Raw genomic sequence first — 56,130 nt, 5'->3', positions numbered from 1 at the left:
ATGATTGTTGATATTTTAAAAACAGATCAGGGAAAGAAAGCCATTCAAGATGTATTAACCGATGAAAAAATGAAACAGGCACTCATATTAGACGAAACAGTAGTAAAAAAGACAATTGAAGATGCAATGGTATCCGATAAAGGGCAACAATTTTGGGAAAAGTTATTTAAGGACCCTGAGTTTTCAGCTAAGTTTGCGAAAAGCATGGGGAAAGAACAAACAAACTTAATGAAAACTTTGTTAAAAGACCCTGAATATCAAGCAGGAATTATAGAGATTATGAAAAATCCTGAAGTAGAAAAAATGATGCAACAAACAATGAAGAGCAAAGAATATCGTCAATATTTACAACAAGTATTGAATGAAACAGCAGAAAGTCCACTCTTCCAAGCTAAAATGATTGATATCATTAGCAAAGGAGTTAAAAAAGCTGAAACAGAAAATGGAGCTAAGAAAAAAGAAAGTGGCGAGGAAGAAGAGGAGGGCAAAGAACAAAAATAATAAAGTGAAACTTCAATCAGTGGGAATTCTCTTCATCCTCCGCTGATTATGAACCCTCACCAATCGGGCTGCCCTAAAATAGCGGGATAAACCTATATTTCACTTCTTATTTAAATGACTAAAAATCCCCCCGCAATCTACAATAACGGGGGGGATTTTTTATCCTACTTTTATTAGCTTTGTTTTACTGAAGTCTTTTCAATTACTTGTTCAGCTATTGTTCGATAAATGATTCCTGTTTTATGCGTGTCTTCATATACTGATGGCGCAAAATCTTCTTTGTTCCAATCCGGTTGTTGAAGCGGAATTCGCCCTAGCACTTCTGTTTGTAATTCAGCGGCTAATTTATCTCCTCCACCTTTTCCAAATACATATTCTTTTTCCCCAGTTACTTTACTTTCAAAGTATGCCATATTTTCAATAACACCAAGAATACTATGTTCTGTCCGGAGTGCCATTGCACCTGCGCGAGCTGCTACAAATGCAGCGGTCGGATGAGGTGTTGTTACAATAATTTCTTTACAAGATGGTAGCATTGTGTGTACATCTAAAGCTACATCTCCAGTTCCTGGTGGTAAATCTAATACTAAGTAATCCAAATCTCCCCATTCCACTTCTGTGAAAAAGTGATTTAACATTTTGCCGAGCATTGGCCCACGCCAAATGACAGGTGCATTATCTTCCACAAAGAATCCCATAGAAATTACTTTCACTCCTAATCTTTCTACAGGAATAATTTTATCTCCTCTTACAACAGGGCGTTTCTCGATCCCCATCATATCCGGTACACTAAAACCATAAATATCAGCATCAATAATCCCTACTTTTTTCCCTAGACGCGCTAATGCAATCGCGAGGTTAACAGAAACCGTTGATTTTCCTACGCCACCTTTTCCACTCGCAACAGCTATAAATGTTGTTTTGGAATGTGGTGAAAGTAATGATTCATTCTCTTGATCTTCCGGTGGAGCAAACTGCGCTAACTCTTCCTCAGTAAATTCAGCAAAACGCAAGCCAACTGTTGCAGCTCCAAGTTCTTTAATCAGTTTAACAATCGCTGCTTGTAGCTGCATTTGTTCAGCCGTTCCCGTTTTTACAATCGCAATTTTTATACTTACATGACCCTTCTCAGATTTAACAGTTACTTCTTGAATTGCGTTCGTTTCTTTTAATGTTTTATGTAGAAATGGATCAGTAATCCCTTCAAGCACCTTCACTACTTGCTCTTTTGTTACCATAATTCGCCTAGCCCCCCGTATGATGTGAAATAAATTGGGTTTATCCTCTTTTCCTTCAAATAAATGCGTTTACATTTTCAGTATAACATATTTTCCGAAAACTTCGTTAATGAGAGAAACGCAAAAACCCTCCTCATTCAGGAGGGTTTCCTTTTTCTGTGAAATAGCGCAAAATCCCGCGATAAATAGCAGCTGCTACTTTTTGCTGATATTTTTCCGAATTTAACATATACCTTTCATTTACATTTGATAAGAAACCAGCCTCAACCAATGTACCTGGAGTCTTAGCATACTTAAGTAAATAAACATGCGAAATTGTTTTAGCGGAACGGTTCGTATTCTCTAAGCTCGTTCGCAGTTCAGCTTGTATAAACTTTGCCGCTCGTTCATTTTCAAGCAAAGAGCGGTGATAAAATGTTTGCGCTCCCTTTGAGCTATTACTAGGCAAAGCGTTCAAATGAATACTCACAAAAAAATCCACATCTGGCTTATTAATCATTGCTACACGTTTTTTTAAATCTTCTGCCTTACGCCTACTATACGATTTTGTATCTTTATCGGCTAAATCATAGTCTCCTTCTCTCGTTAAAATCACCAAAGCCCCTTGTTCCTGTAAGTAGTCTTGCAGCATTTTTGTAATTTCAAGTGTAATATTTTTTTCTACAATATCTTTCCCACCAACCGCTCCCCCATCTGGCCCACCATGTCCAGCATCAAGCACAATTACCTTTCCTGATAGGGGTAAATTCCAGGCCCGCCACGACTTTGTAATTTGCAATTCCTGTTTTATCAAGAAAAACAATATAATCGCAGCTAGCACTAAAGAGATTATTCGAATTCTCTTCATACCTTTCCTCCTCCAGCTAGTCCCTCTAATTACTTATATGGGACAAGAGGAAAGTTTATGCTTCTCTTAATACAACTTTAAACGATATCTTCTTTCACCTTTCTCGTAGCCTTCTCGCCACCAGGCACTAATAAATTGCTCACAAGATTTATAAAGCAAATTCTTATCTTCTACTTCTTCTCGCATCGTCATATTCATTAAAAAAAGAAATAACATTTCTGTTAACTGCTGTTCTTCTTCTAAAGATCTATCTTTCACATCAAAAAAAGATTCACCATAATAACCAAATTTACTATACCTTGCACCTAGCAAATACGACTCAATTCCTAATTCAATACAATAATCCTCATATTGCCGATGAAACTCCTGTCTATGAAAAGCATCATGAATATTGGAACGCAACGATTTTAGTGAAAGTTCTCTTAACATCTTACGTTCATACCTTAATTGTTTTTCTTTTTGTCTTTCTTGCAAACCAACAATGACATTCATAGTACTTCTAAACCTCCCTAATTACGTATTAGTCTAAACTTCTACAGAAGAAGCATACGCAGGAAGGTTACACTAAAATATTCCAAGCACAAAAAAGAACGATGAAATTCATCAAGATAAAATAAAAAACCCCAACCAAATGGTTGGGGTTTGAAGTTCGCAAAAATTAACGTTTTGAGAACTGAGGTGCACGACGTGCGCCTTTAAGACCGTATTTTTTACGCTCTTTCATACGTGCGTCACGAGTTAATAGACCTGCACGTTTTAATGTTAAACGATATTCTGGATCAGCTTTTAGTAAAGCGCGAGCGATACCGTGACGGATTGCACCAGCTTGACCAGTGTATCCACCACCATTTACGTTTACAAGTACATCGTAGTTACCTAAAGTTTCTGTTGCAACTAAAGGTTGTTTTACTACTTCACGTAATGCAGCAAATGGAATGTAGTTTTCAAAATCACGACCGTTAATGATAACGCGTCCTTCGCCTGGAACTAGGCGTACGCGTGCTACTGAACTCTTACGACGTCCAGTACCATAGTATTGAACCTGTGCCAAAGTAAGCCCTCCTTTAATTAATTATCCGCGAAGTTCGTAAACTTCTGGTTTTTGTGCTTGATGTGGATGCTCAGCTCCAGCATACACGTTTAATTTCTTAGACATTTGACGTCCTAGGCGTCCTTTTGGAAGCATGCCTTTAATTGCAAGCTCTAACATTTGTACAGGATAGTTTGTACGCATTTCTAGAGCTGTTCTTTGCTTAAGTCCACCTGGATGTTGAGTGTGACGGTAGTAAATTTTATCGTTTAATTTATTACCTGTTAAGTGAACTTTCTCAGCGTTAATAATAATTACATGATCACCAGTGTCAACGTGTGGTGTAAATGTTGGTTTGTGTTTACCACGTAAAATGGATGCTACTTCACTAGCAAGGCGACCTAAAGTTTGACCTTCAGCGTCAACCACATACCATTTACGCTCAACTTCGTTAGCTTTTGCCATAAAAGTTGTACGCATTTGTTTCCCTCCTACTCGATTATCTTTTCATAGAAAAAATCTATTGTTTATCTTAAACACGACTTCCTTCCGGGGCTAATCGTGGTTTTAGAAACAATACCATATGTTATGATATCGTTTTGAGAATCTAATGTCAAGCAAATGTTACACCAGGATTAGTTGTTATAGTTTACCTGCCATAAATAAAGACCATGACCTGGTACCATCTTTCCCGCAAAGCGTCGATCTTGCTTAGCTAAAATCTCTGGAATACTATCTGGATCAACCTTTCCTTGCCCTACGCTAAGTAGCGTCCCGACAATGATTCTAACCATATTATATAAAAAACCATTACCAACAAAGCGAAAAACCAATTCATCACCTTGTTCGAATAAATCTATCTCATAAATTGTTCGCACTTTATCTTTTTTATCAGTCTTCGCCGAACAAAATGATGTGAAATCATGTGTCCCGATAAAATAAGGGATAGCTTTTCTTATCAATTGAATATCAATTGGATATGGATACTGATATACATAATTTCTACGGAATACATCCGCCGTTTTAGATAATAATACACGGTAACGATATTCCTTTTTTACAACGCCATAACGCGCATGGAACTCTTCCGTTTTCTTCTCTACTTGCACAATTACAATATCGTCTGGCAATAATGTATTTAAAGCGTTCCCCCACTGCCATTCTTCAAGAGACAATGGTGTATCAAAATGAATTACTTGTCCTTTTGCATGAACAGTAGAGTCTGTTCTTCCTGACGCCTGTACACGAACAAGTTCTCCTTTGTGCAACTTTTGCAAAGCTTTTTCAATTTCTTGTTGCACAGTACGATGCTGCGGTTGAATTTGATATCCACAAAAGTTAATCCCATCATATGCAACTGTACACTTTATTCTTTCCATCTTTCTACTCTCCATTATGATCTTACCCATACTAGAATACACGCCAAGCAAAATAAGCTTATTAATGTTACAGTATCACTTGTTTTCCAGCGTAGTTGCCTAAATTTCGTACGTCCCTCACCACTTTGATACCCACGAGCTTCCATTGCGATAGCTAAATCTTCAGCACGCTTAAAGGCACTAATAAAAAGCGGAACAAGTAAAGAAATAATTGCTTTTAACCGATCTTTTATCGGACCACCAGCAAAGTCAATACCACGGGATGCTTGTGCTTTCATAATTTTACTCGTCTCATCCATCAATGTTGGAATAAATCGGAGAGAAATAGACATCATTAATGCAATTTCATGAACAGGAACTTTAAGACGCTTCAATGGCTTTAATAATGTTTCCATCCCATCTGTAATCTCAATAGGTGTAGTCGTTAACGTTAGTAAAGTTGTCATTAAAATAATGACAACAAAGCGTATTGAAATATATATCCCTTGCTCTAAACCTTTTTCATATATTGAAAACCAACCAAGCTGAAGTAGTACATCTCCTTCTTTATTTGTAAAAATATGCAAGAAAAATGCGAAAAGAAAAATCCATAAAATTGGTTTTAAGCCCGAAAGTACATAACGAATCGGCACTTTTGCAAAAAATAAAGCAATGAGTGCATACAAGAATAAAAATCCATATGAAATCGCATTATTTGCTAAAAAGACAACAAATACATACAGAAAAACAATTAATAGCTTCGTACGCGGATCAAGTTGATGAATGAGTGACTTGCCTGGAATATATCTCCCAATAATCAACTGCTGCATGATTCATGACCACCTTTTCGTAATACCTGTACAACTTCATGAGTAAGATCCTCTAAAGATAAGGTAGCCTTTGGAATCGAAATACCAAACTTCTCTTCAATTGCACGTTTATACTTTAAAGACATTGGAAGATCCACACCGATTTGCTCTAATTCATTTGCATGTGAAAATACTTCCTCCGCTCTTCCTTGCAAAAAGACCGTTCCTTTATGCATAACCACGATTTGATCTGCGTATTTTGCAGCATCCTCCATATTATGAGTAACAAGAATGACTGTCAGTCCCTTCTCCTTATGAAGTGTATAAAACATCTCCATAAGCTCATGCTGCCCTTTCGGATCAAGTCCTGCTGTGGGTTCGTCTAATACAAGTACTTCTGGTTCCATCGCAAGTACACCTGCTATTGCAACGCGTCTCATTTGTCCACCGCTTAATTCAAATGGAGAACGTGCTAATAATTCTGGATCCAGTCCAACAAGTTCGATCGCATATTTTGCCTTTTTCTTTGCTTCTGCTTCCGATACGCCAAAATTTGAAGGACCAAAACAAATATCCTTCTCAACTGTTTCCTCAAATAACTGATGTTCTGGAAACTGAAAGACAACCCCTACTTTTTTGCGTAGCGGCTTGAGTTTTTTAGCTTTTTTTTGAGATGAAATCATATGTTCCCCAATTCGAACTGTACCATGTGTTGGCTGCAACAAGCCATTTAAATGTTGAATCATCGTTGATTTACCAGAACCAGTATGACCGATAATCGCATAGTATCCCCCACTTGGAAATGACACGTCTACATCATAAAGCGCGCGTCTTTCAAAGGGAGTCTTATATTGATAACGATGTTCTACCTTTTGGAATGTAATCTCCAAAGTTCGTTCACCAAACTTTCCATTGTAAGATGCGTGTTTTGCAGTGGAATTTCACTTCTTTTTAATAATTCTGCTATTTTTACTGAAAAAGGTACATCTAAACCAATTTCCTTGAGCATATGAGACGATTTAAAAATTTTTTGTGGTGTCCCTTCCTCTAATATTTCTCCCTTGTTTAAAACAATAATACGATCCGACTGTGCAGCTTCTTCTAAATCATGTGTAATAGATAAAACTGTAATTCCCTTTTCATCCACAAGCTGTCTCACAGTCTCAACAACTTCAACGCGTCCTTTTGGGTCCAACATTGATGTTGCCTCATCCAATATTAAAATCGATGGCTGAAGAGCTAAAATTCCCGCTATTGCAACACGTTGCTTTTGACCACCAGATAATGAATGCGGCTCCTCATGCAAGAACTCTTCCATTCTAACTAAATGCAATGCCTGTTTCATTCGTTCTACCATCTGTTCTCTAGGCATGCCAATATTCTCAAGCCCAAATACAACGTCATCTTGCACTGTTGTACCTACAAATTGATTGTCTGGATTTTGAAAAACCATACCAATTTGCTTTCGAATGTCCCATACTGTTTCCTCAGATAAAGCCATTGTACCATTTACTGTAATCGTACCTGATTCCGGTAAAAACAAGCCATTTAGTAGTTTTGCAAGAGTAGATTTTCCTGAACCATTTTGTCCAATGACAGACACCCATTCTCCCTCATTGAGAGAAAAGGATACATCTTTTAACGCATAAGCAGTCGCCCCAGGATATTGAAATGATACATTTTGCACACGAAGTTTCTCTCTTTTCAATATAAGGCACCCTTTCTTTTTTCGAGTTAGCCTCATCCTTATATTTATTAAAAAAAAAGGGCCACGACCAGTTACTTGAAAAGAACTGTCCTGCCCTTTTAATTATCATTATACTAACTCGATAATTACCATTGGTGCTGCGTCTCCACGACGTGGACCAATTTTTGCAATACGAGTGTATCCGCCTTGACGCTCAGCATAGCGTGGAGCTACATCAGCGAAAAGTTTTTGAAGTGCATCTTGACCAGTCTCAGCGTTAGCAACTTCATTACGAATGAAAGCTGCTGCTTGACGACGAGCATGAAGATCTCCGCGTTTACCTAAAGTGATCATTTTTTCCACTACAGAACGAAGTTCTTTTGCACGAGTCTCTGTCGTTTGAATGCGCTCATTGATAATTAAATCAGTAGCTAAGTCACGTAACATAGCTTTACGTTGCGCACTTGTACGGCCTAATTTTCTGTATGCCATTCGTAGTTCCCTCCTTTGTTGATGAAATTAAATCCTCAGTCGTCTTTACGTAAACCTAAACCTAATTCTTCAAGTTTATGCTTAACTTCTTCTAAGGATTTACGTCCTAAGTTACGAACTTTCATCATATCTTCTTCTGTTTTATTCGCAAGCTCTTGTACAGTATTAATTCCTGCACGTTTTAAGCAATTATAAGAACGAACAGAAAGATCAAGTTCTTCAATAGTCATTTCAAGAACTTTTTCTTTTTGATCTTCTTCCTTCTCAACCATAATCTCAGCATTTTGTGCTTCATCAGTTAAACCAACAAAGATATTTAAATGCTCTGTTAAGATTTTGGCTCCTAAAGAGATAGCTTCTTTTGGCCCGATGCTTCCATCCGTCCATACATCAAGCGTAAGCTTATCATAATTTGCCACTTGTCCAACACGTGTCTTTTCCACTTGGTAAGTTACACGTGACACTGGAGTATAAATAGAATCAATAGGAATAACTCCTATTGGTTGATCTTCGCTTTTATTTGCATCAGCTGGCGTATACCCACGGCCACGCTTTGCAGTTAAACGCACGCGGAAATGCGCATCCTTTGCTAACGTCGCAATGTATAAATCTGGATTTAAGATCTCAACATCACTATCGTGAGTAATATCAGCAGCTGTGACAATACCTTCGCCCTGTACGTCGATTTCCAACGTCTTCTCTTCGTCAGAGTAAATTTTAAGAGCTAACTTTTTCAAGTTTAAGATGATCGTTGTAACGTCCTCTACTACGCCCTCAACTGTTGAAAATTCGTGTAATACGCCATCGATTTGGATAGCAGTTACAGCGGCACCAGGGAGTGAGGATAAAAGAATACGACGTAAGGAGTTACCCAAAGTAGTACCATACCCACGCTCAAGCGGTTCAATTACGAATTTACCATACTTAGCATCTTCGTTAAGTTCAACCGTTTCGATTTTCGGTTTTTCAATTTCAATCATTAACTAAACCCTCCTTCAAAACGTCGAAACCTCGGTTAAACAAAGGGAAAACCTCTGTTTAACCGAAAGTCCCCCTTAGGCAGTTCCCGATTGTGCACAACAAGCGATGTTTCTGTACGAAATTTCTCGATAAGGCATCATATCCATTATAGACAAAAGGGAAAATTCTATACAGAAAAATTATACACGACGACGTTTTGGTGGACGACATCCATTATGAGGAACTGGAGTAACATCTCTAATTGCTGTTACTTCTAGACCTGCAGCTTGAAGAGCACGAATTGCTGCTTCACGACCAGCACCAGGACCTTTTACAGTAACCTCTAAAGATTTTAAACCGTGCTCCATTGCAGCTTTAGCAGCAGTTTCAGCAGCCATTTGCGCAGCGAATGGAGTAGATTTACGAGATCCACGGAAACCAAGTGCACCAGCACTAGACCAAGAAATTGCGTTACCATGAGTATCTGTAAGTGTTACGATTGTGTTATTGAAAGTAGAACGAATATGAGCTACACCAGTCTCAATATTCTTTTTCACACGTTTTTTACGAGTGTTTGTTTTACGTGCCATAGTTAGTTCAACCTCCTTTACTTATTATTTCTTTTTATTTGCTACTGTACGACGTGGACCTTTACGTGTACGAGCATTGTTTTTAGAGTTTTGACCACGAACTGGTAAACCACGACGGTGACGAAGACCACGGTAAGAACCGATCTCCATTAGACGTTTAATGTTAAGAGATACTTCACGACGAAGATCACCTTCAACTTTGATACGATCGATGATATCACGGATACGTCCTAATTCATCTTCCGTTAAGTCACGAACTCGTGTTTCTTCAGAAACACCAGCTTCAGCAAGAATTTTTTCAGCAGTAGTACGACCAATGCCGAATACGTAAGTTAAAGAAATAACAACGCGTTTGTCACGAGGAATATCTACACCTGCGATACGTGCCATTCCGAATACACCTCCTTCAGATTAACCTTGTTTTTGTTTATGTTTAGGGTTTTCACAAATAACCATTACTTTTCCACGTCTACGAATAACTTTACATTTTTCGCAGATTGGTTTAACTGACGGTCTTACTTTCATGTCTCGAACCTCCTTAAAGATTACGGAGTGCTATATTATTTAAAGCGGTACGTAATACGACCACGATTTAAATCGTACGGAGATAATTCTACCGTAACTTTGTCTCCTGGTAAAATACGAATGAAGTTCATACGGATTTTACCAGAAACGTGAGCCAATACGACATGCCCATTCTCTAATTCTACTTTGAACATAGCATTTGGCAACGTTTCAAGAACGGTACCTTCGACTTCAATTACATCATCTTTCGCCATTCAATAGTTCTCCCTTCTTCAAATCAGTAACATTTTACACTGTTCTGAAATCCCGGAGAGCCAGCTACTTATAAAGTGGTAAGGATTTCGTATCCTGCTTCTGTAAGAGCAATCGTGTGCTCAAAATGGGCACACCATTTACCATCTACCGTTACCACTGTCCAGTCATCAGATAGTGTTTTTACATATCGTCTTCCTTGGTTCACCATCGGTTCAATACAGATGACCATTCCCGGCTTTAATCTAGGGCCTTGATTTGGTGGACCATAGTGCGGAATTTGCGGATCCTCATGTAAGTCTTGCCCGATTCCGTGACCAACATACTCCCGAACGATCGACAACCCATTCTCTTCAACATACGTTTGAATCGCATGTGAGACGTTAGATAATCTTTCGCCTGGTTTTACTTGTTCTAAACCAAGATACAACGATTTTTCTGTGACATCAAGTAGCTTTTGAACAGATTCAGAAATGTTTCCTACTGGATACGTCCATGCAGAATCTCCATGATATCCATTGTATTTCGCACCAATATCGATACTGATGATATCGCCTTCTTGGAGCTTGCGCTTTCCTGGAATCCCGTGTACAAGCTCTTCATTTACAGAAGCACATATGCTTCCCGGAAATCCGTTGTATCCTTTAAAAGATGGCGTAGCACCATATTTTCGAATCGTCTTTTCCGCTATTTGATCGAGCTCTTTCGTTGTAATTCCTGGAGCAATATGCTTTTTCAACTCTTGATGAGTTAAAGCAACGACCTTGCCAGCCTCTCGCATGATTTCTATCTCGCGAGGAGTTTTGCAAATGATCATTACGCTAAGCCTCCGATGAGAACATCGATATCAGCAAATACTTTATTGATATCTTGCTCACCATTAATGCTTTGTAAGTAACCCAGCTCCTCGTAGAAATCAAGCAATGGTTTTGTTTGCTTAATGTTTACTTCTAAACGATTTGCTACAGTCTCTTCATTGTCATCAGAGCGTTGATATAATTCGCCACCACATTTATCACATACGTCAGCTTTTGCTGGCGGATTGAATTCTAAGTGGTAAGTCGCACCGCACTCTTTACAAATGCGACGGCCTGTAAGACGTTTTAACAGCAATCCTGAATCCACATTAATGTTTAAAACATAGTCGATTTTTTTGCCAAGATCTTTCATAATTTCTTCAAGCGCAGATGCTTGTGCAACTGTTCGTGGGAACCCATCTAGCAAGAAACCTTTCTTGCAGTCTTCTTGACTCAAACGTTCACGAACGATTCCGATTGTAACCTCATCTGGAACAAGCGCTCCTTTATCAATAAAAGATTTAGCTTGCAAACCAAGTTCAGTTTCAGCCTTCATAGCTGCACGGAACATATCACCTGTTGAAATGTGAGGGATGTTATACTTGGCAACAATCTGTTCGGCTTGTGTACCTTTACCAGCACCAGGAAGCCCCATTAGAATTAAGTTCATCTTTGTTCCCCCTCATAATGAGCATGTAGGGAAGACATTCTCTTCCCATCACTTACTCACTGTTTGATAAACCCTTTGTAATGGCGTTTTACCAGTTGGCTTTCTAGCTGCTTCATTGTTTCTAAAGCAACGCCGACAACGATCAACATACTCGTTCCACCAATCTGTGCAGACGGCGGAAGATTTCCCAGTTTCGTAAAGATAACTGGAAGGATTGCAATCGCTGCTAGGAAAATAGATCCTACAAAGGTCAAACGATACAAGATTTTTGTTAGATATTGTTCTGTATTCTTACCCGGACGAATACCTGGAACATATCCACCTTGCTTGTTTAGGTTCTCTGACATTTGCTCTGGATTAACTTGAACAAATGCATAGAAATATGTGAAAGCCACTATGAGCGCTACATATACAATCATTCCCACAGGGTGAGAATAGTTAAAGTTTGCGATAATCCACTGCGATATATCGTGTTTTGGGAAGAACTGTGCAATAGTTGGAGGCGTAATCAAGAACGAAACAGCAAAAATTACTGGAATAACACCCGCACTATTTACCTTAAGTGGTAAATGTGTGTTTTGTGCTCCAGCATAACTACCATTTCCTCCTGTTACACGCTTCGCATATTGAATTGGGATCTTTCTAACAGCTTGCTGGATGTAAATAACACCCACAACCACTGCTAACACAGCTAGTAAAATCAATACGACTTTAACGATACTCATGAACAGTTGATCTCCGACATTTTGAAACTGTTGTAAGTAAACTTGTGATAATACATTTGGGATCGCCGCGGCAATACCAGCAAAGATTAAGATGGAAATACCATTACCTACACCTTTAGCTGTAATCTGTTCACCTAACCACATTAAAAATGCAGTACCAGCAGTTAGTACCGTTGCAATGTATAAATAAGTTCCCCAACCTGGATTCAAAATTAACTGTCCACCTACCATACCGTTAAAACCGATTGACATACCAAACGCCTGAATAAAAGCAAGAACAATTGTAAAATAACGCGTGAATTGCGTTAATTTACGACGACCCATTTCGCCTTGTTTTGACCATTCCGCAAATTTAGGAACAACATCCATCTGCAATAACTGCACGATGATGGATGCTGTGATATACGGCATGATTCCCATCGCAAAGATGGAGAAATTTTTCAAAGCTCCACCGCCAAATGTATTTAGGATTCCTAATGCATTTAACTGATCTTGTGCTTTTAGTACGTCTCCATTTGTAAATGGCACTGGGATAAACGTGCCAATTCTAAAAACGATTAACATCGCTAAAGTGAAAAATATTTTACGTCTTATCTCAGCAACGCGCATAAAGTTGGAGATTGTACGAAACATTAGATCACCTCAACTGTTCCGCCAGCTGCTTCAATTGCTTCTTTAGCACTTGAAGAGAACTTGTGCGCTTTAACAGTTAATTTTTTCTCAACTGCTCCGCTTGCAAGAACTTTAACACCGTCGTTTAATTTACTGATAACGCCAGTTTCCAGTAATAATTCAGGTGTTACTTCTGTACCATCTTCAAAACGATTTAATGCCGCTAAGTTTACGATAGCAAACTCTTTACGGTTAATGTTTGTGAAGCCGCGTTTTGGTAAACGACGGAATAATGGAGTTTGACCACCTTCAAAGCCAAGACGAACACCGCCACCAGAACGAGCGTTTTGTCCTTTATGACCTTTACCAGCAGTTTTACCGTTTCCAGAACCGATACCGCGACCGACACGGTTGCGTACTTTACGAGAACCTTCTGCAGGTTTTAATTCATGAAGTTTCATTCCCAGGCACCTCCTTATATTAATGAGTTATCCTTAAGCTTCTTTTACAGTTACAAGGTGAGAAACTTTGTTGATCATACCAAGAATAGCAGGAGTCTCTTCCTTAACTACAGTTGCATTCAACTTTTTAAGACCTAAAGCTTCTACAGTCGCACGTTGATCTTGTGGACGACCAATTACACTACGAGTGAGGGTAATTTCTAACTTTTTCGCCATTTGTTTTCCCTCCTTCTTAACCTAGTAGCTCTTCTACAGATTTACCACGTAATTTTGCTACTTCTTCAGCACGCTTAAGTTCGCTTAATCCGTTCACAGTAGCGCGAATCATGTTAATTGGTGTGTTAGAACCAAGAGATTTAGAAAGAATATCTTGTACACCAGCTAACTCAAGAACCGCACGTACTGGTCCACCAGCGATAACCCCAGTACCTTCAGCAGCAGGTTTTAGGAATACTTCACCAGCACCGAAATGTCCGATGATTTCGTGTGGAATTGATGTACCAACTAAAGGTACTTCGATTAAGTTTTTCTTAGCATCTTCGATAGCTTTGCGAATAGCATCTGGTACCTCTTGAGCTTTACCAGTACCGAATCCAACGTGACCGTTCTTATCACCAACTACAACTAGTGCAGCAAAGCGGAAACGACGACCACCCTTAACAACTTTCGCAACACGGTTTATCGTAACTACACGTTCTTCAAGTTCTAATTTGCTTGGGTCAATGCGACGCATCAATTTTCCCTCCTTTGACCATTAAAATTGTAATCCAGCCTCACGAGCAGCTTCAGCTAGAGCTTTAACACGGCCATGGTATAAATAACCACCGCGATCAAATACTACTTCTTTAACACCCTTCTCTACAGCACGCTTAGCAACTAATTCGCCAACTTTCGTAGCAGCTTCAATGTTGCCTGTACCGTTAAGAGCAAGGTCCTTATCAAGAGTAGATGCACTTACTAACGTTACACCTTTTACATCATCAATAACTTGAGCGTAAATGTGTTGGTTTGAACGGAACACGTTTAAGCGTGGACGCTCTGCAGTACCAGTAAGTTTTGCACGTACACGTGCATGTCTTTTCTTACGAGTCGCATTTTTATCAGCTTTAGTGATCATTCTTGTCACTCCTTTCTTTCACCTAACGGGCTTACTTAGCAGTTTTACCTTCTTTACGACGAACAACTTCGCCTTCGTAACGAATCCCTTTACCTTTGTAAGGTTCTGGAGCACGTACAGCACGAATGTTTGCAGCTAAAGCACCAACGCGTTCTTTGCTGATACCTTTAACGATAACTTTTGTTGGAGCAGGAACTTCAATTTCGATGCCTGCTTCTGGAGTAATCTCAACTGGGTGAGAGTAACCTACGTTTAATACAAGCTTGTTGCCTTGTTTTTGAGCACGGTAACCGACACCGACTAATTCAAGACCGCGTGCAAAACCTGTAGTTACACCTTCAACCATGTTTCCTAGTAAAGCACGAGTTGTACCGTGAAGTGCACGGTGTTCCTTCTGTTCAGATGGACGCTCTACTGTTAAGATGTTTTCTTCAACTTTGATAACCATATCAGCATTGAAAGTACGAGTTAATTCACCCTTAGGTCCTTTTACAGTTACAGTATTATCTTCTGCTACAGTAAGAGTAACACCTGCAGGGATTTCAAGAATCTTTTTACCAATACGAGACATGTGGTCACACCTCCGTTCGTTTCAATATTAATTACCAAACGTATGCTACTACTTCTCCACCAGTTTGTAATTGACGAGCATCTTTGTCTGTCATTACGCCCTTAGATGTAGAAAGAAGTGCAATACCTAATCCGTTAAGTACACGTGGTACTTCATCAGCTTTTGCGTATACGCGTAAGCCAGGTTTACTGATACGTTTTAATCCAGTGATTACACGTTCATTGTTCGCACCATATTTTAAGAAAATACGTAGGATACCTTGTTTGTTATCCTCGATGTATTCCACATCACGAATGAAACCTTCACGTTTTAAAAGTTCAGCAATTTCTTTTTTGATCTTAGAAGCAGGAACCTCTAATTTCTCATGACGTACCATGTTCGCATTACGGATGCGAGTAAGCATATCTGCAATCGGATCTGTCATCACCATGTGTTTTACCTCCTTCCCAATTGTGGGTTTTACCAACTAGCTTTTTTAACACCAGGAATTTGACCTTTATATGCAAGTTCACGGAAACAAATACGGCAAAGTTTAAATTTGCGGTATACAGAATGCGGACGACCGCAGCGCTCGCAACGTGTATACTCTTGTACTTTAAACTTAGGAGTACGCTTTTGTTTCGCAATCATAGATTTTTTAGCCACGTTTTCGCCTCCTCTACTTAGCGTTGGCTTCCATTATTTTTGGAATGGCATACCGAATTGTGTTAAAAGTTCACGAGCTTCTTCATCAGTGTTCGCTGTTGTAACGATTACGATGTCCATACCGCGGACTTTGCTTACTTTATCATAATCGATCTCAGGGAAAATAAGTTGCTCTTTAACACCTAATGTATAGTTACCACGACCATCGAAAGATTTCTTAGATACACCACGGAAATCACGTACACGTGGTAAAGAAACTGTTACTAATTTGTCGAAGAACTCATACATTTGTTCACCGCGTAAAGTAACTTTCGCACCGATTGGCATTCCTTCACGAAGACGGAAACCTGCGATAGATTTTTTAGCGCGAGTGATTACAGGTTTTTGACCTGCGATTTGAGTTAATTCTTCTACAGCATTGTCTAATGCTTTAGAGTTTTGTACCGCATCACCAACACCAACGTTGATTACGATTTTCTCGATTTTTGGTACTTGCATTACAGATTTATAGTTAAACTTGCTCATTAGAGCAGGAGTAATTTCCTTTTGGAACTTCTCTTTAAGGCGATTCAATGAAGTGACCTCCTTTCATAAGAAAATTATTTATCTAATAATTCACCAGATTTTTTCGCAATACGAACTTTTTTACCATCTTCCACTTTGTAGCCTACACGAGTAGGTTCACCTGTTTTTGGATCTAATGGCATAACATTAGATACGTGAATAGGTGCTTCTTTCGTGATAATTCCACCTTGTGGATTTAATTGAGATGGCTTAGAGTGCTTCTTAACGATGTTAACACCCTCAACGATAACACGGTTTTCCTTTGGGAAAGCCACAAGGATTACACCTTGTTTTCCTTTGTCTTTACCAGTGATTACCTGTACTTTATCACCTTTTTTTACATGCATCTTAATTCTGCACCTCCTTAGCAAGGCAATACCTTAAATTATAGAACTTCTGGAGCTAAAGAAACGATCTTCATGAAGTTGCTATCACGTAGTTCACGAGCTACCGGTCCGAAGATACGAGTACCGCGTGGGCTCTTATCGTCTTTAATGATAACAGCTGCGTTTTCATCAAAACGGATGTAAGAACCATCTGGACGACGAGCGCCGCTCTTCGTACGTACTACTACTGCTTTTACAACGTCACCTTTTTTAACAACGCCACCTGGTGTTGCTTGTTTTACCGTAGCAACGATAATATCACCGATGTTAGCATATTTACGACCAGAGCCGCCTAATACTTTAATTGTTAAAAGTTCACGTGCACCAGAGTTGTCAGCAACTTTTAAACGAGATTCTTGTTGGATCATGTTATGAAACCTCCCTTCGGACTTTTAATTCCGATTCGTCTATTTAGATAATAACCGCTTCTTCAACGATTTCAACTAAACGGAAACGCTTAGTAGCAGAAAGCGGGCGAGTTTCCATGATTTTAACGATATCGCCAACTTTTGCTTGGTTTTGTTCATCATGCGCTTTGTATTTTTTAGAATACTTAACGCGTTTTCCGTACAAGGAATGAGTTTTGTAAGTTTCAACTAAAACTGTAATCGTTTTGTCCATTTTGTCAGATACAACACGACCAGTATAAACTTTGCGTTGGTTACGTTCGCTCACTTTGCAAACCTCCCCTCAATTTATCGATTAATTCCGATCTCTCTTTCACGAACTACAGTTTTCATACGAGCGATCGCTTTACGCACTTCACGGATGCGTGTTGGATTCTCTAATTGTCCTGTAGCAAGCTGGAAGCGAAGGTTAAACAACTCTTCCTTTAACGCTTTAACTTTTGTTTCGATTTCGGCAGTGGTTAATTCACGAATATCATTAGTTTTCATTAGATTCACCACCATTTTCTTCACGTTTTACGAATTTACATTTCACTGGTAATTTGTGAGCTGCAAGACGTAATGCTTCGCGTGCTACCTCTTCAGATACACCTGCGATTTCAAACATAACTTTCCCAGGCTTCACTACTGCTACCCAACCTTCTGGTGCCCCTTTACCGGAACCCATACGTACTTCAAGAGGTTTTGCAGTGTAAGGTTTAGAAGGGAAAATTTTAATCCAAACTTTACCGCCACGTTTCATGTAACGAGTCATTGCACGACGAGCTGCTTCGATTTGACGGTTTGTAATCCATGAAGCATTTTGTGCTTGAAGACCAAACTCACCGAATGTTACTTCAGTACCACCTTTAGCGCGGCCACGCATTTTACCACGATGCTCTCTACGATATTTTACGCGTTTTGGCATTAACATATTATTTTCCTCCTTCCTCAGAAGCTTTCTTTTTTGAAGGAAGAACTTCTCCACGGTAGATCCATACTTTTACGCCTAATTTACCGTATGTTGTATCAGCTTCAGCTGTTGCATAGTCAATATCAGCGCGAAGTGTATGAAGTGGAACAGTTCCTTCACTGTAAGATTCTGCACGAGCGATATCTGCTCCGCCAAGACGACCAGAAACTTGTGTTTTAATACCTTTAGCGCCAGCACGCATTGCACGTTGGATAACTTGCTTTTGAGCACGACGGAAAGATACACGATTTTCTAATTGACGAGCAATGTTTTCCGCTACTAATTTAGCATCAAGATCTGCTTTCTTAACTTCTAAGATGTTGATGTGTACACGCTTGCCTGTTAATTGGTTAAGAGCTTTACGAAGCGCTTCAACTTCAGTACCACCTTTACCAATTACCATACCAGGTTTTGCAGTGTGAATTGTAACATTTACACGATTTGCAGCACGCTCAATTTCTACTTTAGAAACAGAAGAATCTTTTAAGCGAGCTGTGATGTATTCACGAATTTTGATGTCTTCATGAAGAAGTGTAGCGTAATCTTTTTCTGCGAACCAACGAGATTCCCAATCACGAATAACACCGACACGAAGACCGACTGGATTAACCTTTTGACCCATCGATTATCCCTCCTTCTTTTCTGATACCACAACTGTGATGTGGCTTGTGCGCTTGTTGATTTGGCTTGCACGGCCCATTGCGCGTGGACGGAAACGTTTTAACGTTGGACCTTCGTCAACGAAAACTTTCTCAACAACTAAGTTGTTTACGTCCATTTCGTAGTTATGCTCTGCGTTTGCGATTGCAGATTTTAAAACTTTCTCTACAACTGGAGAAGCAGTTTTTGGTGTGTGGTTAAGGATAGCAATCGCTTCACCCACTTGCTTACCTCGGATTAAGTCTACTACTAAACGAACTTTACGAGGAGCAATACGAACTGTTCTCGCTACTGCTTTAGCTTGCATTGAAGTGCCTCCTCTCATTATCTTCTAGTTTTCTTATCGTCAGCATCATGACCTTTATACGTACGAGTTGGTGCGAATTCACCTAACTTGTGGCCAACCATGTCCTCAGTGATGTATACAGGTACGTGTTTGCGACCGTCATATACAGCGATTGTGTGACCGATGAACTGAGGGAAGATCGTTGAACGACGAGACCAAGTTTTAACAACTTGCTTTTGCTCAGTTTCATTTAGCTTTGCAATTTTACTCATTAAATGATCATCGACAAATGGTCCTTTTTTTAAGCTACGAGCCATTTTGGTGCCTCCCTTCGTGATTGCCGTACGGTTCCTGAAATGAACCGTACTACAACCCCATTATTTTTTACGACGACGAACGATGAATTTGTCAGACGCTTTGTTTTTCTTACGAGTCTTGAATCCAAGAGTTGGTTTACCCCATGGAGACATTGGAGACTTACGTCCGATTGGTGCGCGACCTTCACCACCACCGTGTGGGTGATCAACTGGGTTCATTACAGAACCACGAACTGTTGGGCGCTTACCTAACCAACGAGAGCGACCTGCTTTACCAATTTTGATAAGTTCGTGTGATTCGTTACCTACTTGACCTACAGTAGCGCGGCAAGTAGCTAATACTAAGCGTACTTCACCAGAAGTTAAACGTACAAGTACGTATTTACCTTCTTTACCAAGCACTTGAGCAGATGTACCAGCAGAACGAACTAATTGTCCACCACGACCTGGTTTAAGTTCGATGTTATGAACAACAGTACCTACTGGAATGTTCATTAATGGTAATGCGTTACCGATTTTAATGTCAGCTTCTGGGCCAGACATAACTTCCATACCTACTTCTAAATTTTTAGGAGCAAGGATGTAACGTTTTTCACCGTCAACGTAGTTAATTAATGCGATATTCGCAGAGCGGTTTGGATCGTATTCGATCGTAGCAACGCGTCCTGGAATCCCATCTTTGTTACGTTTGAAGTCGATGATACGGTATTGACGCTTGTGTCCGCCACCTTGGTGACGTACAGTGATTTTACCTTGGTTATTACGACCAGCCTTTTTCTTTAAAGGCGCAAGTAAAGATTTTTCCGGTCTATCAGTCGTGATTTCAGCGAAATCATTAGTTGTCATGTTACGACGACCGTTAGTAGTTGGATTATACTTTTTAATTGCCATCTCAATTTCCCTCCTTCTTTAGTAAGAATTAAACACCTTGGAAGATTTCGATTTCTTTGCTGTCAGCTGTTAGCTTAACGATTGCTTTACGACGACGGTTAGTAAAACCAGCGTGACGACCAACGCGTTTAGCTTTCGGCTTGTAGTTCATGATGTTCACTTTCTCTACTTCAACACCAAAGATCGCTTCTACAGCGTCTTTAACTTCTGTTTTATTAGCTTTAACGTCCACATCGAACGTGTATTTTTTTTCAGCCATCATTTCCATAGAACGTTCAGTGATAACTGGGCGCTTAATGATATCACGAGGATCTCTCATTATGCAAGCACCTCCTCTACTTTTTCCACTGCCGCTTTTGTCATGATTAGCTTATCATGATGAAGCACGTCTAAAACGTTTACGCCATCAGCAGTGATTACTGTTACTCCAGGGATATTGCGAGCAGATAACTCAACTGCTTCATTTACATCAGCAGTTACGATAAGAGCTTTCTTCTCAACAGCTAATCCTTTAAGTACTGCTACCATGTCTTTTGTTTTTGGTGCATTTAACACTAAGTCTTCAAGAACTACAATGTTGTTCTCTACTACTTTAGTAGCTAATGCAGATTTAATAGCTAAGCGACGAACTTTCTTAGGAAGTTTGTAAGCATAGCTTCTTGGTGTAGGTCCGAATACCGTACCACCACCACGCCATTGAGGAGAGCGGATAGAACCTTGACGAGCACGTCCAGTTCCTTTTTGACGCCATGGTTTACGACCACCACCGCTTACTTCAGAGCGATTTTTTACTTTATGTGTACCTTGACGTAAAGATGCACGTTGCATCACTACAGCCTCGAAAAGTACAGCTTCATTTGGTTCGATGCCGAAAATAGCTTCAGCTAATTCGATTTCACCAACCTGAGAACCAGTTTGGTTATATACAGTAACTTTTGGCATTGGAATTCCTCCTTCCTATAGTGAATTATTTGCTAGCCTTCACAGCGCCTTGAACAACTACAAGAGATTTCTTAGCACCTGGAACGTTACCTTTAATTAATAATAAGTTGCGTTCAACGTCAACTTGAACAATTTCAAGGTTTTGAATTGTGATTTGGTCTCCACCCATACGTCCAGCAAGTTTTTTACCTTTAAATACACGGTTCGGAGCAACAGGTCCCATTGAACCAGGACGACGATGGTAACGAGAACCGTGAGACATAGGTCCACGAGATTGTCCGTGGCGTTTAATAGCACCTTGGAAACCTTTACCTTTAGAAATACCTGTTACGTCTACAGTTTCACCTGCAGCAAAAACTTCTACTTTTACCTCTTGACCAACCTCTAATCCGTCCACGTCTGCATCGCGGATTTCGCGAATGAAGCGCTTAGGAGCAGTAGATGCTTTAGCAACGTGACCTTGTTCAGGTTTGTTAGCTAATTTTTCACGTTTATCTTCGAAACCTAACTGAATTGCGTTGTAGCCATCAGTTTCAGTTGTCTTCTTTTGAAGAACAACGTTTGGAGTCGCTTCGATTACTGTTACAGGAATTAGCTCACCGTTTTCAGCAAATACTTGAGTCATACCGATCTTTCTTCCTAAGATTCCTTTGGTCATGAGTTACACCTCCTACATTTTTAAGTTATATGAATTATAGTTTAATTTCGATATCTACACCAGATGGTAAGTCTAAACGCATTAGTGAATCTACTGTTTGTGGAGTAGGGCTCACAATGTCGATTAGACGTTTGTGCGTGCGCATTTCGAATTGCTCACGAGAATCTTTGTACTTATGAACAGCACGAAGAATTGTATAAACAGTTTTTTCAGTTGGTAATGGGATCGGACCAGAAACTGTTGCCCCAGAACGTTTAGCTGTTTCTACAATTTTCTCAGCTGACTGATCAAGAATACGGTGATCGTAAGCTTTTAAACGGATACGAATTTTTTCTTTTGCCATTATTTTCCCTCCTTCGTTCGCCTATTTCTAAAATAGACCTTCTCCATGGAAATTTCCTCACACCTTGCCATGGCAAAGCGGCCGGGTGTGTCAGCAACCTTCCACTTCATCGCAGTCAAAGACCAACATTGTCTATTATACAATGTTTTTTGTCTAGATGCAAGCATATTTTTGTTTACATCAGCTTTTCTCTACTTTTGCTATTATACATGGCACTTTCAAGAATTTCAAGTTTTCATCTACCGTAAATCATTTTACACTTTTTGGATGTTTTATTTTTACTTTATATATTATAGAAGAAACTCGTCACAATCTACATTTACCTCCTGTTTATACAGCAAAAAAACCCAAGGGAAATCCCCCTTGGGTTTTTATTATTTATAGTTGAGACTATTCGATGATAGAAGCAACTACACCAGCACCTACAGTACGTCCGCCTTCACGGATAGAGAACTTAGTTCCCTCTTCTACTGCTACAGGAGCGATAAGTTCAACAGTCATTTCAACGTTGTCGCCAGGCATTACCATTTCAGTACCTTCTGGTAATTGGATGATACCAGTTACGTCAGTTGTACGGAAATAGAATTGTGGGCGGTAGTTAGCGAAGAATGGAGTGTGACGTCCACCTTCTTCTTTAGATAAAACGTAAACTTCAGCTTTGAATTTAGCGTGAGCTTTTACAGAGCCTGGTTTAGCAAGAACTTGTCCACGTTGGATGTCTTCACGAGCAACCCCACGAAGTAGAGCACCGATGTTGTCACCAGCTTCAGCTTGGTCAAGAAGCTTACGGAACATTTCTACACCTGTTACAGTTGTAGAAGCAGTTTCTTCAGCAAGACCGATGATTTCTACTACGTCACCAACTTTAACTACACCGCGCTCTACGCGACCAGTAGCAACTGTACCACGACCTGTGATAGAGAATACATCCTCTACAGGCATTAAGAATGGTTTGTCAGTTTCACGTTCTGGAGTTGGGATGTAAGCATCAACTTCAGCCATTAACTCAACGATTTTAGCTTCCCACTCAGCATCTCCTTCAAGAGCTTTAAGAGCAGAACCTTTAACTACAGGGATGTCATCTCCTGGGAATTCGTATTCAGATAATAGATCACGAACTTCCATTTCTACTAATTCTAGTAATTCTTCGTCGTCTACCATGTCGCATTTGTTTAAGAATACAACGATGTAAGGTACACCTACTTGACGAGAAAGAAGGATGTGCTCACGAGTTTGTGGCATTGGACCATCAGCAGCAGATACTACTAAGATACCGCCGTCCATTTGAGCAGCACCAGTGATCATGTTTTTAACATAGTCAGCGTGTCCTGGGCAGTCAACGTGTGCATAGTGACGAGTTTCAGTTTCGTACTCAACGTGTGCAGTTGAGATTGTGATACCGCGCTCTCTTTCTTCTGGAGCAGCGTCGATTTGATCGTATCCGCGTGCTTCAGCACCACCAGCTTTTGCAAGAACTGTAGTGATTGCAGCAGTTAATGTAGTTTTACCATGGTCAACGTGGCCAATTGTACCAATGTTAACATGGGGTTTTGAACGTTCGAATTTTTCTTTAGCCATTCTAAAATCCTCCTTAATGGTATCTTCAAATTTATATTTTAGGCTAGAAAGTGAGAATTAGAGCCTCACTTTCTAAGCTTACATAAGTAGTTATACTTGAACAATTGATAAAAATCAATTATTCACCTTTATTTTTTTTGATAATCTCTTCAGAGATTGAACGTGGAACTTCTTCATAATGGTCAAATACCATAGAGAATGTTCCGCGACCTTGTGTATTAGAACGTAATGCTGTCGCATAACCGAACATTTCAGAAAGTGGAACCATTGCGCGAACAACTTGTGCGTTACCGCGAGCTTCCATACCTTCTACACGTCCACGACGAGAAGTTACGTCACCCATGATGTCTCCCATGTATTCTTCTGGGATTACAACTTCAACTTTCATCATTGGCTCAAGGATTACTGGGTTACACTTAGAAACAGCTGCTTTAAGTGCCATAGATGCAGCAATTTTGAACGCCATTTCAGATGAGTCAACATCATGATAAGATCCGTCAACTAATGCAGCTTTAACGTCAATTACAGGATATCCTGCAAGCACACCGTTTTGAAGCGCATCTTCAAGACCTGCTTGTACAGCTGGGATGTATTCACGTGGAACTACACCGCCGACAATCTTGTTCTCGAATTCGAATCCTTTTCCTTCTTCGTTAGGTTCAAACTCAATCCAAACGTGACCGAATTGTCCACGACCACCAGATTGACGAGCGAACTTACCTTCAACTTTCGCTGCAGCGCGGAAAGTCTCACGGTATGCTACTTGAGGAGCACCAACGTTAGCTTCTACTTTGAACTCGCGACGTAGACGGTCAACGATGATATCAAGGTGAAGTTCACCCATACCAGCGATGATTGTTTGTCCAGTCTCTTGATCAGTATGAGCACGGAATGTTGGATCTTCTTCAGAAAGTTTTGCTAATGCTGTACCCATTTTATCTTGGTCAGCTTTAGACTTAGGTTCGATAGCTACAGAGATAACTGGTTCTGGGAATTCCATAGACTCTAGGATAACAAGGTTTTTCTCGTCACATAGAGTGTCACCAGTTGTAGTATCTTTAAGACCTACAGCAGCAGCGATGTCACCAGCGTAAACTGTTGAAATCTCTTCACGGCTGTTTGCGTGCATTTGTAGGATACGACCTACACGCTCACGTTTACCTTTTGTTGAGTTTTTCACGTAAGATCCAGAGTTTAATGTACCAGAGTACACACGGAAGAACGTTAATTTACCAACATAAGGGTCAGTCATAATTTTGAACGCTAGAGCTGAGAATGGCTCTTCGTCGCTAGAATGACGTTCTACTTCTTCATCTGTATCAGGAACGATACCTTTGATTGCAGGTACGTCTAATGGAGATGGTAAGTAGTCAATAACTGCGTCAAGCATCAATTGAACACCTTTGTTCTTGAATGCAGATCCACAGATTACTGGGAAGAATTCTACAGAAGTTGTAGCTTTACGGATAGCCGCTTTAAGCTCTTCTTTAGAGATTTCTTCACCCTCTAAATATTTCATCATTAATTCCTCATCAAGTTCTGCAACCGCTTCAATAAGCTTTCCACGGTATTCAGCAGCTAGTTCTTGATGCTCTTCAGGAATTTCAATACGCTCAATATCAGTTCCTAGGTCGTTTGCATACATGTATGCGCACTCTTCAACTAGGTCAATGATACCATTGAACTCATCTTCAGCACCGATTGGTAATTGAAGTGGATGAGCATTAGCTTGTAGACGATCATGAAGTGTACCTACAGAATATAAGAAGTCTGCACCGATTTTGTCCATTTTGTTAACGAACACAATACGTGGTACACCATAAGTAGTAGCCTGACGCCAAACAGTTTCTGTTTGTGGTTCAACACCAGATTGTGCATCAAGTACTGCTACAGCGCCATCAAGTACGCGTAAAGAACGCTCTACCTCTACAGTGAAGTCTACGTGTCCTGGAGTGTCAATAATGTTTACACGATGACCTTTCCATTGAGCAGTAGTTGCTGCAGACGTAATCGTAATTCCACGCTCTTGTTCTTGCTCCATCCAGTCCATTTGAGATGCACCTTCATGAGTTTCACCAATTTTGTGAATACGTCCTGTATAGTACAAGATACGCTCAGTAGCTGTTGTTTTACCAGCATCAATATGAGCCATAATACCAATATTACGAGTGTTTTCTAAGGAGAACTCTCTAGTCATATGGTGTCTTTCTCCTTCCTTTTATGGATTGGATTATTTTATTTAAAGTAGCAAAAAAGCCACTTTATTTTGTTACATATGTCAGTATATCCAGTACCCTCATTATGTAAAACGAGCGCCCATTGAAAGGGAGAGGAACTCTCCCCTCTCCATACTTCCATAAGCGACAAATAAAGCGGTTTATGCTTACATTTATTTTACGTTGAATCCTACCAACGGTAATGAGCAAACGCTTTGTTAGCTTCTGCCATTTTGTGAGTGTCTTCGCGCTTCTTAACAGATGCACCAGTGTTATTAGCTGCATCTAAAATTTCATTAGCAAGACGCTCTTCCATAGTTTTTTCACCACGAAGACGAGCGTAGTTTACTAACCAACGAAGACCTAAAGTTGTACGGCGTTCTGGACGAACCTCAACTGGAACTTGGTAGTTAGCACCACCAACACGACGAGCACGTACTTCAAGAACAGGCATGATGTTCTTAAGAGCTTGCTCGAATACTTCCATTGGTTCTTTACCAGTACGTTCACGAACGATATCGAACGCATTATAAAGAATTGTTTGAGATTTACCTTTTTTACCGTCAACCATCATTTTGTTGATTAAGCGTGTTACAAGTTTAGAATTGTACATTGGATCTGGTAACACGTCACGTTTCGCAACAGGTCCTTTACGAGGCATATTGAGTTCCTCCTTTCAGTTCATTTTTATTATTTCTTAGCTGCTTTTGGTTTTTTAGTACCGTATTTAGAACGGCCTTGCATACGTTTGTCAACACCAGCTGTGTCAAGCGCACCACGAACGATGTGGTAACGTACCCCTGGTAAGTCTTTTACACGACCACCGCGAATTAATACTACGCTGTGCTCTTGTAAGTTATGGCCGATACCTGGGATGTATGCAGTTACCTCAATACCATTTGTTAAACGTACACGAGCATATTTACGTAAAGCTGAGTTTGGTTTCTTTGGAGTCATTGTACCAACACGAGTACATACACCACGTTTTTGAGGTGCAGAGATATCAGTTGATTTTTTCTTTAAAGAGTTGAAACCTTTGTTTAACGCAGGTGATTTAGATTTCCATACTTTATCAGTACGACCTTTTCTCACTAATTGGTTAATAGTAGGCATTAAATTATCCTCCCTTCGCATGTTTGTATGACCACATATCCAGGTGGTTCATTATTAGTTGAAAACAAAGTTTTTGCGAGCGGGAGCAAATGCCCCCCTCTCACAAAAACAGTTTTAACTTATTATTCCTATTGCTGAAGCTCCCACTTGAATCCCTGAAACTCTTCCGAGTTCGCGAATGGATTCAACTTTTGTTACGGGTATGTTATGTTGCAGTGCAGCCTGAGTGATAACATGGGTTAACCGCATGTCAGCATCTTCCGCAACGACAACCTCTTTAACTATACCATTTTTGATTGCTTTCAACGTTCGTTTATGACCAACGATAACATTTTCCGCATTTGATACTTTTTGATAAGACATATACATATCCTCCAAAGCATCGTTCAGGAGCAACCTTGCTTATATTAACATTTTGACTCATACAATGTCAACTAGGATTATCCGTTTTTATACAAAATTCATACCGGAAAATTTTACTGTTCTACGTAAATTTCATCGTTTTCTACATTCGTATCGTCTTGCACTGTTTTTACAAGATCTACTTTGCGATAACGATTCATACCTGTTCCAGCCGGAACAAGCTTACCGATAATAACGTTCTCTTTTAATCCTAGAAGCTCATCGCGTTTGCCTTTAATTGCGGCATCTGTTAGAACACGAGTTGTTTCTTGGAACGAAGCTGCAGATAAGAATGAATCTGTTTCAAGTGAAGCTTTCGTAATACCAAGAAGAACCGGTCTAGCTGTTGCTGGTTGTTTACCTTCTAATAATACTTTTACGTTTGCATCAGTAAATTGGTGAATATCTAGCAACGTTCCTGGTAATACATCCGTGTCACCCGCATCGATTACACGAACTTTACGAAGCATTTGACGAACCATTACCTCTACGTGTTTGTCGCCAATTTCTACCCCTTGCATACGGTATACTTTTTGAACTTCACGTAGTAAGTATTCTTGAACTGCTGTAATGTCCGTTACTTTTAGTAATTCTTTCGGATCAATAGAACCTTCTGTTAACTCTTGTCCGTGACTAATCTCTTGGCCTGGAGTTACTTTCAGACGAGCGCCGTAAGGAATTGCATATGTGCGAGTTTCTACTGCACCTTGTACAACTACCTCTTGACGATCTTTCACATCGTTGATCGTTACAACAACACCGTCGATTTCGCTGATAACCGCTTGACCTTTCGGATTACGAGCTTCGAAGATCTCTTGGATACGAGGTAAACCTTGTGTGATATCGTCTCCGGCAACCCCACCTGTATGGAACGTACGCATCGTTAACTGTGTACCTGGCTCACCGATAGATTGAGCTGCGATAATACCTACCGCTTCCCCTACTTCTACGTCTGTACCAGTAGCTAAGTTACGGCCGTAACATTTCTTACATACGCCGTGGCGAGTATTACATGTAAATGCTGAACGGATGTGTACTGTTTCCACACCTGCATTTTCAATAGCACGAGCGATATCTTCAGTAATTAATTCATTTTCACGAATCAACACTTCACCTGTTTCAGGATGTTTTACAGTTTTTCTTGCAAAACGTCCTACAAGACGGTCGTATAATGACTCAATAACTTCATTGCCCTCTTTAATCGCACCGATTAATAGACCACGATCTGTTCCACAATCGTCTTCACGAACGATAACATCTTGTGCAACATCTACAAGACGACGTGTTAAGTAACCAGAATCGGCAGTCTTAAGCGCTGTATCGGCAAGACCCTTACGCGCACCGTGTGTAGAGATGAAGTATTCAAGTACCGTTAGACCTTCACGGAAACTTGATTTGATTGGAAGCTCAATGATACGACCAGATGGGTTAGCCATCAAACCACGCATACCAGCAAGCTGAGTGAAGTTCGATGCGTTACCACGGGCACCAGAGTCACTCATCATGAAGATTGGGTTGCGCTTATCTAAGGATTTCATCAATTTTCCTTGGATAACATCTTTTGCATTACTCCAGATAGAGATAACGCGATCGTAACGTTCTTCTTCTGTAATCAAACCGCGACGGAATTGTTTAATTACTTTATCTACTTTTGCTTGTGCTTCATGAAGAATTTCATCTTTCTCACCTAATACAAGGATATCTGCTACCCCAACTGTAATACCAGCTTTTGTAGAGTATTTAAATCCTAAGTCTTTCATGCGGTCAAGCATACGAGATGTTTCTGTAATTTTGAAACGTTTAAATACTTCCGCAATGATATTACCAAGGATTTTCTTGTTAAATGGTGCTACTTCTTCACGGCTAGCAATAACTTCTTTTATATTCGCACCTTTATCAACGAAATATTTCGCAGGTGTTTCTTTTTCAAGATTTGATTTTGTTGGTTCGTTAATATAAGGGAACGACTTTGGTAAGATTTCGTTAAATATTAATTTACCAACAGTTGTTAATAGAAGCTTGCCTTTTTGTTCTTCTGTAAATGTCTCGTTGTTGTTCACTGAACTTGCAGGAACAGCAATACGAGTATGAAGATGAACATACCCATTTTGGTATGCAAGCAATGCTTCGTTTGTATCTTTGAACACCATACCTTCACCAATTGCACCTGCGCGCTCAAGTGTTAAGTAGTAGTTACCTAATACCATATCCTGAGATGGTGTAACAACTGGTTTCCCGTCTTTCGGGTTCAAAATGTTTTGTGCAGCTAACATAAGAAGACGAGCTTCTGCTTGTGCTTCTGATGATAGCGGAACGTGAACCGCCATTTGGTCACCGTCAAAGTCCGCATTGTATGCTGTACATACAAGTGGATGAAGACGAATTGCGCGCCCTTCTACTAATGTAGGTTCGAACGCTTGAATACCAAGACGGTGAAGCGTTGGGGCACGGTTTAGAAGTACTGGGTGTTCTTTAATAACTGACTCTAAAACATCCCAAACTTCAGGTTGTACACGCTCAATTTTACGTTTTGCACTCTTAATGTTATGTGCTAATCCTTTTTCCACTAGTTCTTTCATTACGAAAGGTTTAAATAGTTCTAGCGCCATTTCTTTTGGTAATCCACATTGATACATTTTTAAGTTCGGTCCTACAACGATAACAGAACGACCAGAGTAGTCAACACGTTTACCAAGTAAGTTTTGACGGAAACGTCCTTGTTTACCTTTCAGCATGTGAGATAGTGATTTTAACGGACGGTTACCCGGTCCAGTAACTGGGCGACCACGGCGACCGTTATCGATTAATGCATCTACAGCTTCTTGCAACATACGTTTTTCGTTTTGAACAATAATGCTTGGTGCACCTAGGTCCAATAAACGTTTTAAACGATTGTTACGGTTAATAACACGACGATATAAATCGTTTAAGTCAGAAGTTGCAAAACGTCCACCATCTAACTGTACCATTGGGCGTAATTCTGGCGGAATAACCGGAAGAACATCTAAGATCATCCAAGATGGTTTATTTCCAGAGTTACGGAATGATTCCAATACTTCTAGACGTTTAATAGCACGAGTACGACGTTGTCCTTGTGCTGTTTTTAATTCCTCTTTTAAGAAGTCTACTTCTTTATCTAAATCGATATCTTGTAGTAACTTCTTAATTGCTTCTGCACCCATAGCAGCTTGGAATGTGTTTCCATATCGATCGCGATATGCACGGTATTCTTTTTCAGAAAGCAATTGCTTCTTATCAAGTGGTGTATCTCCACTTTCTGTTACAACATAAGAAGCGAAATAAATTACTTCTTCAAGCGCGCGAGGGGACATGTCTAAGACAAGTCCCATGCGGCTCGGGATACCTTTGAAATACCAAATATGAGATACAGGAGCAGCTAATTCGATATGACCCATACGTTCACGACGAACTTTCGCACGCGTTACTTCAACACCACATCGATCACAGACTACACCTTTATAACGTACGCGTTTATATTTTCCACAGTGACATTCCCAGTCCTTTTGGGGCCCGAAAATGCGCTCACAGAACAAGCCATCTTTTTCGGGTTTTAACGTACGATAGTTAATTGTTTCAGGTTTCTTAACTTCACCGTATGACCAAGAACGAATCTTGTCAGGCGAAGCAAGTCCAATCTTCATATATTCAAAGTTATTTACATCTATCAAGGGGCCTACCTCCCTTTTAGTCTACAGGTTATCCCAATTATTCCTTAGTTGCCTCAACTTCGATATTTAATTTATCTGCGGATTGATGATCATCATCATCTTCTGTATCACGCATTTCAATTTCCGTATCGTCGCTAGACATCATTTTAACGTCCATACCTAAACTTTGCAGTTCTTTAATCAATACTTTGAATGATTCTGGAACGCCTGGTTCTGGAACATTTTCACCTTTCACAATCGCTTCGTATGTCTTAACGCGACCGACAACATCATCAGACTTCACAGTTAAGATTTCTTGAAGAGTATAAGCAGCACCGTAAGCTTCAAGTGCCCAAACCTCCATCTCACCGAAACGTTGTCCACCGAACTGTGCTTTACCTCCAAGAGGTTGTTGCGTTACAAGTGAGTATGGTCCAGTAGAACGAGCGTGAAGTTTATCGTCAACCATGTGTGCAAGTTTAATCATGTACATGACACCAACAGATACACGGTTATCGAATGGCTCACCAGTACGTCCGTCGTACAGGATTGTCTTCGCATCATTCGCCATACCAGCTTCTTCAATTGTACCCCATACATCTTCCTCACGAGCACCATCGAATACTGGTGTTGCAACATGAATACCTAGATATCTAGCTGCCATACCAAGGTGAAGCTCTAACACCTGACCGATATTCATACGAGATGGTACCCCTAATGGGTTAAGCATGATATCGATTGGTGTACCGTCTGGTAAGAATGGCATATCTTCTTCCGGTAAAATACGGGAGATAACCCCTTTGTTACCATGACGACCGGCCATTTTGTCACCTTCAGAAATTTTACGTTTTTGAACGATATATACACGAACCAATTGATTTACACCTGGTGGTAATTCGTCACCGTCTTCACGGTTAAACACTTTTACATCCAGGATAATACCGCCACCACCGTGTGGTACACGTAGTGATGTATCACGTACTTCACGCGCTTTCTCACCGAAGATTGCGTGTAATAAACGTTCTTCTGCTGTTAATTCTGTTACACCTTTTGGTGTTACTTTACCAACAAGTAGATCTCCGTCTTTTACTTCCGCACCGATGCGAATAATACCGCGCTCGTCAAGGTTACGAAGTGCATCTTCCCCAACGTTCGGGATATCACGCGTAATTTCTTCTGGTCCTAATTTTGTATCACGAGCTTCTGATTCATACTCTTCAATATGAATAGAAGTATACACATCATCTTTTACAAGGCGCTCACTCATAATGATCGCATCCTCGTAGTTATAACCATCCCATGTCATAAAGCCAACAAGCACGTTACGTCCAAGTGCAAGCTCACCTTTTTCCATAGAAGGACCATCCGCAAGGATTTCACCTTTTACAACTTCATCGCCAACACTTACGATTGGACGTTGGTTGTAGCAAGTTCCTTGGTTAGAACGGATGAATTTCAACATCTTATAGCGATCTAAGTCGCCTTTTACTTTTTGACCGTCAATTTCTACATAACGACGCACCCAAACTTCACGTGCTTCAACGCGTTCAACAATACCAGGATGTTTACAGATTACTGCAGCACCCGAGTCTTTCGCTGACACATACTCCATACCTGTACCTACAATCGGAGATTCCGGATTCATTAACGGAACCGCCTGACGTTGCATGTTGGCACCCATAAGTGCACGGTTAGAGTCGTCATTTTCTAAGAACGGAATACAAGCTGTCGCTGCAGACACTACTTGTTTTGGAGATACATCCATGTAGTCGATGCGCTCTTTATTTGTAACAATGTTTTCACCGCGGAAACGAGCTACGATATCATCATCAAGGAATTCACCTTCTGGAGATAATTTCATATTCGCTTGGGCTACAACATAGTTATCTTCTTCATCGGCTGTTAAGTAATCAACATGCTCTGTTACACGACCAGTTTCTGGATCAACACGACGATATGGTGTTTCAATGAAACCAAACTCATTTACTTTCGCAAATGAAGATAATGAGTTAATCAAACCGATGTTTGGTCCCTCTGGCGTTTCAATCGGACACATACGACCGTAGTGAGAATAGTGAACATCACGCACTTCAAAGCCTGCGCGCTCACGCGTTAAACCACCAGGTCCTAATGCAGATAATCTTCGTTTATGTGTTAACTCTGCCAATGGGTTTGTTTGATCCATGAACTGAGATAACTGAGAGCTTCCGAAGAACTCTTTAATAGATGCAATAACCGGACGAATGTTAATTAACGCTTGCGGTGTAATTGCATTTGTATCTTGAATCGACATTCTCTCACGAACAACACGTTCCATACGAGAAAGACCGATACGGAATTGGTTTTGTAATAACTCTCCTACAGAACGTAGACGACGGTTACCTAAATGGTCGATATCGTCTGTATCCCCTACTTTATATAGTAAGTTAAAGAAGTAGCTAATAGAAGCAAGAATATCACCTGGTGTAATGTGTTTCACATCACGAGTAATATTTGCATTCCCAATTACATTAATAACGCGTTCGCCTTCTGAATCTGGAGCATAAATCTTAATAGATTGCAGCTCAACATCGCCTTCTACCACTCCGCCCATCGGCTTCGCTGTTTTGAATCCAATGTTCTTCTCTAAGTTAGGTAAAATGCGATCAAGTGTACGGCGATCTAAAACTGTTCCCTCTGCCGCTAAAATCTCTCCGGTTTCTGGATCTACTAATGTTTCAGCTAAGCGTTGGTTAAACAGTCTGTTTTTAATGTGTAATTTTTTGTTGATCTTATAGCGACCTACATTTGCTAAATCGTAGCGCTTTGGATCAAAGAAGCGAGAAACAAGCAAGCTTTTCGCGTTTTCCACTGTTGGTGGTTCACCTGGGCGTAAACGCTCATAAATTTCAAGCAACGCTTTTTCAGTGCTATCTGTGTTATCTTTTTCTAACGTATTGCTTAAGTATTCATTATCACCTAAAAGCTCGGTGATTTCTTGATCAGAGCCAAACCCTAATGCGCGTAACAAAACAGTTACAGGAAGCTTACGGGTACGGTCAATACGTACATATACAACATCCTTAGCATCTGTTTCATACTCTAACCAAGCTCCGCGGTTTGGAATTACAGTAGCAGTAAAACCACGTTTTCCGTTTTTATCCACTTTGCCACTATAGTATACGCTTGGAGAGCGAACTAACTGGGAAACGATAACACGTTCTGCACCGTTAATTACGAATGTTCCTGTCTCTGTCATGAGTGGGAAATCTCCCATGAACACATCTTGCTCTTTTACTTCACCAGTTTCTTTGTTGATTAGACGAACTTTCACACGAAGTGGTGCTGCATACGTCACATCACGCTCTTTACATTCTTCTACAGAGTATTTAGGCTCACCTAAGCTGTAGTCGATAAATTCAAGCGATAGATTTCCCGTAAAGTCTTCGATCGGAGAAATGTCTTGGAACATTTCTCGCAAACCCTCATCAAGAAACCACTGATAAGAAGAGGTTTGAATTTCGATAAGATTTGGTAACTCTAATACTTCACTAATACGGGCATAACTTCTTCGTTGGCGGTGGCGTCCGTATTGAACTAGTTGACCTGTCAACTGCTTCACCCCTCAAATCATGAGTATTATAAATGCACAAAAAAATTTGTGCAAAATCACAAATAAATATAGCTAACGCTAGTAGCGTAGCTTTTTCTCTCAAAGATAGATACGTTGAGTCTTTCCATCTGTTCAAAAAAGAAAAATGGCTTCTATAAGAAAACCATCACTCTATTTCATGATTTACTGATTTTACTATCTTTTCCAAGAGAAACAAAAATATACATTTTTCTCAACGTAGAAAATCATATATTGGCATTGTATAATGTTAACATAGCCCCAAAAAACCGTCAACGTTTTTTTGATTTTATGATATAATATCCTTTTTTCTTTTCAACAATCTCAACTTCAGCAAACGTTTCTTCTAGTTTTTTGAGCGCGGATGGTGCACCTTGTTTCTTTTGAATCACAATCCAAAGTTCTCCTCCTGGCACTAGATGATCGAAAGCTTTTCCTAAAATTTCATGCACGATATGCTTACCAGCACGAATTGGAGGATTGGATAGAATCGCGGCATATTGGCCATCTACCTTTTCATAGACATTGCTTTGGAAAATTCGAATATTCTCCACGTTATTGTTAGCAGCATTTTCTTTCGCAAGCTCAAGCGCCCTTTCATTTACATCTACCATGTGAACGCGGCGCCCTCGAAACTCTTTTGCTAACGACAAACCAATCGGTCCGTACCCACATCCAACATCTAATATATCCCCGTCGATATCCGGCATTTGAAATGCTTCAATTAAAAGACGAGATCCAAAGTCCACCTCGTTTTTCGAAAATACCCCACGGTCAGATAAAAAAACAAATTGCGATCCTCTTAGTGTAAATTCCCACCGCTTACGATCACTTTTACTCGAAGGGTCATTAGAAAAATAATGGTCTGCCATTTGGTCACCTCTTTTCTTTACAGTTAAAAAAAAAGCTCGCATGAGAGCGAGCTTTTTTAAAGCTTCAAAAGTTAATTACTTAACTTCTACAGCAGCGCCAACTTCTTCAAGTTTAGCTTTGATTTCTTCAGCTTCTTCTTTAGAAGCGCCTTCTTTGATTACTTTTGGAGTGTTGTCAACTAATTCTTTAGCTTCTTTTAAGCCAAGACCAGTGATTTCACGAACAACTTTGATAACTTTGATTTTTTGTGCACCAGCGTTAGCTAGTTCAACATCAAATTCAGTTTTCTCAGCAGCAGCTTCACCAGCGCCACCAACAACAGCTACAGGAGCAGCAGCAGTTACGCCGAATTCTTCCTCGATAGCTTTTACTAAGTCGTTAAGTTCTAATACAGTCATAGATTTAACTGCTTCAATGATTTGTTCTTTAGTCATTGTAAATATCCTCCCTTAAATAGGTTTGTATTGTTTTATCGATAACACGTAATTATCTTTTAAAAAATTAAGCGCCTTGCTCTTCCTTTTGTTCTGCAACTGCTTTAGTAGCAAGTGCAAGGTTACGGATTGGAGCTTGAAGAACGCTAAGAAGCATAGAAAGTAAGCCTTCACGAGATGGAAGAGTAGCGATTGCTTTAACCTCATCAAGTGTTACTAGTTTACCTTCGATTACGCCCGCTTTAATTTCTAAAGCTTCATGATCTTTAGCGAAGTCGTTTAATACTTTCGCAGGAGCAACTACATCCTCGTTACTGAACGCGATTGCGTTTGGTCCTGTTAAGAATTCATTTAACTCAGCCATTTCAACAGATTCTGCAGCACGACGAGTTAAAGAGTTTTTGTAAACTTTGAACTCAACGCCAGCCTCACGTAAGTTCTTACGTAATTCAGTTGCTTCAGATACTGTTAAACCACGGTAGTCAACAACGATTGTAGATTTACTTTCGCGAAGTTTATCAGCGATTTCAGTTACAACTTGTTGTTTCATTTCGATTGCTTTGCTCATATTATTACACCTCCTGTAGATTATATAGAAGATGTACCGAAAGTGCACTAAAAACCTCCATGCTAACTTGTAGACATGGAGGCATATAGTCACAGAAAAAAATTCCGTTTCGTATATTAACACCTAGGTAGGAAATTAAGCCAATTTGGCACCTACTGTCTACGGTACACTATTTAAATTCACAACATAAATGATTATATTAAATCTTCTTTATGAAGTCAACTTCCAATTTTTATACAAGTGTAGAAACATCTACGCGTACACCAGGTCCCATTGTAGAAGTAACTGTTACGTTCTTCATGTAAGTACCTTTTGCAGCAGCTGGTTTCGCTTTTAATAACGTGTCAGCAATTGTTTTGAAGTTTTCTACTAATTTTGCATCTTCGAAAGATACTTTACCAATTGGAACATGGATGTTACCAGCTTTATCAACGCGGTATTCAACTTTACCAGCTTTGATTTCGTTAACAGCTTTTGTTACATCGAAAGTAACTGTTCCAGTTTTAGGGTTTGGCATTAAACCTTTAGGTCCTAATACACGACCAAGTTTACCAACTTCACCCATCATGTCAGGAGTTGCTACTACTACATCAAAGTCGAACCAACCTTGTTGGATTTTGTTGATGTAATCAGCATCGCCTACGAAGTCAGCTCCAGCAGCTTCAGCTTCTTTTGCTTTTTCACCTTTAGCGAATACTAATACACGTTGTACTTTACCAGTACCGTGTGGAAGAACAACTGCACCACGAATTTGTTGGTCAGCTTTCTTAGGGTCAACACCTAAACGAAATGCAGCTTCTACAGTTGCATCAAATTTAGCTGTGTTTGTTTTCTTTACTAATTCTACTGCTTCTGTTGCAGAATAAGCAGTTGCACGTTCAACAAGCTTCGCAGCTTCTACGTACTTTTTACCTCTTTTAGCCATGTTTATTTCCTCCTTGAATGTGGTTTTAGCGGAATAACCTCCCACGTTTACGCCCTTATTCCAAGATTTTTCTTGAGGATGTGCGCCCATCCATTTATTTAAAAACGATACTCATTTACGATAATAAAGGTTGCGAATTGGACTTCCAGACCCGCAACCTTTTTTACAAAAAACAAATCGAATTAGTCTTCGATAACGATGCCCATACTGCGTGCAGTACCTTCAACCATACGCATTGCAGCTTCTACGCTAGCAGCGTTTAGGTCAGGCATTTTAGTTTCAGCGATTTCGCGTACTTTATCACGCTTAACAGTTGCCACTTTATTACGGTTTGGTTCACCAGAACCAGACTCGATACCAGCTACTTTCTTAAGAAGAACAGCAGCAGGAGGAGTTTTAGTAATGAAAGTGAATGAACGGTCTTCGAATACCGTAATTTCAACAGGAATGATAAGACCAGCTTGATCTGCTGTACGAGCGTTGAACTCTTTACAGAAGCCCATGATGTTAACACCCGCTTGTCCTAATGCTGGACCAACTGGTGGAGCTGGGTTAGCTTTACCTGCAGGAATTTGAAGTTTTACCATTTTAATTACCTTTTTAGCCACGAGACACACCTCCTTAAGTCCGTGATGTGGTCAATTGGACAATGATTTGCCCTCCCACTTCATCATTTTATCGATAACGATAAAATCTTTTCAAAAAACGCCTCCGTTACCGAAGACGTACTGACTTAAAAGATATTATCACTTTTTACAATTCATTTCAAGTTTCATTTTATAATTTTTCAATTTGATGGAAATCAAGCTCAACTGGTGTTTCACGACCAAACATGTCTACCAACACTCGTACTTTTTGTTTTTCCATATCGATTTCTTCAATTGCACCTGTATAATCCGCGAACGGTCCTTCGTTTACGCGTACCGTTTCATGAAGTTCAAAGTCGAAATCAACAACTTCATTATCCATTCCCATATGTTTCATAATGGTAACAACTTCCTCTTCTAATAGAGGAGATGGTTTCGAACCTGAACCAGAAGATCCAACAAACCCAGTTACACCTGGTGTGTTACGAACAACATACCAAGAATCATCAGTCATAATTAATTCGACTAACACATAACCTGGGAACACTTTTCTTTTTGTTAACTTTTCTTTTCCGTTTTTCATTTCTACTTCTACTTCTTCCGGAACAACAACACGGAAAATTTTATCTTGCATCCCCATTGATTCTACACGTTTCTCAAGGTTTGCTTTTACTTTATTTTCATAACCAGAATAAGTATGGACAACATACCAGCTTTTTTCCATTCATTTAGGACAAGCGTCCTTCCCTCCCTGACGTACATTTTTTTGCACAAATGAAAAAACCCGTTCATCGGGCTTTTACACAGTTCTTATAAATAACATTATATCATGGATAAGTGCTTCTTATTCAAGAATTAACCGAATTAAAGAAGAAATGCCCATATCAACCACTGCGAAAAAAATCGCAAAAAAGATAACTGTTGCAATAACAGTAGCTGTCGAACGGAGTAATTCATCTTTTTTAGGCCAACTTACTTTTTTCATCTCGCGACTTACATCACCGAAAAAGTTCGTTAAACGCATTTACGGGACCTCCAGTGCATTATTTCGATTATTTATTTTGTTTCCTTATGAACTGTATGCTTATTGCATGTTTTACAAAATTTCTTTATTTCAAGTCGCTCTACAGAGCTCATATCTTTCATTGTAGAGTAGTTACGATTTTTACACTCTTCACATGAGAGCACCACTTTTTTTCTCATTTGTTATACCAACCTTGTAACATTATGTCCCTAAAAATGTATCATACAATAAAAGGCAATGTCAATGACATGCCTTTTACTTAGATACAAAAAAAGGAAAGAAAGTACCTTTACATCATTTCGAATTTAAAGTTGTATTCTCTCTCATTTCCATATATCTTTCTAATTTCCGTTTTACACGTTGAAGAGCATTATCAATAGATTTCACATGTCTATTTAGTTGCTCAGATATTTCTTGATATGAACGGCCGTCTAAGTATAAAGAAAGTACTTTCCTCTCCAAATCGCTTAATAATTCAGATATTTTCAATTCTATGTCACTATATTCTTCCTGACTAATAATCATTTCTTCAGGATCTGTTACTTTTGCTTCTGAAATAACATCTAATAGCGTACGGTCAGATTCCTCATCGTAAATCGGTTTATCCAAAGAAACATACGAATTTAAAGGAATATGTTTTTGTCTTGTTGCAGTCTTAATAGCAGTAATAATTTGACGAGTAATACATAATTCAGCAAATGCTTTAAAAGAAGATAGCTTGTCCTCTTTATAATCACGAATCGCTTTAAAAAGCCCAATCATACCTTCTTGAACGATATCCTCTCGATCGGCACCTACTAAAAAATAAGATCTCGATTTTGCGCGAACAAAGTTTTTATACTTGTGTATTAAATATTCAAGAGCATCAATATTACCTTTTCGAACTAACTCAACGATTGCCTCATCCTCTAAATCGCGAAACGTAACGTTGCTAGTACTTACGAAGCCTGTTTCCACTCTGATCCCTCCGACCGCTATTTATTTAGAAATATTATACAGTAAGCGTTTAAAGAGCGTCAATGTCTCAACGCTCTCCTCGCCTTAATTTTTCTAATTTTTCTGTAACATCCTTGCTAAATATTGTTCGCATAGCTGGTTGTTTCTCTTTGGTCGCTTTCGTTTCATGACGCACCTGTTGTTCCATCGCCTGCACTTCTAACTCCAGTTCACGCGCTGACTTTCTAAGCGCCCCCTGTCCAAAGATAACCCATTGCTCCGTATAATCAGAAGTTGCAACATAGATTTGTGTATTAATATTACGAAGTTCGCTTGCCAACTGTTCGATCTTTTCATCAGCAGTTTGATTTTTTCTAGTAAAAATAACCTCAACACGCGATTGCTTCATCTTTTTCTCAATACCTTGAACTGTATAAGCATCAAACACAATCATTACTTTTGTTCCAGTGTACCCTTGATAATCTGCCATTTTATCAATTAATGCGTCCCTCGATGCTTGTAAATCTACATCCCTCAATTTCTTCAAGTCTTTCCAAGCCCCTATGATGTTGTAGCCATCAACGATTAAAATATCATTCATTTGTTACTTACCAATCTGGTGGCGTTTACGATATACCTCATACATTAACAGACTTGCAGCTACTGAAGCATTTAAGGATGTAACTTTACCGACCATAGGTAAATGAACTAGGAAATCACACTTTTGTCCAATGATACGGCTCATGCCTTTTCCTTCACTACCAATTACTAATCCAATCGGCATATTACCATCTAGATTACGATAATCAGTCTTCCCTTTAGCATCTGTACCAGCGATCCATAGACCGCGTTCCTTTAGCTCATCGATTGTACGAGATAAATTTGTCACTCGCACAACAGGAATATACTCAATCGCTCCTGTAGAGGCCTTTGCAACTGAAGCTGTCAGTCCAACAGATCGTCGCTTTGGAATAATAATACCGTGCGCTCCAGTTGCATCTGCGGTACGCATAATAGACCCCAGATTATGTGGATCTTCAATCTCATCTAAAATTAAAAAGAATGGCTCTTCATTACGTTTAGCAGCAACTTTGAATAAATCTTCTAATTCCGCATATTGATATGCTGCTACTTGAGCAATTACTCCTTGATGATTTCCTTCAACAAGTTGGTCTAATTTTTTCTTTGGGGCATATTGCAGAAGAATTTTATTCTCTTTTGCTAATGCTACGACAATTTGAATTTGTCCTTTAGCAGCACCTTCTGCCACCCAAATCTTATTAATATCTCGTCCCGATCGCAATGCTTCAATAACGGGATTACGTCCAATAATGTATTCGCTACTCATGACAATTTGCCTCCTTCCGTTCCTTCTAACACATGAATCGCCTTATTTACAATTTCCTCTAATCTTTCACGATTGTGTAGTAAATAATGATAACCAATCACCGCTTCAAAAGCTGTGCTATGACGATATGTTTGTACGTCTGTATTTTTCGGAACAGTACCTGAATTTGCATTACGCCCTCTTCTTAATACTGCTTCTTCTTCCTCAGTTAAAAAATTCGTTTCTAATAAATGATAAACTACTTTCGCTTGCGCTTTTGCAGAAACAAAGCTCGTCCCTAATCGATGTAGCTGGTTGGGACGAACTGTTCCTTTTTGAAGAAGGTGATGGCGGATATATTGTTCATACACCGCATCACCCATGTAGGCTAACGCCAAACTGTTTAATTGCTTTGCATCAATCATACTTATCCTCTTTTCCATCTTGTACCTTGAGCGGTATCTTCTAAAATAATATTGCGTTCTTTTAAGTCATCACGGATTTTATCAGCTAATGCAAAATCACGATTTTTACGAGCTTCAATACGCTTTTGAATGAGCGCTTCAATTTCTTTATCAAGTAATTCTTCTTTCGTAAACACTAATCCTAAAATACTAAACAACATTTCAAGTTGGTTGATATACGCTTCAATAACAACTTTTGACGTATGCTCTTCTAATAAATATTGATTTGCATGGTTTGCTAAGTTATACAACTCTGTTATTGCATTTGCTGTATTAAAGTCATCATCCATTGCCGCCTCAAATGCAGATTGGAATTCCTTCATTTCAGCTAACCATTTCTCATTATGATCTGTTAAATCCGTACTGCTTTCTATACGATGCTTTAAGTTTCGATAAGTCGTTTTAATTCTTTCTAATCCATTATTTGTACTTTGTAATAGCTCTTCACTAAAGTTAATTGGATGACGATAATGTACAGATAGCATAAAGAATCGAATTAATTGCGGATCATATTGCTTAATAATATCGTGAACAAGAATAAAATTCCCTAACGATTTAGACATTTTCTCATTGTTAATATTAATATAACCATTATGCATCCAGTAGCGTGCAAATGGTTTTCCAGTTAAAGCTTCTGATTGCGCAATTTCATTTTCATGATGCGGGAATGATAAATCTTGCCCACCAGCATGAATATCAATTGAATCTCCTAAATATTTTCTTGCCATTGCAGAGCATTCAATATGCCAACCCGGGCGTCCTTTTCCCCAAGGGCTTTCCCAGAAGATTTCTCCTTCTTTCGCTGCCTTCCATAAAGCAAAATCGAGTGGGTCTTGTTTCTTTTCCCCCACTTCAATACGTGCGCCATGACGTAAATCTTCAATTGCTTGATGCGATAACTTACCGTATCCTTCAAACTCTTTTGTTCTGTAATATACATCGCCCTCAGATTCATATGCATACCCTTTATTCACAAGCTCTTGAATAAACTCAATAATGATATCCATATTTTCTGTTACTCGTGGATGAACCGTTGCATGTTTGCAACCAAGTGCCGTTACATCCTCGAAGTACGCTTCGATAAAACGCTCTGCAATTGTTGGGACATCTTCTCCAAGTTCATTTGCAGCCTTAATTAATTTATCATCGACATCAGTAAAGTTGGAAACATATTGGACATCATATCCTTTATGTTCTAAGTAACGACGCACTGTATCAAATACCATAGGCGGTCTTGCGTTCCCAATATGAATATAGTTGTATACTGTAGGTCCGCATACATACATCTTTACTTTCTTTTCTTCTAAAGGAATAAATTCTTCCTTCTGACGTGTTAATGTATTATAAATGTGAATAGTCATTGTTATCCTTCCTTTCTACTTTCAATGCAAGCTGCTTCTTTAATGCTTCTATCTCTGCTTCCATTACTTTTAATTTATCAAAAATTGGATCTGGTAAGTCTGAATGATTTAGCTCCTGCCCAATCTTCACTCCATTTTGAATAACGACGCGTCCCGGTATACCTACAACTGTAGAATGTGCAGGAACTTCTTTTAATACGACAGACCCTGCTCCAATTTTAGAGTTTTCCCCAATCGTAATAGATCCAAGTACTTTTGCCCCTGTTGAAATGAGTACATTGTCCTTGATAGTTGGATGCCTTTTTCCTTTTTCCTTTCCAGTACCCCCAAGTGTAACACCTTGATAAATCGTTACATTATCTCCAATTTCACATGTTTCCCCAATTACTACACCCATACCATGATCAATAAAAAAACGTCGACCAATTGTTGCTCCTGGGTGAATTTCAATACCAGTAAAAAAACGACTAACTTGTGAAATGAGGCGTGCAATAAAGAAAAACTTTTTTTTATAAAAAGCATGTGCAATTCGATGTGCCCAAACTGCATGCAATCCAGAATAAGTTAAAATGACTTCGAAATAACTTCTTGCCGCTGGATCCTGTTCAAAAACGACTTCAATATCTTCTCGAAGCCTCTTAAACATCAATGTCCCCTCCCCTTTACAGGTTACTTTTTTTAATGAATGATTTTTTCTCCTTTAGCCCCTCTTTACTCAAACGTATAAATTGGAAATGTATACAACCCAGCCCTTTACTACTCAGTGTCTTAGGAACAGCTACCGTTCCTTCGTTTTTAAAGTAAGGTAAGCCTCTTAAGCCATAAATGATGGAATAAAAAAGGCGTCTCTGTCACATTGACAGAGACGCCTTTTTAGCGCGGTTCCACTCTGTTTAGGCCAAAAAAGCCTCAAACTCATTCTTAATAACGGCTGATACCGCTTCTGCTTACTTTTCGTCTTTCGGGCGTTTTCCGAAATCATTCGTTGTTGGGCAGAAGACTCAAAGGTGCATTTCAAAAAACCGCTTATAAACCACTTCCAGCCAAAGATGGTTCTCTCTGTAAAAAGCCTGTTTTTCTACTTCTCCTTCTCGTCGCTTTTCCTTATTCACTTTTGAGTATTCTTATTATATTTCGAAATTCGTTAAATGTTAACCAATTACTTTTTGAATACGTTTTAAGACTTTCTCTTTTCCAAGAAGCGCAATCGCATTTGGAAGCTCTGGACCATGTGTTTGCCCAGTTGTTGCAACACGAATTGGCATAAATAAGTTTTTACCCTTATGTCCTGTTTCCTTTTGAACAGCTTTAATTGCTTTCTTAATTGTAGCTGGTTCTACTTCCTCTAGAGCCTCTAATTCTACTGCAAACGCACGAAGCACTTCAGGTACTTGTTCTCCTTTTAATACTTCTTTTCCTTCTTCTTCAAAGTCTACATGATCTTTGAAGAACATTTCAGAAAGCTCCACAATTTCAGCCCCATAGCTCATTTGTTCATGATATAAAGCAATTACGTCCCGAACCCAAGCTGCTTCTTGCTCACTTAAATCTTCACTTACACGACCAGCTTTCACTAAATGCGGTAAGCTTAATGCAACAACAGTATCTAAATCTTGTTTTTTCATATATTGGTTATTCATCCATTTTAATTTTTGGGAATCGAATAACGCAGGTGATTTTGATAAACGAGCTGCATCAAACATCTTAATAAACTCATCTTTTGAGAAGATTTCCTCTTCTCCTACTGGTGACCAACCTAGTAATGCAATGAAGTTAAAAATTGCTTCTGGAAGATATCCAAGTGCTTCATATTGTTCAATAAATTGAATAATAGATTCATCTCGTTTACTTAATTTTTTACGACTTTCATTTACGATGAGTGTCATATGACCAAACTGAGGAGTATCCCAGCCAAATGCTTCATAAATCATCATTTGTTTTGGCGTATTCGAAATATGATCATCTCCACGAAGAACATGTGTAATTTCCATTAAATGATCATCTACCGCTACCGCAAAGTTATATGTTGGAATACCATCTTTTTTCACGATAACAAAGTCACCGAAGTCGTTAGAATGGAATGTCACATCACCTTTTACAATATCATTAAATTTGTACTCACGGTTATCTGGTACACGGAAGCGAATACTTGGAACACGGCCTTCCGCCTCAAATTGCGCAATTTGTTCCTCTGTTAAATTGCGGTGATTACCTGCGTAACGAGGTGTCTCACCACGAGCGATTTGCCCTTCACGTTCTGCTTCTAATTCTTCCTCAGTCATATAGCATTTATAAGCTAAACCACGCTCTAGTAAATCTTCATATAACTCTTTATAAATATCTAAACGCTCTGTTTGACGATATGGTCCATATTTACCACCAACGTCAACACCTTCATCCCAGTCCATACCGAGCCATTTCAAGTATTTTAATTGGCTTTCTTCACCGCCAGCAACGTTACGTTTCACATCAGTATCTTCAATGCGAATAATAAACTTACCATCTTGATGACGAGCAAATAAATAATTAAATAATGCCGTACGCGCATTTCCGATATGTAAGTGTCCTGTTGGACTTGGCGCATAGCGCACTCTCACTTGCTTTTCCATAATTGGTACACCTTCCATTCTTAATGTCAACACATTCTATAATTGTACACCAAAAAAATCTGATTATCCATCTTGCAAACAAAAAACCATTATTTTTTCTGTAATAATACAACCGCTTGAGAAGCAATTCCTTCTTCTCTACCTGTAAATCCCAACTTTTCTGTCGTTGTCGCTTTTACATTAATATTATCAATCGATGTTTCTAAAAGCTCACTAATACGTTTCCGCATGCTTTCAATATGTGGCGCCATCTTTGGTTTCTGAGCAATAATTGTACAATCTAAATTCCCTAATTCATATCCTTGTTCACGTACAAACTCCCAAACCTTTTGTAATAACACTGCCGAATCCGCATCTTTAAAAGCCGGGTCTGTGTCTGGAAAATGTTTTCCGATATCTCCAGCAGCAATCGCTCCTAAACAAGCATCCGCAATTGTATGTAAAAGCACATCTGCATCTGAATGACCTAATAAACCTTTCTCATATGGAATCGTAATCCCTCCGATAATTAACGGTCTTCCTTCTGCAAATTCATGCACATCAAAACCTTGTCCAATTCGAAACATTCTATACATCCTCCTCAAGCTAAACTACTAAATTTTATGATTCTATCTTATATCGCTATGTGTATAAAGAAAAGCCCGGTACGAACCGAGCTTTTCAACCATACTACCGCTATCTTCTCTGAACGTGCAAAAAGCTTTCAGCAATTAATAAATCTTCTGGTGTTGTCACCTTAATATTATAATAGCTACCTTCTACTACGCCGACTTCCTTTCCGATACGCTCTACGAGACTTGCATCATCCGTACCAAGAAAACCACTTTGCTTCGCGCTTTGATGAGCCTCTAATAAAAGTGCAACAGAAAAGCCTTGCGGTGTTTGAACCGCTCTAAGTTGAGAACGTTCAACTGTCTCAAAAACTGCATCATTTACTACTTTCTTTATCGTATCCTTCACTGGTACAGCGCAAATGGAAGCACCCTTCTCTTTTGCCACAATTAATACTTCATGAATCATCTTATTCGTTACAAAAGGGCGGGCACCATCATGAACAAGAACATATTCAGTTTCTTTCACATACTGAAGTGCATGATACACACTATCTTGTCTTTCGGCTCCACCTTGAATAAACTGCACATTCTTTCGAATACCGTACTTTTGTATTAATGCCTCAAAATCAGAACGCTCTTGTTCGTTAATTGCCATAATAATTTTTTCACATGCTTCGTCTTTCTCAAAAGCACGTAATGTATGAACGATAATAGGCACCTCATTAATAAGCAAAAACAATTTGTTTTTACCAGCGCCCATTCGTTTCCCTTGACCTGCTGCTGGAATAATTAATGTATACATATTACGAATCCTCTGCTTATAATGCTTTTTCTAATAATTTACGCTTTGCAAAAATCATACGACCAGCCGATGTTTGCAGTACACTTGTAACAAGTACTTCTAATTGGGAGCCAACGTACTCCTTGCCGTCTTCTACTACAATCATGGTGCCATCATCTAAATATGCAACACCTTGATTTTGCTCTTTTCCATCTTTCACAACATAAACATTTAACTCTTCTCCAGGGAGAACAACCGGTTTAATTGCATTTGCTAAATCATTAATATTTAAAACCGTTACCCCCTGTAATTCAGAAACCTTATTTAAATTGAAGTCATTCGTTACAACCGTTCCACCAGTTAACTTCGCCAATTTCACAAGTTTGCTATCTACCTCTTGAATATCTTCAAAATCACCCTCGTAAATCTCTACTGGAATCGGCATTTCTTTTTGAATACGATTTAAAATATCTAGCCCTCTGCGGCCTCGATTACGCTTTAATGCGTCAGAAGAATCAGCAATATGTTGTAACTCTTCTAATACAAACTGTGGGATTACAATTGTTCCCTCTAAAAATTTTGTTTGACAAATATCCGCAATACGTCCATCAATAATTACACTCGTATCAAGAATTTTCCAGTTCAGAGAAGATTCCTCTCCCCCTACTTCGTTCTCTTCATTTTCGCTATTCGCATTTTTCTTCTTACCGCTACGCTGTGGCAATGTAAATAACCCTAGCAACTCATTTCGTTTTTTGAACCCTACCTGGAAGCCTAAATAACCAAGTAAAAGAGTAAAGAAAACCTGTAACACGGTACTGATGACTTGAATTGTAATTTCACGAATTGGGATTAAAATTAAATATGCAACGATAAGACCAGAGATTAAACCTAGCGTACCAAATAAAACATCTGTCACAGGCGCCTTTACAAGCGCTTCTTCAATATGTTTAATAAGCTGAACAATATAATCTACAAGCCAAAATGTTGTTAAAAATAAAATGATTGCACCAATAATTGCACGAACATATGAACCTTCAAGTAAAGGAACTGCACCAATCTCTAACACATTCATTACTTTTGGGATTAAAAAAATCCCTAAAGCTCCCCCGATTACTAAAAAGAAGAGCTGTACGATCCGTTTCAACATTCAACCACCTCCTACTCATTATTAACCATTGTTTTGTGAATCAAAACGCCGAATGTAAAAGCGGACGTGCTTTTTTCATAAATCGTTTTATTTACCAATATATCATATCATATATTAAAAATGTTCTCGCCTTGTTATATTGTATATTCAATGTAATATTCTTAGTTGTGTCTACTCATATAAAGATGTTCTTGGATTCGTTTTAAACCTTCTCGTATTTTTTTCGCTCGAACTTCCCCAATTCCTTCCACATCATCGAGTTCATCAATCGATGCTCGACAGACACCTTGCAATGTTTTAAAACGATTGATCAAATTTTCAATAATGAGAGGTGGCACTCTCGATATTTTACTTGTAATGCGATATCCCCTTGGTGTGACACTTTCCTCCAAACTTGTTTGTCCTGGGTAACCGAGCAATTTGACTAAGTCACTATCTTCTAAAAGCTGTGCATTTGCAAGATCTTGTAGTTTTTTCAATATTTGATAATGATCTTGCGTTTTTTCTTGATAGTAATCTTTTATTAATAAAGCGGCCTCCGCCTCTAAATCCGCCAGTAACTCCGTTAATTGTAAACGAATGAGCCTGCCTTCTGTTCCTAACTCATGAATATAACTCAAAATCTCATTCTTAATACGAAGTACCATCTCAACACTATGTAAAACGTGAACTACCTCAGATAACGTAACAACCTCTTCAAATTCTAGAATACCCAAATTCGTAATACCGTCATTCCAGACTGCTTTATATTTTTCTAAAGTTTGAATCGCTTGATTCGCCTTAGTTAAAATAACACCTATATCTTTTAATGTATAACGTAAATTCCCTTGATATAACGTAATTACATTACGTCTTTGTGAAATCGCTATAACAAGACTACCTGTTTGTTTTGCTACACGCTCCGCCGTACGGTGACGCATTCCTGTTTCAATAGAGTCAATAGCTGATTCAGGAACTAATTGAGCATTTGCAATTAAGATTTTGCTTCCTGTTTCATTTAAAATGAGTGCACCGTCCATTTTTGCTAATTCGTATAAACTAGCAGGAGAAAATCCACAATTAATATGGAACCCTCCATCCACAATACTTTTTATTTGTTCATTGTACCCAAGAACAATTAATCCACCAGTCTGTGCACGAAGTACATTATCTATCCCTTCACGTAGCGGTGTACCTGGTGCAACAAGCTGTAAAATATTAAGCATACTTTTCACACGTTGCTTGTTTTCTTCCATAGCCTAGCCTCCTAATGTCAATCGCAGCGCCTCGCCTAAATTGGAAACACCAACCACTTCAATCCCCTCAGGAATTGTCCATCCACCTAAATTTTTCCGCGGGATAATTGCACGTTGAAATCCTAATTTAGCAGCTTCTTGTACACGTTGTTCAATTCTTGATACTCTTCTTATTTCTCCAGTTAATCCTACTTCTCCTATTACCGCATCAGTCGGTGCCGTAGATTTATCTCGAAAACTTGAAGCAATGCTTATTGCAACCGCTAAGTCAATCGCTGGTTCATCTAACTTCAAACCTCCAGCCACTTTCAAATACGCATCTTGATTTTGCAACAATAATCCGGCTCTCTTTTCCAACACTGCCATAATAAGAGATACACGATTATGATCAATTCCTGTGGCCATTCTTCGAGGATTTCCAAAACTAGTAGGAGAGATTAATGCTTGTATTTCTACTAAAACAGGTCTTGTTCCTTCCATTGAGGCAACAACTGTAGACCCTGCAACTCCGACCGGTCTTTCTTCTAGGAAAATTTCAGAAGGATTCAATACTTCTGCAAGACCCAGCTCTTTCATTTCAAAAATACCCATTTCATTTGTAGAACCAAATCGGTTTTTTACTGCTCGCAAAATACGATATGTATGATGACGATCTCCTTCAAAATAAAGAACCGCATCTACCATATGTTCTAGCATACGTGGCCCTGCAATCGCACCTTCTTTTGTCACATGCCCAACAATAAAAATGGGGATTCCTTTCGTTTTCGCAAGTTTCATCAGTTCCGCCGTACATTCACGTACTTGTGCCACACTTCCAGGTGCTGAAGTAACTTCCGGTAGATAAATGGTTTGAATAGAATCAATTACAACAAAAGAGGGATTCATTTCTTCAATATGAGCTGCAATGCGCTGTAAATCTGTTTCTGAAACAACGAACAGATTCCGGCCATTTACATGTAAACGATCTGCACGAAGCTTGATTTGTTTTGCGGATTCTTCTCCTGATATATACAGAACATCATAAGCAGAATTTGCTAATTGTGATGATATTTGCAACAGTAAAGTCGATTTCCCAATTCCAGGATCTCCTCCGATAAGAACAAGGGAACCATCAACAATACCTCCACCTAATACACGATTAAATTCTTGAAATTGTGTCTCAATACGCGCTTCTGATTTTGTTTCTACTTCTATAAGCCTTCTTGGTTTTGTTACCTCTGTTTGAATCGCATTTGCATAATTAAGGCGTCTAGATGATACAACTTGTTCTATCTCTTCAACAAGTGTATTCCATTGTCCACAACCAGGGCATCTTCCCATATATTTCGGTGATTGATAACCGCATTCTTGACATATGAATTTCGTTTTCTTCTTAGCCATATTCTTCTATACTTCACTTCACTTTCATAAACATATAGCTCGTATAAGAAAGAGGGCTATCGAATAGCCCCCCTTGTTTTTCTATACTTATTTTACCTTTTCTGCACTGCGAATGACAAATGATTCTCTCTCTTTATCAAAGATAACTTTTTGTCCTTTCTCAATGACTCCTTTTAGAAGTTCTTCTGATAATCGATCTTCCACATGTTTCTGAATTGCTCTGCGAAGTGGACGAGCACCATACTCGCGATCGAACCCTTTATCAGCAATCGCTTCAATTGCAGCGTCCGTTAACTCTAAATAAATCTCTTGTTCTTCTAATCGTTTTACTAGTTGATTTACCATTAGTGTCACAATTTCTTGAATATGTTTTTTCTCAAGCATATGGAACACAATGATTTCATCGATACGGTTCAAGAATTCTGGACGGAATGCTTTTTTCAATTCGTCCATTACTTTTCCTTTCATATCTGCATAGTCACGGCTCTCATCTTGCACATTAAATCCAAGGTGTTTATTGCGTTTTAATGCCTCAGCACCAACGTTAGAAGTCATAATCACAATTGTATTACGGAAATCAACTGTGCGACCTTTAGAGTCTGTCAAACGGCCGTCTTCTAATACTTGTAATAAAATATTAAATACATCTGGATGTGCTTTTTCTACTTCATCTAATAGAACAACAGAATACGGTTTACGACGAACCTTCTCTGTTAATTGACCGCCCTCTTCATATCCTACATATCCTGGAGGAGAACCAACTAAACGAGATGTAGAATGTTTCTCCATATATTCCGACATGTCGATGCGGATCATAGCATCCTCATCACCGAACATAGATTCCGCTAATGCTCGTGCTAATTCTGTTTTCCCAACACCAGTTGGTCCTAAGAAAATAAAGGAACCAATTGGACGTTTTGGATCTTTTAAGCCAGCTCTTGCACGACGTACCGCCTTCGCTACAGCTACAACAGCTTCATCTTGACCGATTACACGATCATGTAAAATGGATTCTAAGTTTAACAATTTATCCGTTTCTGTTTGCGCAAGCTTAGAAACTGGAATACGCGTCCATGTAGAAACAACGTTTGCAATATCCTCTACTGTCACTTCAGAGTTTTCTTTTCCTTGCTGTTCTTTCCACTGACGTTTTGTATCCTCTAATTTTTCACGTAAACGTTGCTCCATATCTCGTAATGAAGCAGCTTTTTCGAATTCTTGACTCTGCACAGCTGCATCTTTTTCTTTACGAATTTCCTCAAGTTTCACTTCTAATTCTTTTAAGTTTGGTGGCGTTGTATAAGAACGTAAACGTACTTTAGAAGCCGCCTCATCAATTAAATCGATTGCTTTATCCGGTAAGAAGCGATCTGTAATATAGCGATCTGAAAGCTTTACCGCTACCTCGATTGCATCATCTGTAATAGATACACGGTGATGCGCTTCATATCGATCACGCAACCCTTTCAAAATTTGAATAGATTCTTCCAAGCTTGGTTCATCCACTTGAATTGGTTGGAAGCGTCGCTCTAACGCTGCGTCTTTTTCAATATATTTTCGATACTCATCTAAAGTTGTCGCACCAATACATTGTAGTTCGCCACGCGCTAGCGAAGGTTTTAAAATATTCGATGCATCAATTGCCCCTTCTGCACCGCCTGCACCAATTAATGTATGAAGTTCGTCAATAAATAAAATAATGTTACCTGCCTGACGAATCTCATCCATTACTTTTTTTAAACGATCCTCAAACTCACCACGATATTTTGTACCAGCTACAACTGTTCCCATATCTAATGTCATAACACGTTTATCTCGTAATGTTTCCGGAACTTCGTTATTTACAATTTGTTGCGCTAAACCTTCTGCGATTGCAGTCTTACCTACACCTGGCTCCCCAATTAGCACCGGGTTATTTTTTGTTCTACGGCTTAACACCTCAATAACCCGTTGAATTTCCTTACTGCGCCCAATAACAGGATCTAATCTACTTTCACGTGCAATTACTGTTAAATCACGTGCTAAGCTATCCAAAGTTGGTGTATTGGCATTTGTCGATGAAGCACCTTGATGACCTGAAGCTGCTTCATTGCTTCCAAGAAGTTGTAACACTTGTTGTCTCGCCTTATTTAAACTTACACCTAAGTTATTTAAAACACGCGCTGCAACGCCTTCTCCTTCACGAATTAATCCTAGTAAGATATGCTCCGTTCCAACATAAGAATGACCTAATTTACGTGCTTCATCCATGGATAATTCAATGACCTTTTTCGCACGAGGAGTATAATGAACAGTCTGAGATACTTCTGTACCACGACCAATTAATGCCTCTACTTCTTTTTGTATCTTCTCTGGACTTAAGCCAAGAGCAATTAATGCTTTCGCTGCAATACCTTCACCTTCACGTACTAGCCCAAGTAAAATATGCTCTGTTCCAATATTATTATGACCAATACGGATTGCTTCCTCTTGAGATAAAGCTAATACTTTCTGCGCTCGTTCTGTAAATCTTCCAAACATCATAGAAATCGCCTCCTACTATGCTTCATTTTCTTCAATGCGTAATCTTTCACGGATTAAAGCTGCCCTTCGATAATCTCTTTCTTCTGGTCCCAGTTGTCCACCTGCATATTGCTGGAGAATACCTGGTTGGGTAAGCACCATTAGCTCCGTCAAAATATTTCTTGATACATCTTTTATATAACCTAAATCAATGCCAAGTCTTACATCAGATAAACAAGTAGCAGCTTCTGCAGATTGGATTAAGCGACTATGAGCGAGTATACCGTAAGAACGATACACTTTATCCTCAAGCTCAATACTTGAATTTTTCACAATTAATTCTCGCGCTGCCTTTTCCTGTTGAATTAATTGATGAATCACACTTGTTAAATCTGCAATAATATCTTCCTCAGATTTCCCTAGCGTCATCTGATTGGAAACTTGAAATATATTCCCTAAGGCTTCGCTACCTTCCCCATATATTCCTCTTACAACTAAACCTAATTGCTGAATTGCCTGTATAATACGATTGATTCGTTTTGTTAAAACAAGTGCAGGTAAATGGATCATGACTGAAGCCCTTAATCCAGTTCCTACATTTGTAGGGCAACTTGTAACATAACCAAGTTCTTCATCAAATGCATATTCAACCACTTCTTCAAATGCATTATCTATTTTGTTTGCACTTTGAAGCGCCTCGGATAATTGCAATCCTGGGAATAAGCATTGAATGCGCACATGATCTTCTTCATTTAGCATGACACTTATATGCTCACTCTCAGATAATATACAAGCTCCAAATTCTGTCTCGGCAAGATTTGGACTAATTAAATGCTTTTCTACTAAGACTCTCCGCTGAAGGGGAGTTAATTCGTTCATTTTTAATAACTCAAAGCTGCCAAAATCTCTCATCGTTTTATTCACTAACTTTTGCTGAAATAACTCTGTAATCTGATTAGCTTCTTCAGCTGTTTGCATAATTGGAAAATGATAATTTTTTAAATTACGAGCTAAACGAATACGAGTGCTTAAAACGATGTCAGAATCTGGTCCATCTCCCTTCATCCAAGGGCTTATTGCTTCATTCATAATACGATCGAGTGACATAGAACTACTCCCCCTCTCTATGTTCACTTATTTGTTTTTCGAGATTTCGAATTTGATCACGAATTTGTGCGGCCTGTTCAAACTCTTCTCTTTGTACATGCTGCTTTAAAGTTAGTTTTAGTTCATCTAATTCTTTTTTCAAGTGGATATTTCCTCCTATACGCTTTGGAACTTTTCCACTATGATTTGTATGGCCACCATGCAATCGTTTTAACATAGGTTTTATTTGATCTTTAAATGTCTCATAACAAGAAGAACATCCAAGACGTCCAACTTTTGCAAATTGCTCATATGTCATTTTACACTCTGGACATCTCAATACTTTTGTACTTGAAAAAGTATTTTCCTTTTGTCCAAATGTTGCTGGCCCACCATTCAATAACCCTGCTAACAAGTCTTGAAAGGAAAAACTGGGTTGTGATGATTGAAAGAAAGACGTATAGCCACTTTGTCCTGCACATTGCTCACAAAGATGAACTTCCGTCTTTTCCCCATTTACTACTTTTGTATAATGCAAGGTTGCTGGTCTCATATTACAGTTTTGACAAGTCATCTTTATCCCCACCTTTACAACAGGAAAAACCAAAGCCCATAATACTATTTATATTATGGGATTCCTTTTTCACTTAGTCGATTCTGGCAAATTATATGTTGTTTATAAAACCGAACTATCTTACTTCCAAAAACATTTCCTAACAAAAGTCATATTTATTTATATTTCAGTGTCTTTAACATTGCGCATAATATCCGTGCTCGAAGTTGATCTCGAGACGGTGCATCCATTAATAATACAGAGCGATCCAATACACTTAACATCAATTTTGCTTCTCTTTTTGTTATAATACCTTCTTCTATTAAGCGTATAATCATACCTTCTGCATTACTTTGTGCAATACTATGCTCAATCATATGAAGCATTTGATCGATAATGTCTATATCATCATGCAGTTTGACTTTGATAATACGAATGTAACCGCCACCGCCCCTTTTGCTTTCCACTATAAATCCTCTTTCCAATGTGAAGCGGGTATTAATGACATAATTGATTTGAGATGGAACACAATCAAAGCGATCTGCGATCTCACTTCTCTTAATTTCAATTACATTGTTATTGCTTAAGTCAATAACTTGCTTTAGATATTGCTCAATGATATCAGATATATTTCTCATTTATCCGCCACCTTTATTGACTTTGACTATCTTTGACTTTAATTATATACGTATTAAAAAAATTTGCAACTCTTTTGCTCTTTTACTATCTTATCCATAATCTTCATTGCTTAATCATGTTTGAAACGTTTATAAAAACAAAAAAACACGAATCGATTGATTCGTGTTTAAATTGCTTGGCGACGTCCTACTCTCACAGGGGCAAGGCCCCAACTACCATCGGCGCTAGAGAGCTTAACTTCCGTGTTCGGTATGGGAACGGG

The 56,130-nt window shown here is 39.1% G+C and carries 71 protein-coding genes, 1 rRNA gene and 2 other annotated features (1 of these 74 only partly in view); of the genes, 1 reads left to right on the top strand and 71 read right to left on the bottom strand.

Annotated features, from left to right (window positions below; genetic code table 11):
- Nucleotides 1-501 carry the 3' portion of a spore germination lipoprotein GerD gene (gene gerD, locus MR056_RS17995; protein WP_011983277.1) on the top strand. The gene continues 111 nt to the left of window position 1, outside the view, so the window shows 501 of its 612 coding nt (coding positions 112-612); its start codon lies beyond the left edge, outside the window; the stop codon is at nucleotides 499-501.
- Nucleotides 502-674: 173 nt separating this feature from the next.
- Here the strand turns inward: gerD and MR056_RS17990 are convergent, their stop codons facing one another.
- From MR056_RS17990 to rrf, 71 genes are all read right to left on the bottom strand, one after another.
- Nucleotides 675-1,739: an Mrp/NBP35 family ATP-binding protein gene (locus tag MR056_RS17990; protein ID WP_011983276.1), complete on the bottom strand. Its 1,065-nt coding sequence runs from the start codon at nucleotides 1,737-1,739 to the stop codon at nucleotides 675-677.
- 133 nt (nucleotides 1,740-1,872) lie between these two features.
- Nucleotides 1,873-2,586, bottom strand: coding sequence for an N-acetylmuramoyl-L-alanine amidase CwlD (cwlD, locus tag MR056_RS17985; protein ID WP_011983275.1), 714 nt, complete (start codon nucleotides 2,584-2,586; stop codon nucleotides 1,873-1,875).
- A 66-nt stretch (nucleotides 2,587-2,652) separates the two neighbouring features.
- Entirely contained in the window at nucleotides 2,653-3,078 is a 426-nt protein-coding gene (locus MR056_RS17980; RefSeq protein WP_011983274.1) for a DUF2521 family protein, read from the bottom strand.
- Nucleotides 3,079-3,244: 166 nt separating this feature from the next.
- Nucleotides 3,245-3,637: a 30S ribosomal protein S9 gene (gene rpsI, locus MR056_RS17975; RefSeq protein WP_011983273.1), complete on the bottom strand. Its 393-nt coding sequence runs from the start codon at nucleotides 3,635-3,637 to the stop codon at nucleotides 3,245-3,247.
- A gap of 21 nt (nucleotides 3,638-3,658) precedes the next feature.
- Nucleotides 3,659-4,096 (bottom strand): 50S ribosomal protein L13, encoded by a 438-nt coding sequence (gene rplM, locus MR056_RS17970; RefSeq protein ID WP_011983272.1) that lies wholly within the window; start codon nucleotides 4,094-4,096, stop codon nucleotides 3,659-3,661.
- 155 nt (nucleotides 4,097-4,251) lie between these two features.
- The gene (gene truA / locus MR056_RS17965) at nucleotides 4,252-4,995 is read right to left on the bottom strand and encodes a tRNA pseudouridine(38-40) synthase TruA (protein WP_011983271.1); all 744 of its coding nucleotides are present in this window, start codon (nucleotides 4,993-4,995) and stop codon (nucleotides 4,252-4,254) included.
- Between the two features lie 14 nt (nucleotides 4,996-5,009).
- Entirely contained in the window at nucleotides 5,010-5,804 is a 795-nt protein-coding gene (locus tag MR056_RS17960) for an energy-coupling factor transporter transmembrane component T family protein (protein ID WP_011983270.1), read from the bottom strand.
- Nucleotides 5,792-6,673 carry an energy-coupling factor ABC transporter ATP-binding protein gene (locus MR056_RS17955; protein WP_011983269.1) on the bottom strand — a complete coding sequence of 294 codons (882 nt, stop codon included), beginning with the start codon at nucleotides 6,671-6,673 and terminating at the stop codon, nucleotides 5,792-5,794. Before MR056_RS17955 ends, MR056_RS17960 begins: the two co-directional genes overlap by 13 nt.
- Nucleotides 6,649-7,491 (bottom strand): energy-coupling factor ABC transporter ATP-binding protein, encoded by an 843-nt coding sequence (locus MR056_RS17950; RefSeq protein WP_011983268.1) that lies wholly within the window; start codon nucleotides 7,489-7,491, stop codon nucleotides 6,649-6,651. Before MR056_RS17950 ends, MR056_RS17955 begins: the two co-directional genes overlap by 25 nt.
- A gap of 108 nt (nucleotides 7,492-7,599) precedes the next feature.
- Entirely contained in the window at nucleotides 7,600-7,962 is a 363-nt protein-coding gene (gene rplQ / locus MR056_RS17945; protein WP_000331490.1) for a 50S ribosomal protein L17, read from the bottom strand.
- Nucleotides 7,963-7,997: 35 nt separating this feature from the next.
- On the bottom strand, nucleotides 7,998-8,942 hold the full coding sequence (locus MR056_RS17940; RefSeq protein ID WP_011983267.1) for a DNA-directed RNA polymerase subunit alpha: 945 nt from the start codon (nucleotides 8,940-8,942) through the stop codon (nucleotides 7,998-8,000).
- 180 nt (nucleotides 8,943-9,122) lie between these two features.
- Nucleotides 9,123-9,512, bottom strand: a complete 390-nt coding sequence (gene rpsK / locus MR056_RS17935; protein WP_011983266.1) for a 30S ribosomal protein S11 — start codon at nucleotides 9,510-9,512, stop codon at nucleotides 9,123-9,125.
- A gap of 24 nt (nucleotides 9,513-9,536) precedes the next feature.
- A complete protein-coding gene (gene rpsM, locus MR056_RS17930; RefSeq protein ID WP_000090789.1) occupies nucleotides 9,537-9,902 on the bottom strand; it encodes a 30S ribosomal protein S13 in 366 nt (121 codons plus the stop codon).
- A 21-nt stretch (nucleotides 9,903-9,923) separates the two neighbouring features.
- A complete protein-coding gene (gene rpmJ, locus MR056_RS17925) occupies nucleotides 9,924-10,037 on the bottom strand; it encodes a 50S ribosomal protein L36 (protein ID WP_000868344.1) in 114 nt (37 codons plus the stop codon).
- 35 nt (nucleotides 10,038-10,072) lie between these two features.
- Entirely contained in the window at nucleotides 10,073-10,291 is a 219-nt protein-coding gene (gene infA / locus MR056_RS17920) for a translation initiation factor IF-1 (RefSeq protein WP_001029884.1), read from the bottom strand.
- A gap of 68 nt (nucleotides 10,292-10,359) precedes the next feature.
- Nucleotides 10,360-11,106, bottom strand: coding sequence for a type I methionyl aminopeptidase (gene map / locus MR056_RS17915; protein ID WP_011983265.1), 747 nt, complete (start codon nucleotides 11,104-11,106; stop codon nucleotides 10,360-10,362).
- Entirely contained in the window at nucleotides 11,106-11,756 is a 651-nt protein-coding gene (locus tag MR056_RS17910; protein WP_011983264.1) for an adenylate kinase, read from the bottom strand. Before MR056_RS17910 ends, map begins: the two co-directional genes overlap by 1 nt.
- A 56-nt stretch (nucleotides 11,757-11,812) precedes the next feature.
- Entirely contained in the window at nucleotides 11,813-13,114 is a 1,302-nt protein-coding gene (gene secY / locus MR056_RS17905) for a preprotein translocase subunit SecY (RefSeq protein WP_011983263.1), read from the bottom strand.
- A complete protein-coding gene (rplO, locus tag MR056_RS17900) occupies nucleotides 13,114-13,554 on the bottom strand; it encodes a 50S ribosomal protein L15 (RefSeq protein ID WP_011983262.1) in 441 nt (146 codons plus the stop codon). Before rplO ends, secY begins: the two co-directional genes overlap by 1 nt.
- Nucleotides 13,555-13,587: 33 nt before the next feature.
- On the bottom strand, nucleotides 13,588-13,770 hold the full coding sequence (gene rpmD, locus MR056_RS17895) for a 50S ribosomal protein L30 (protein ID WP_011983261.1): 183 nt from the start codon (nucleotides 13,768-13,770) through the stop codon (nucleotides 13,588-13,590).
- Nucleotides 13,771-13,786: 16 nt separating this feature from the next.
- Nucleotides 13,787-14,287, bottom strand: coding sequence for a 30S ribosomal protein S5 (rpsE, locus tag MR056_RS17890; protein ID WP_011983260.1), 501 nt, complete (start codon nucleotides 14,285-14,287; stop codon nucleotides 13,787-13,789).
- Nucleotides 14,288-14,308: 21 nt separating this feature from the next.
- On the bottom strand, nucleotides 14,309-14,671 hold the full coding sequence (gene rplR, locus MR056_RS17885) for a 50S ribosomal protein L18 (protein WP_011983259.1): 363 nt from the start codon (nucleotides 14,669-14,671) through the stop codon (nucleotides 14,309-14,311).
- A gap of 31 nt (nucleotides 14,672-14,702) precedes the next feature.
- Nucleotides 14,703-15,242: a 50S ribosomal protein L6 gene (gene rplF, locus MR056_RS17880; protein WP_011983258.1), complete on the bottom strand. Its 540-nt coding sequence runs from the start codon at nucleotides 15,240-15,242 to the stop codon at nucleotides 14,703-14,705.
- 31 nt (nucleotides 15,243-15,273) lie between these two features.
- The gene (gene rpsH / locus MR056_RS17875; RefSeq protein WP_011983257.1) at nucleotides 15,274-15,672 is read right to left on the bottom strand and encodes a 30S ribosomal protein S8; all 399 of its coding nucleotides are present in this window, start codon (nucleotides 15,670-15,672) and stop codon (nucleotides 15,274-15,276) included.
- A gap of 29 nt (nucleotides 15,673-15,701) precedes the next feature.
- Entirely contained in the window at nucleotides 15,702-15,887 is a 186-nt protein-coding gene (gene rpsN, locus MR056_RS17870) for a 30S ribosomal protein S14 (RefSeq protein WP_001085700.1), read from the bottom strand.
- Nucleotides 15,888-15,920: 33 nt separating this feature from the next.
- A complete protein-coding gene (rplE, locus tag MR056_RS17865) occupies nucleotides 15,921-16,460 on the bottom strand; it encodes a 50S ribosomal protein L5 (RefSeq protein WP_011983256.1) in 540 nt (179 codons plus the stop codon).
- 26 nt (nucleotides 16,461-16,486) lie between these two features.
- A complete protein-coding gene (gene rplX, locus MR056_RS17860) occupies nucleotides 16,487-16,798 on the bottom strand; it encodes a 50S ribosomal protein L24 (protein WP_011983255.1) in 312 nt (103 codons plus the stop codon).
- A 38-nt stretch (nucleotides 16,799-16,836) separates the two neighbouring features.
- A complete protein-coding gene (rplN, locus tag MR056_RS17855; RefSeq protein WP_011983254.1) occupies nucleotides 16,837-17,205 on the bottom strand; it encodes a 50S ribosomal protein L14 in 369 nt (122 codons plus the stop codon).
- Nucleotides 17,206-17,248: 43 nt separating this feature from the next.
- Nucleotides 17,249-17,512, bottom strand: a complete 264-nt coding sequence (gene rpsQ / locus MR056_RS17850; protein ID WP_011983253.1) for a 30S ribosomal protein S17 — start codon at nucleotides 17,510-17,512, stop codon at nucleotides 17,249-17,251.
- Between the two features lie 20 nt (nucleotides 17,513-17,532).
- Nucleotides 17,533-17,733 carry a 50S ribosomal protein L29 gene (gene rpmC, locus MR056_RS17845; RefSeq protein ID WP_000855718.1) on the bottom strand — a complete coding sequence of 67 codons (201 nt, stop codon included), beginning with the start codon at nucleotides 17,731-17,733 and terminating at the stop codon, nucleotides 17,533-17,535.
- Nucleotides 17,723-18,157 carry a 50S ribosomal protein L16 gene (gene rplP / locus MR056_RS17840; RefSeq protein WP_011983252.1) on the bottom strand — a complete coding sequence of 145 codons (435 nt, stop codon included), beginning with the start codon at nucleotides 18,155-18,157 and terminating at the stop codon, nucleotides 17,723-17,725. Before rplP ends, rpmC begins: the two co-directional genes overlap by 11 nt.
- Before the next feature lies 1 nt (nucleotide 18,158).
- A complete protein-coding gene (gene rpsC / locus MR056_RS17835; RefSeq protein ID WP_011983251.1) occupies nucleotides 18,159-18,818 on the bottom strand; it encodes a 30S ribosomal protein S3 in 660 nt (219 codons plus the stop codon).
- Between the two features lie 3 nt (nucleotides 18,819-18,821).
- A complete protein-coding gene (gene rplV / locus MR056_RS17830) occupies nucleotides 18,822-19,163 on the bottom strand; it encodes a 50S ribosomal protein L22 (protein ID WP_011983250.1) in 342 nt (113 codons plus the stop codon).
- 17 nt (nucleotides 19,164-19,180) lie between these two features.
- The gene (gene rpsS / locus MR056_RS17825) at nucleotides 19,181-19,459 is read right to left on the bottom strand and encodes a 30S ribosomal protein S19 (RefSeq protein WP_011983249.1); all 279 of its coding nucleotides are present in this window, start codon (nucleotides 19,457-19,459) and stop codon (nucleotides 19,181-19,183) included.
- A 60-nt stretch (nucleotides 19,460-19,519) separates the two neighbouring features.
- Nucleotides 19,520-20,350: a 50S ribosomal protein L2 gene (gene rplB / locus MR056_RS17820; protein ID WP_011983248.1), complete on the bottom strand. Its 831-nt coding sequence runs from the start codon at nucleotides 20,348-20,350 to the stop codon at nucleotides 19,520-19,522.
- A gap of 28 nt (nucleotides 20,351-20,378) precedes the next feature.
- Nucleotides 20,379-20,669, bottom strand: a complete 291-nt coding sequence (rplW, locus tag MR056_RS17815) for a 50S ribosomal protein L23 (RefSeq protein WP_011983247.1) — start codon at nucleotides 20,667-20,669, stop codon at nucleotides 20,379-20,381.
- Entirely contained in the window at nucleotides 20,669-21,292 is a 624-nt protein-coding gene (gene rplD, locus MR056_RS17810; RefSeq protein ID WP_011983246.1) for a 50S ribosomal protein L4, read from the bottom strand. Before rplD ends, rplW begins: the two co-directional genes overlap by 1 nt.
- 25 nt (nucleotides 21,293-21,317) lie before the next feature.
- The gene (gene rplC, locus MR056_RS17805) at nucleotides 21,318-21,950 is read right to left on the bottom strand and encodes a 50S ribosomal protein L3 (protein ID WP_011983245.1); all 633 of its coding nucleotides are present in this window, start codon (nucleotides 21,948-21,950) and stop codon (nucleotides 21,318-21,320) included.
- Nucleotides 21,951-21,984: 34 nt separating this feature from the next.
- Nucleotides 21,985-22,293, bottom strand: coding sequence for a 30S ribosomal protein S10 (gene rpsJ / locus MR056_RS17800; RefSeq protein WP_001040596.1), 309 nt, complete (start codon nucleotides 22,291-22,293; stop codon nucleotides 21,985-21,987).
- 390 nt (nucleotides 22,294-22,683) lie between these two features.
- On the bottom strand, nucleotides 22,684-23,871 hold the full coding sequence (gene tuf, locus MR056_RS17795; RefSeq protein ID WP_011983244.1) for an elongation factor Tu: 1,188 nt from the start codon (nucleotides 23,869-23,871) through the stop codon (nucleotides 22,684-22,686).
- Nucleotides 23,872-23,989: 118 nt separating this feature from the next.
- Nucleotides 23,990-26,068 (bottom strand): elongation factor G, encoded by a 2,079-nt coding sequence (gene fusA / locus MR056_RS17790; protein ID WP_011983243.1) that lies wholly within the window; start codon nucleotides 26,066-26,068, stop codon nucleotides 23,990-23,992.
- A 209-nt stretch (nucleotides 26,069-26,277) separates the two neighbouring features.
- Nucleotides 26,278-26,748: a 30S ribosomal protein S7 gene (rpsG, locus tag MR056_RS17785; protein WP_011983242.1), complete on the bottom strand. Its 471-nt coding sequence runs from the start codon at nucleotides 26,746-26,748 to the stop codon at nucleotides 26,278-26,280.
- Nucleotides 26,749-26,777: 29 nt separating this feature from the next.
- The gene (gene rpsL / locus MR056_RS17780) at nucleotides 26,778-27,200 is read right to left on the bottom strand and encodes a 30S ribosomal protein S12 (protein WP_011983241.1); all 423 of its coding nucleotides are present in this window, start codon (nucleotides 27,198-27,200) and stop codon (nucleotides 26,778-26,780) included.
- Nucleotides 27,201-27,314: 114 nt separating this feature from the next.
- Nucleotides 27,315-27,563 carry a 50S ribosomal protein L7ae-like protein gene (locus MR056_RS17775; protein ID WP_011983240.1) on the bottom strand — a complete coding sequence of 83 codons (249 nt, stop codon included), beginning with the start codon at nucleotides 27,561-27,563 and terminating at the stop codon, nucleotides 27,315-27,317.
- A 113-nt stretch (nucleotides 27,564-27,676) separates the two neighbouring features.
- Nucleotides 27,677-31,291: a DNA-directed RNA polymerase subunit beta' gene (gene rpoC, locus MR056_RS17770; RefSeq protein WP_011983239.1), complete on the bottom strand. Its 3,615-nt coding sequence runs from the start codon at nucleotides 31,289-31,291 to the stop codon at nucleotides 27,677-27,679.
- 37 nt (nucleotides 31,292-31,328) lie between these two features.
- Entirely contained in the window at nucleotides 31,329-34,862 is a 3,534-nt protein-coding gene (rpoB, locus tag MR056_RS17765; RefSeq protein ID WP_048721547.1) for a DNA-directed RNA polymerase subunit beta, read from the bottom strand.
- Between the two features lie 290 nt (nucleotides 34,863-35,152).
- Complete coding sequence (locus tag MR056_RS17760; RefSeq protein WP_011983238.1) at nucleotides 35,153-35,752, bottom strand: class I SAM-dependent methyltransferase; 600 nt, start codon at nucleotides 35,750-35,752, stop codon at nucleotides 35,153-35,155.
- A gap of 75 nt (nucleotides 35,753-35,827) precedes the next feature.
- Nucleotides 35,828-36,187, bottom strand: coding sequence for a 50S ribosomal protein L7/L12 (rplL, locus tag MR056_RS17755; protein WP_011983237.1), 360 nt, complete (start codon nucleotides 36,185-36,187; stop codon nucleotides 35,828-35,830).
- 67 nt (nucleotides 36,188-36,254) lie between these two features.
- A complete protein-coding gene (rplJ, locus tag MR056_RS17750) occupies nucleotides 36,255-36,755 on the bottom strand; it encodes a 50S ribosomal protein L10 (RefSeq protein WP_011983236.1) in 501 nt (166 codons plus the stop codon).
- A gap of 39 nt (nucleotides 36,756-36,794) precedes the next feature.
- Nucleotides 36,795-36,938 (bottom strand) — a sequence feature (ribosomal protein L10 leader region).
- Nucleotides 36,939-36,987: 49 nt separating this feature from the next.
- Nucleotides 36,988-37,680, bottom strand: coding sequence for a 50S ribosomal protein L1 (gene rplA / locus MR056_RS17745; protein ID WP_011983235.1), 693 nt, complete (start codon nucleotides 37,678-37,680; stop codon nucleotides 36,988-36,990).
- Between the two features lie 182 nt (nucleotides 37,681-37,862).
- A complete protein-coding gene (rplK, locus tag MR056_RS17740) occupies nucleotides 37,863-38,288 on the bottom strand; it encodes a 50S ribosomal protein L11 (protein WP_001085872.1) in 426 nt (141 codons plus the stop codon).
- Nucleotides 38,289-38,457: 169 nt separating this feature from the next.
- Nucleotides 38,458-38,991, bottom strand: coding sequence for a transcription termination/antitermination protein NusG (gene nusG / locus MR056_RS17735; RefSeq protein ID WP_011983234.1), 534 nt, complete (start codon nucleotides 38,989-38,991; stop codon nucleotides 38,458-38,460).
- A gap of 120 nt (nucleotides 38,992-39,111) precedes the next feature.
- On the bottom strand, nucleotides 39,112-39,291 hold the full coding sequence (gene secE / locus MR056_RS17730) for a preprotein translocase subunit SecE (RefSeq protein WP_011983233.1): 180 nt from the start codon (nucleotides 39,289-39,291) through the stop codon (nucleotides 39,112-39,114).
- Nucleotides 39,292-39,323: 32 nt separating this feature from the next.
- Nucleotides 39,324-39,470 (bottom strand): 50S ribosomal protein L33, encoded by a 147-nt coding sequence (gene rpmG, locus MR056_RS17725; RefSeq protein ID WP_081428336.1) that lies wholly within the window; start codon nucleotides 39,468-39,470, stop codon nucleotides 39,324-39,326.
- 115 nt (nucleotides 39,471-39,585) lie between these two features.
- Entirely contained in the window at nucleotides 39,586-40,248 is a 663-nt protein-coding gene (locus MR056_RS17720) for an RNA polymerase factor sigma-70 (protein ID WP_011983232.1), read from the bottom strand.
- Between the two features lie 67 nt (nucleotides 40,249-40,315).
- The gene (locus MR056_RS17715; protein ID WP_011983231.1) at nucleotides 40,316-40,828 is read right to left on the bottom strand and encodes an NYN domain-containing protein; all 513 of its coding nucleotides are present in this window, start codon (nucleotides 40,826-40,828) and stop codon (nucleotides 40,316-40,318) included.
- Nucleotides 40,829-40,831: 3 nt separating this feature from the next.
- Nucleotides 40,832-41,575 (bottom strand): 23S rRNA (guanosine(2251)-2'-O)-methyltransferase RlmB, encoded by a 744-nt coding sequence (gene rlmB, locus MR056_RS17710; RefSeq protein ID WP_011983230.1) that lies wholly within the window; start codon nucleotides 41,573-41,575, stop codon nucleotides 40,832-40,834.
- Entirely contained in the window at nucleotides 41,572-41,979 is a 408-nt protein-coding gene (locus tag MR056_RS17705; protein ID WP_011983229.1) for a Mini-ribonuclease 3, read from the bottom strand. The genes rlmB and MR056_RS17705 overlap by 4 nt, the downstream gene beginning before the upstream one ends.
- Nucleotides 41,980-41,981: 2 nt before the next feature.
- Nucleotides 41,982-43,379 carry a cysteine--tRNA ligase gene (gene cysS / locus MR056_RS17700; RefSeq protein WP_087094329.1) on the bottom strand — a complete coding sequence of 466 codons (1,398 nt, stop codon included), beginning with the start codon at nucleotides 43,377-43,379 and terminating at the stop codon, nucleotides 41,982-41,984.
- Nucleotides 43,360-44,025, bottom strand: a complete 666-nt coding sequence (cysE, locus tag MR056_RS17695; protein WP_011983227.1) for a serine O-acetyltransferase — start codon at nucleotides 44,023-44,025, stop codon at nucleotides 43,360-43,362. Before cysE ends, cysS begins: the two co-directional genes overlap by 20 nt.
- A 212-nt stretch (nucleotides 44,026-44,237) precedes the next feature.
- Nucleotides 44,238-44,483: a binding site (T-box leader), on the bottom strand.
- Between the two features lie 47 nt (nucleotides 44,484-44,530).
- Nucleotides 44,531-45,988, bottom strand: coding sequence for a glutamate--tRNA ligase (gltX, locus tag MR056_RS17690; protein ID WP_011983226.1), 1,458 nt, complete (start codon nucleotides 45,986-45,988; stop codon nucleotides 44,531-44,533).
- An 89-nt stretch (nucleotides 45,989-46,077) separates the two neighbouring features.
- Entirely contained in the window at nucleotides 46,078-46,554 is a 477-nt protein-coding gene (gene ispF, locus MR056_RS17685) for a 2-C-methyl-D-erythritol 2,4-cyclodiphosphate synthase (protein ID WP_011983225.1), read from the bottom strand.
- Between the two features lie 109 nt (nucleotides 46,555-46,663).
- Nucleotides 46,664-47,344 (bottom strand): 2-C-methyl-D-erythritol 4-phosphate cytidylyltransferase, encoded by a 681-nt coding sequence (ispD, locus tag MR056_RS17680; RefSeq protein ID WP_011983224.1) that lies wholly within the window; start codon nucleotides 47,342-47,344, stop codon nucleotides 46,664-46,666.
- Nucleotides 47,345-47,360: 16 nt separating this feature from the next.
- Nucleotides 47,361-48,473, bottom strand: coding sequence for a PIN/TRAM domain-containing protein (locus tag MR056_RS17675; protein WP_087097529.1), 1,113 nt, complete (start codon nucleotides 48,471-48,473; stop codon nucleotides 47,361-47,363).
- Between the two features lie 161 nt (nucleotides 48,474-48,634).
- Nucleotides 48,635-49,708 carry a DNA integrity scanning diadenylate cyclase DisA gene (disA, locus tag MR056_RS17670; protein WP_011983222.1) on the bottom strand — a complete coding sequence of 358 codons (1,074 nt, stop codon included), beginning with the start codon at nucleotides 49,706-49,708 and terminating at the stop codon, nucleotides 48,635-48,637.
- Between the two features lie 3 nt (nucleotides 49,709-49,711).
- Complete coding sequence (gene radA / locus MR056_RS17665) at nucleotides 49,712-51,088, bottom strand: DNA repair protein RadA (protein ID WP_087097527.1); 1,377 nt, start codon at nucleotides 51,086-51,088, stop codon at nucleotides 49,712-49,714.
- A gap of 87 nt (nucleotides 51,089-51,175) precedes the next feature.
- The gene (gene clpC, locus MR056_RS17660; protein ID WP_011983220.1) at nucleotides 51,176-53,611 is read right to left on the bottom strand and encodes an ATP-dependent protease ATP-binding subunit ClpC; all 2,436 of its coding nucleotides are present in this window, start codon (nucleotides 53,609-53,611) and stop codon (nucleotides 51,176-51,178) included.
- Between the two features lie 15 nt (nucleotides 53,612-53,626).
- Nucleotides 53,627-54,697: a protein-arginine kinase McsB gene (locus MR056_RS17655; protein ID WP_087097525.1), complete on the bottom strand. Its 1,071-nt coding sequence runs from the start codon at nucleotides 54,695-54,697 to the stop codon at nucleotides 53,627-53,629.
- A gap of 4 nt (nucleotides 54,698-54,701) precedes the next feature.
- The gene (locus tag MR056_RS17650; RefSeq protein WP_011983218.1) at nucleotides 54,702-55,250 is read right to left on the bottom strand and encodes a protein-arginine kinase activator protein McsA; all 549 of its coding nucleotides are present in this window, start codon (nucleotides 55,248-55,250) and stop codon (nucleotides 54,702-54,704) included.
- A gap of 155 nt (nucleotides 55,251-55,405) precedes the next feature.
- Nucleotides 55,406-55,867: a CtsR family transcriptional regulator gene (locus tag MR056_RS17645; protein ID WP_011983217.1), complete on the bottom strand. Its 462-nt coding sequence runs from the start codon at nucleotides 55,865-55,867 to the stop codon at nucleotides 55,406-55,408.
- A 174-nt stretch (nucleotides 55,868-56,041) separates the two neighbouring features.
- Nucleotides 56,042-56,130, bottom strand: a 5S ribosomal RNA gene (rrf, locus tag MR056_RS17640); the annotation flags it as partial.

The sequence above is a fragment of the Bacillus cereus group sp. BfR-BA-01360 genome, assembly GCF_022663595.1.
Taxonomy (GTDB): Bacteria; Bacillota; Bacilli; order Bacillales; family Bacillaceae_G; genus Bacillus_A; species Bacillus_A cytotoxicus.
This window is presented reverse-complemented; position numbering and strand designations above follow the sequence as displayed.

Excerpts from the sequence above, each read along its gene's own strand:
- MR056_RS17990 (WP_011983276.1), bottom strand. The coding sequence starts at position 1,739 with ATGGTAACAAAAGAGCAAGTAGTGAAGGTGCTTGAAGGGATTACTGAT.
- cwlD (WP_011983275.1), bottom strand. The coding sequence starts at position 2,586 with ATGAAGAGAATTCGAATAATCTCTTTAGTGCTAGCTGCGATTATATTG.
- MR056_RS17980 (WP_011983274.1), bottom strand. The coding sequence starts at position 3,078 with ATGAATGTCATTGTTGGTTTGCAAGAAAGACAAAAAGAAAAACAATTA.
- rplM (WP_011983272.1), bottom strand. The coding sequence starts at position 4,096 with ATGCGTACAACTTTTATGGCAAAAGCTAACGAAGTTGAGCGTAAATGG.
- truA (WP_011983271.1), bottom strand. The coding sequence starts at position 4,995 with ATGGAAAGAATAAAGTGTACAGTTGCATATGATGGGATTAACTTTTGT.
- MR056_RS17960 (WP_011983270.1), bottom strand. The coding sequence starts at position 5,804 with ATGCAGCAGTTGATTATTGGGAGATATATTCCAGGCAAGTCACTCATT.
- rplQ (WP_000331490.1), bottom strand. The coding sequence starts at position 7,962 with ATGGCATACAGAAAATTAGGCCGTACAAGTGCGCAACGTAAAGCTATG.
- MR056_RS17940 (WP_011983267.1), bottom strand. The coding sequence starts at position 8,942 with ATGATTGAAATTGAAAAACCGAAAATCGAAACGGTTGAACTTAACGAA.
- rpsK (WP_011983266.1), bottom strand. The coding sequence starts at position 9,512 with ATGGCACGTAAAACAAACACTCGTAAAAAACGTGTGAAAAAGAATATT.
- rpsM (WP_000090789.1), bottom strand. The coding sequence starts at position 9,902 with ATGGCACGTATCGCAGGTGTAGATATTCCTCGTGACAAACGCGTTGTT.
- rpmJ (WP_000868344.1), bottom strand. The coding sequence starts at position 10,037 with ATGAAAGTAAGACCGTCAGTTAAACCAATCTGCGAAAAATGTAAAGTT.
- infA (WP_001029884.1), bottom strand. The coding sequence starts at position 10,291 with ATGGCGAAAGATGATGTAATTGAAGTCGAAGGTACCGTTCTTGAAACG.
- map (WP_011983265.1), bottom strand. The coding sequence starts at position 11,106 with ATGATCATTTGCAAAACTCCTCGCGAGATAGAAATCATGCGAGAGGCT.
- MR056_RS17910 (WP_011983264.1), bottom strand. The coding sequence starts at position 11,756 with ATGAACTTAATTCTAATGGGGCTTCCTGGTGCTGGTAAAGGTACACAA.
- secY (WP_011983263.1), bottom strand. The coding sequence starts at position 13,114 with ATGTTTCGTACAATCTCCAACTTTATGCGCGTTGCTGAGATAAGACGT.
- rplO (WP_011983262.1), bottom strand. The coding sequence starts at position 13,554 with ATGAAACTTCATGAATTAAAACCTGCAGAAGGTTCTCGTAAAGTACGC.
- rpmD (WP_011983261.1), bottom strand. The coding sequence starts at position 13,770 with ATGGCGAAAAAGTTAGAAATTACCCTCACTCGTAGTGTAATTGGTCGT.
- rpsE (WP_011983260.1), bottom strand. The coding sequence starts at position 14,287 with ATGCGTCGCATTGACCCAAGCAAATTAGAACTTGAAGAACGTGTAGTT.
- rplR (WP_011983259.1), bottom strand. The coding sequence starts at position 14,671 with ATGATCACTAAAGCTGATAAAAATGCGACTCGTAAGAAAAGACATGCA.
- rplF (WP_011983258.1), bottom strand. The coding sequence starts at position 15,242 with ATGTCTCGTATTGGTAAAAAGATTCTTGAAATCCCTGCAGGTGTTACT.
- rpsH (WP_011983257.1), bottom strand. The coding sequence starts at position 15,672 with ATGGTGATGACAGATCCGATTGCAGATATGCTTACTCGCATCCGTAAT.
- rplX (WP_011983255.1), bottom strand. The coding sequence starts at position 16,798 with ATGCATGTAAAAAAAGGTGATAAAGTACAGGTAATCACTGGTAAAGAC.
- rplN (WP_011983254.1), bottom strand. The coding sequence starts at position 17,205 with ATGATCCAACAAGAATCTCGTTTAAAAGTTGCTGACAACTCTGGTGCA.
- rpmC (WP_000855718.1), bottom strand. The coding sequence starts at position 17,733 with ATGAAAACTAATGATATTCGTGAATTAACCACTGCCGAAATCGAAACA.
- rplP (WP_011983252.1), bottom strand. The coding sequence starts at position 18,157 with ATGTTAATGCCAAAACGCGTAAAATATCGTAGAGAGCATCGTGGTAAA.
- rpsC (WP_011983251.1), bottom strand. The coding sequence starts at position 18,818 with ATGGGTCAAAAGGTTAATCCAGTCGGTCTTCGTGTCGGTGTTATTCGT.
- rplV (WP_011983250.1), bottom strand. The coding sequence starts at position 19,163 with ATGCAAGCTAAAGCAGTAGCGAGAACAGTTCGTATTGCTCCTCGTAAA.
- rpsS (WP_011983249.1), bottom strand. The coding sequence starts at position 19,459 with ATGGCTCGTAGCTTAAAAAAAGGACCATTTGTCGATGATCATTTAATG.
- rplB (WP_011983248.1), bottom strand. The coding sequence starts at position 20,350 with ATGGCAATTAAAAAGTATAATCCAACTACTAACGGTCGTCGTAACATG.
- rplW (WP_011983247.1), bottom strand. The coding sequence starts at position 20,669 with ATGAGAGATCCTCGTGATATCATTAAGCGCCCAGTTATCACTGAACGT.
- rplD (WP_011983246.1), bottom strand. The coding sequence starts at position 21,292 with ATGCCAAAAGTTACTGTATATAACCAAACTGGTTCTCAGGTTGGTGAA.
- rplC (WP_011983245.1), bottom strand. The coding sequence starts at position 21,950 with ATGACCAAAGGAATCTTAGGAAGAAAGATCGGTATGACTCAAGTATTT.
- rpsJ (WP_001040596.1), bottom strand. The coding sequence starts at position 22,293 with ATGGCAAAAGAAAAAATTCGTATCCGTTTAAAAGCTTACGATCACCGT.
- tuf (WP_011983244.1), bottom strand. The coding sequence starts at position 23,871 with ATGGCTAAAGAAAAATTCGAACGTTCAAAACCCCATGTTAACATTGGT.
- fusA (WP_011983243.1), bottom strand. The coding sequence starts at position 26,068 with ATGACTAGAGAGTTCTCCTTAGAAAACACTCGTAATATTGGTATTATG.
- rpsG (WP_011983242.1), bottom strand. The coding sequence starts at position 26,748 with ATGCCTCGTAAAGGACCTGTTGCGAAACGTGACGTGTTACCAGATCCA.
- rpsL (WP_011983241.1), bottom strand. The coding sequence starts at position 27,200 with ATGCCTACTATTAACCAATTAGTGAGAAAAGGTCGTACTGATAAAGTA.
- MR056_RS17775 (WP_011983240.1), bottom strand. The coding sequence starts at position 27,563 with ATGTCTTATCAAAAAGTATCAAATGCGGAAAATGTTATCGTTGGTCAT.
- MR056_RS17760 (WP_011983238.1), bottom strand. The coding sequence starts at position 35,752 with ATGGCAGACCATTATTTTTCTAATGACCCTTCGAGTAAAAGTGATCGT.
- rplL (WP_011983237.1), bottom strand. The coding sequence starts at position 36,187 with ATGACTAAAGAACAAATCATTGAAGCAGTTAAATCTATGACTGTATTA.
- rplJ (WP_011983236.1), bottom strand. The coding sequence starts at position 36,755 with ATGAGCAAAGCAATCGAAATGAAACAACAAGTTGTAACTGAAATCGCT.
- rplA (WP_011983235.1), bottom strand. The coding sequence starts at position 37,680 with ATGGCTAAAAGAGGTAAAAAGTACGTAGAAGCTGCGAAGCTTGTTGAA.
- nusG (WP_011983234.1), bottom strand. The coding sequence starts at position 38,991 with ATGGAAAAAAGCTGGTATGTTGTCCATACTTATTCTGGTTATGAAAAT.
- secE (WP_011983233.1), bottom strand. The coding sequence starts at position 39,291 with ATGCGTTTAACGAACTTTTTCGGTGATGTAAGTCGCGAGATGAAAAAA.
- rpmG (WP_081428336.1), bottom strand. The coding sequence starts at position 39,470 with ATGAGAAAAAAAGTGGTGCTCTCATGTGAAGAGTGTAAAAATCGTAAC.
- MR056_RS17715 (WP_011983231.1), bottom strand. The coding sequence starts at position 40,828 with ATGAATGATATTTTAATCGTTGATGGCTACAACATCATAGGGGCTTGG.
- rlmB (WP_011983230.1), bottom strand. The coding sequence starts at position 41,575 with ATGAGTAGCGAATACATTATTGGACGTAATCCCGTTATTGAAGCATTG.
- MR056_RS17705 (WP_011983229.1), bottom strand. The coding sequence starts at position 41,979 with ATGATTGATGCAAAGCAATTAAACAGTTTGGCGTTAGCCTACATGGGT.
- cysS (WP_087094329.1), bottom strand. The coding sequence starts at position 43,379 with ATGACTATTCACATTTATAATACATTAACACGTCAGAAGGAAGAATTT.
- cysE (WP_011983227.1), bottom strand. The coding sequence starts at position 44,025 with ATGTTTAAGAGGCTTCGAGAAGATATTGAAGTCGTTTTTGAACAGGAT.
- gltX (WP_011983226.1), bottom strand. The coding sequence starts at position 45,988 with ATGGAAAAGCAAGTGAGAGTGCGCTATGCGCCAAGTCCAACAGGACAC.
- ispF (WP_011983225.1), bottom strand. The coding sequence starts at position 46,554 with ATGTTTCGAATTGGACAAGGTTTTGATGTGCATGAATTTGCAGAAGGA.
- ispD (WP_011983224.1), bottom strand. The coding sequence starts at position 47,344 with ATGTATACATTAATTATTCCAGCAGCAGGTCAAGGGAAACGAATGGGC.
- MR056_RS17675 (WP_087097529.1), bottom strand. The coding sequence starts at position 48,473 with ATGTTGAAACGGATCGTACAGCTCTTCTTTTTAGTAATCGGGGGAGCT.
- disA (WP_011983222.1), bottom strand. The coding sequence starts at position 49,708 with ATGGAAGAAAACAAGCAACGTGTGAAAAGTATGCTTAATATTTTACAG.
- radA (WP_087097527.1), bottom strand. The coding sequence starts at position 51,088 with ATGGCTAAGAAGAAAACGAAATTCATATGTCAAGAATGCGGTTATCAA.
- clpC (WP_011983220.1), bottom strand. The coding sequence starts at position 53,611 with ATGATGTTTGGAAGATTTACAGAACGAGCGCAGAAAGTATTAGCTTTA.
- MR056_RS17655 (WP_087097525.1), bottom strand. The coding sequence starts at position 54,697 with ATGTCACTCGATCGTATTATGAATGAAGCAATAAGCCCTTGGATGAAG.
- MR056_RS17650 (WP_011983218.1), bottom strand. The coding sequence starts at position 55,250 with ATGACTTGTCAAAACTGTAATATGAGACCAGCAACCTTGCATTATACA.
- MR056_RS17645 (WP_011983217.1), bottom strand. The coding sequence starts at position 55,867 with ATGAGAAATATATCTGATATCATTGAGCAATATCTAAAGCAAGTTATT.